Source organism: Kitasatospora sp. NPDC056446 (assembly GCF_042796115.1).
Taxonomy (GTDB): domain Bacteria; phylum Actinomycetota; class Actinomycetes; order Streptomycetales; family Streptomycetaceae; genus Kitasatospora.
Map to the genome: position 1 here is coordinate 56,421 of NZ_JBHTRF010000009.1, position 53,513 is coordinate 109,933.

The window sequence follows — 53,513 nt, forward strand, 5'->3', positions numbered from 1 at the left end:
GATCACCGCGTACCACGAGGGCGGCCACGCCCTGGTGGCGGCGGCCTGCCAGTACAGCGACCCGGTGCACAAGATCACCATCCTGTCCCGCGGCCGGGCCCTCGGCTACACCATGGTGCTGCCGGAGGAGGACAAGTACTCCACCACCCGCAACGAGATGCTCGACCAGCTGGCGTACATGCTGGGCGGGCGCGCGGCGGAGGAGCTGGTCTTCCACGACCCGACCACCGGCGCCTCGAACGACATCGAGAAGGCCACCGCCACGGCGCGGGCGATGGTCACCCAGTACGGCATGACCGAGCGGCTGGGCGCGATCAAGTTCGGCTCCGACAACGCGGAGCCGTTCCTGGGCCGTGAGATGGGCCACCAGCGCGACTACTCGGAAGAGGTCGCCGCGCTGGTCGACGAAGAGGTCAAGAAGCTCATCGAGAGCGCGCACAACGAGGCCTGGGAGATCCTGGTCGAGAACCGCGACGTGCTCGACAACCTGGTGCTGGAGCTCCTCGAGAAGGAGACCCTGAACAAGGAGCAGATCGCCGAGATCTTCGCGCCGATCGTCAAGCGCCCGACCCGGCCGGCCTGGACGGGCTCCACCCGTCGTACGCCGTCCACCCGGCCGCCGGTGCAGTCCCCGAAGGAGCTGGCGCTGACCAACGGCGCCGCTGCCGGGGCCGTCGCGCCGGTGGACGTCGTCAAGCTCCCGCCGCTGCCGGCCGCGGAGCCGCCGACCGAGGGCTGACCCCCGCAACCAAGGGGAATGGATGCCGCGTCACCAGGGTTTGTACCCTGGAGGCGCGGCATCCGTGCTGTTCAGCCAGAGTCTTCCCCACATGTAAGCGAGGCCCGCATGATCGACCCGGTGACGCTCGACGGTCCGTCCACCGTCGGGACCTTCGACCAGAAGCGGGCCGAGAACGCCATCCGCGAGCTGCTGCTCGCCGTCGGTGAGGACCCGGACCGCGAGGGCCTGCTGGAGACCCCGGCCCGGGTGGCGCGCGCCTACAAGGAGATATTCGCGGGCCTGTGGCAGGAGCCCGAGGACGTCCTCACCACCACCTTCGACCTCGGCCACGACGAGATGGTGCTGGTCAAGGACATCGAGCTGACCTCGGTCTGCGAGCACCACCTGGTGCCGTTCCGGGGCGTGGCCCACGTCGGGTACATCCCGTCCACCAGCGGCAAGATCACCGGGCTGTCCAAGCTCGCCCGGCTGGTCGACGTCTACGCCCGCCGCCCGCAGGTGCAGGAGCGGCTGACCAGCCAGGTGGCCGACGCCCTGATGCGGATCCTGGAGCCGCGCGGGGCGATCGTCGTGGTCGAGTGCGAGCACATGTGCATGTCGATGCGCGGCATCCGCAAGCCCGGCGCCAAGACCATCACCTCGTGCGTGCGCGGCCAGCTGCGTGACCCGGCCACCCGGGCCGAGGCGATGAGCCTCATCATCGGGCGCTGACCGGCTGACCGGCTGACCGGCTGACCGGAGAACGGCGGCGCGGCGGAACGGCTCAGGGCACCTCGTGCTCCGCGTGCGGCGGAGCCGGGGTGCCCAGCGCGTTGCGGCGCTCGGGCATCCGCAGCGTGACCATCCGGCGCCAGCCGAAGGCGCGGTCGTACAGGTAGAGCGCGTGCACCCCCAGGGTGACCGCGGTGAGCCGCCGGCGCGGCCAGCGCAGGATCCGGGCCATCCGGGCGGTGACCGCGAGGCCGACGTCCCGGTGGGTGCGGATCTCGCCGCGGGCGCTGGTCTCCAGGGCGTGCCGGATGTACGGGCCATGGCCCTGGGCCAGCAGCCGCAGCAGCTCCTCGTGGCAGTACGCGAGGTGGTTGTCCTCGTCGGCGGAGATCATCCGCATCGCCCGGCCGAGCTCGGGCTCGTCCCCGTACACCTTGACCAGTTGGCGCATCTGCTCGGCGGCGCGCTGCTCGGTGACCCGGCTGTGCGCGAGGTAGGTGATGATCTCGCGGTCGGTCAGCGGGACGTCGCTGTTCAGCCGTTCGTGGGAGAGGCCGACGCCCTGGCGCTCCAGCAGCATGCAGTAGTCGGCCTCGTCCGGGACCGGCACCTTGGGCAGGCCGCGCTTGGTCAGCAGTTGGGTGAAGATCCGGCCGTGCTTGCGCTCGTCGGCGCCGTGCCGGGCGACCTTCGGCGCGAGGACCGGGTCCCGGGTGAGCGCCGTGATCCGCTCGTTCTCCCAGCCGCCCTGGTCCTCGCCGCCGGCCGCGATGCTGCAGAACAGCTGGTACGCCTGGTCGTTCCGGTAGATCTCGTCGAACAGCGATCGGGTGCTCAGCACGGGGCCTCCTGCGCGGATCCGGGGCGGCGCCCGCCGGGCGGCGGGCGGACGGCCGCGATACGTTCCCCCGGGCCGCCCCGCCGGTCGGGCCGACCGGCGGGTAATCACCCGCACGCGTCAGCCGAGGTGCGCGCCCAGCCATTCGAGCGAGGCCGGCAGCTCCCGGGTCCAGCTGTCGAAGTTGTGGCCGCCGTCGTCCAGGTAGAGCGAGTCGACCTTGAACTGGGGATTGGCCGCGGCGACCTGGGTGGCCTGGTCGACGAACTGGACGGTCTGCGGGTAGTCGCCCTCCTTGCGGGTGGAGACCACCAGCAGGCTGAGCGCCGGGACCGGCAGGTTCTGCAGCCGCCAGCCGAGGTCGTGCTGCTGGGTGAGCGCCTTGTCGCCGTTGAAGAGGTCGCCGTTGGTGTAGTTGTCCTGGCGCACGGTGAAGTCGCCGTGCAGGCTCGCCGCGCTGCCGAAGACGTTCGGGAAGCGCATCGCCAGGCGCAGCGCGCAGCTGCCGCCGGTGGAGTAGCCGAAGGTGGCCCAGGAGCCGGCCGTGCGGCCGACCCGGTAGCTGCCGCGGACGGCGTCCGGCACGTCCTTGACGAACCAGGCCTCGGTCCGCGGCCCGTTGGGGACGTCCACGCACTCGGTGTCCCGGGCCGGGACGACCGCCGGGCGGGCCATCACCACGACGGTCGGCGGCATCTTGCCGGAGCGCTGGAGCTCGTAGGCGGTCTGGGGGAGCGGCAGGTCCTTGACCAGGTTCAGCGAGACGCCCGGGTAGCCGCCGATGGCCAGCAGGACGGGGAAGCGGACCAGGGCGAACTTCGGGTCGAAGTACTCGGGCGGCAGGTAGACGAACATCTGGTCGGAGAATCCCGTCTCCTTGCCGCTGACCCGGACCGACTCGACCTTGCCGACCTCCTCGGGGGTGCCCTTGGGCAGGTTGGTGACGGTCTCCAGGCCGCCCTCGTTGCTGGGCTGGACCAGCGCGTCGGCGACCGGGGTGCCGCCCTTGTGGTTCTCGCTGCTGGTCAGCGCGAGCTTGGCTCCGCCGGGGCTGAGCAGGTCGCCCCAGGACGTGTAGAACCCGAAGGTGTTGTTCACCGACAGGGCGAGCACGGCCATGGCCGAGACTTGAACCACCGTCATCAGGCCGATCCGGCCGAGCACCGGCAGCGGGCGCTGCCTCGCCAGCCGGGGCCAGATCCACAGGGTGGTGACCAGGGCCGCAGCTCCGAGTGCGAGCAGCGAGTTCACCAGCGCGTCGCTGGTCAGTTCCATGCGGTCGGCCTTCCGGTGGGACACTGTCGGTGCGGGCTTCATCGTCTGGCGGTCCGTCAGCCCGGGCCACCGCGGCTAGGCTGTCCGGACGCCCGGGCAGGGGCGGAGGGCGGGGGGAGCCCGAGGCAACCGGCACCCTAGAATGCGGCGTCCACCGTACGTAACGCGTCCCGGAGGGTCCTGCCGCGCCACGCGGCGGCGGACCCCCGGCTCCCACCGCCGGCTCAACCCGCAGCGCTTCCACGGCCCCGGTTTACCGACCGTTTCCGGGTCCTTGGTATGCGCATTGCCTGATGAAGGAATAGGCATGAAGGTCCATCACGCGTCCTCCCCCGGAGTGACGGGACACCGCACCGCAGCCTCTACGCTGAGCTTCCATGAGCGTTCCCGTGTCCGTTGAGCCGAGCCCCGAGCAGCCGCCGCGCCGTCGTCGCGGCCTGCAGACGCTGCGTACCCAGGCGGCAGCCGTCCCGAGGGCCTGGCTCCCGGGGGCGGTCGGCTACGCCTGTCTGCTGATCGGACTGATGGACATCGCCGGAGCGGTGTTCCCCAAGCTCCGGCACACCAAGATGCACACCTTCGCCGGGCAGCTGCCGGGCGGCACCACCAGCCTGGCCGCCGTCGGCACGCTGATGGTCGGCATCCTGCTGGTGCCGCTGGCGCACGCGCTGCGCCGGCGCAAGCGGCGGGCCTGGCGGGCGGTCTGCGTGCTGCTGCCGGTCAGCGCGGCCCTGCACATCGTGCGCTGGCACCAGATCGGCCCGGCGGTCGTCTCGCTGATCGTCCTGGTCGTGATGCTGGTCCACCAGCGCGAGTTCTACGCCAAGGCCGACCCGCGCACCCGCTGGCGGGCCGTGGTCAACCTGGTCGTCATGGGCGTCCTCAGCGTGCTGCTCGGCCTGCTGATCGTGAGCACCCGCACCAAGTACGAGATCGGCCACCCGGGACTGGTCGAGCGGCTGCAGCACGTCGGGTACGGACTGTTCGGCTTCGAGGGCCCGATCCGCTACAACAACATCCGGATGTCCGACCTGGTCGCCTACCTGCTCGGCGGGCTCGGTCTGCTGACCGCCTTCACCACCGCCTACCTGGCGCTGCGCCCGGGCAAGCCGAAGCCCGAGCTCACCGCGGAGGACGAGGAGAAGGTCCGCGAACTGCTGGTGCGGCACGGCGAGCGCGACTCGCTCGGCTACTTCGCGCTGCGCCGCGACAAGAGCGTGCTGTTCTCGCCCACCGGCAAGGCCGCGATCTCCTACCGGGTGGTCTCCGGCGTGATGCTCGCCTCCGGCGACCCGGTCGGCGACGTCGAGGCCTGGCCCGGCGCGATCAAGGTGTTCATGGCCGAGGCCCGCGAGCACGCCTGGGTGCCGGCCGTGATGGGCTGCAGCGAGGTCGGCGGCGAGGTCTGGACCCGCGAGGCGGGCCTGGACGCGCTGGAGCTGGGCGACGAGGCGATCGTCGACACCGGCACGTTCTCGCTGGCCGGCCGGGCCATGCGCAACGTCCGCCAGATGGTCAAGCGGATCGAGCGCAACGGCTACTCCTGCAAGGTGCGCCGGGTCTCCGAGCTCACCGCAGAGGAGAAGTTCCGGGTCGCCGACGCCGCCGCCCGCTGGCGCGGCACCGACACCGAGCGGGGCTTCTCGATGGCGCTGGGCCGCTTCGGCGACCCGCTGGACGACGACTGCGTGGTGGTCACCGCCCACAAGGACCCGGAGGAGGGCGAGAGCGGCGACGACCTGAAGGCCGTGCTGCACTTCGTGCCCTGGGGGCCGGACGGCATCTCGCTGGAGCTGATGCGCCGCGACCGCGCCGCCGACCCCGGCCTGAACGAGCTGCTGATCGTCGCCGCGCTGCAGGCGGTGCCCGCGATGGGCGTGCGCCGGGTCTCGCTCAACTTCGCGATGTTCCGCTCGGCGCTGGCCCGCGGCGAGCGGATCGGCGCCGGCCCGGTGCTGCGCGCCTGGCGGGGGCTGCTGGTGTTCCTGTCGCGCTGGTTCCAGATCGAGTCGCTGTACAAGTTCAACGCCAAGTTCCAGCCCGAGTGGGAGCCGCGCTTCCTGGTCTTCCCGAACACCCGGGACCTGCCCCGGATCGGCTTCGCCGCGATGCAGGCGGAGGCCTTCATCACCCTCGGGATGCCCCGCTTCGGCCGCAAGCGCCAGCGTCAGGGCCTGATGCCCGTCCCGTCGACCCGTGAGGTCACCGAGGCCGCCTGAGGCCCCCGGGGCGCCCGCTGCGGCGGGCGCCCCGGGCAGTGCGGCTCCGTGACGGGCCCCCGCCGGGAAACCCCGGCGGGGGCCCCGTTCGATAATGGGGGCATGAGCACTTCGCCGTCCTTCTCCCTGCCGGCCGGTCTGCCGCGGCTCGAACGCTGCGCCGTGATGGGCGTGGTCAACGTGACGCCCGACTCCTTCTCGGACGGCGGGCTCTGGCACGACCCGGCGAAGGCGATCGCGCACGGCCTCGCCCTGCGCGCCCGCGGCGCGGACCTGGTGGACGTCGGCGGCGAGTCGACCCGGCCGGGCTCGCAGCGGGTGCCCGAGGAGGAGGAGCTGCGCCGGGTGGTCCCGGTGGTGCGCGAGCTCGTGGACGCCGGGGTGACGGTCTCCGTCGACACCATGCGCGCCTCGGTCGCCGAGCGGGCCGTCGCGGCCGGCGCCGCGATCGTCAACGACGTCTCCGGCGGGCTCGCCGACCCGGCGATGGCCCGGGTGGTCGCCGAGACCGGCGCGCCCTTCGTGGTGATGCACTGGCGGGGGCAGTCCGCCGACATGGACCGGCTGGCCGTCTACGGCGACGTGGTGCGGGACGTGGTCGCCGAACTCGCCGACCGGGTGGAGGCGCTGCTGGCGGCCGGGGTCAAGGAGGACCAGCTGATCCTCGACCCGGGGCTCGGGTTCGCCAAGACCCCCGAGCACAACTGGGCGCTGCTCGGACGCCTGGACGCGCTCACCGCGCTCGGCCGTCCCGTCCTCGTGGCGGCTTCGCGCAAGCGGTTCCTGGGTACGCTGCTCGCCGACCCGGCAACCGGGGAACTGCGCCCGGCCCGGGAGCGCGACGACGCGACGGCGGCGGTCTCGGTGCTGTCGGCCCAGGCCGGAGCCTGGGCGGTGCGGGTGCACGACGTGTCCGGCACGGCGGACGCCGTCCGGGTGGTCGCGGCCTGGCAGCGCGCGGCGCGTGGGGTGAGGGAGGGTCTGTGACAGGTGACGGCAGGTTGAGCGGTGGGACGGCCGGACAGGCCCGCGAGGCGGACCTGGAGGCCGTTCTGGCGGCGAACCGAGCGCTCTACGAGGCGCTGGAGCGGGGGGACCTGGAAGCGGTCGAGGAGGCCTGGCTGGGCGCCGCGGACGCCGACGACAAGGGCGGCGTGGTGTGCGTGCACCCCGGCTGGCCGGTGCTGCGCGGCCGGGCGCAGGTGACCCGCTCGTACATGCTGATCATGATGAACACGGAGTACATCCAGTTCTTCCTGACCGATGTCGAGGCCGAGGTCCACGGCGATGTGGCCCTTGTCACGTGCACCGAGAACATTCTGTCCGGCGGGGAGTCGGAGGAGGAGGGCGAGCTCGGACCGCTGGTCGGCGGAAAGGTTGTCTCGACGAATCTGTTCCGCCGTACCCCGGCCGGGTGGAAGCTCTGGTCGCATCACGGTTCACCCGTTCTGACCAGCGGTGACGAGGACGACGAGGACTGATTCCGGCAGCCGCGGAAATATGGTGCCGGGGCGCCGCCCGGGAATTCCCGAGTGGTCACCGAACGTTCACGTCAATCGCCATTCCGGTGCGCGTGGCGTCGTTTCGTGCCGGGTAGGACGGTCAGGCGTTGTCCGTGCTCGCGGGTAGATTCGAAACGGAGTGGCGGGCCTGCCGCCCGCCTTCGCCCTGCCCGTCCATGCCTTTCTCCGGGCGGGGCCCGTCCGACTGGGAGCAGTGATTCGTTTGCTGGACCGCGTCACCCTGCGGGGGCTGCGTGCCCGGGGCCACCACGGCGTCTTCGAGCGCGAGCGCGTCGAGGGCCAGACCTTCGTGGTCGACCTCGTGCTGTACCTGGACACCCGCCCCGCCGCGTCCGGAGACGACCTCACCCGCACGGCGCACTACGGCATCGTGGCCGAGGAGGTCACCGCGATCATCGCCGGCGAGCCGGTCGACCTGATCGAGACGCTGGCCCAGCGGATCGCCGACCAGTGCCTCGCGCACGAGGCGGTCGAGGAGGTCGAGGTCACCGTGCACAAGCCGGACGCCCCGATCACCGTGCCGTTCGACGACGTGACCGTGACCATCCACCGGGGCCGCGCATGACCGCCGCTGCGCGCCCGGCACTCGATGTAGAGGATTCCCGATGAGCACCAGCGACCCGACCGCCGCGCCGAACGCGTTCGACCTGGAGAGCAGGCTGGACTCGGCCGACACCACGCTGCACAGCCAGCGGTGTGCGGTGATCGCGCTCGGCAGCAACCTGGGCAACCGGCTGGACACCCTCCAGGGTGCCGTCGACGCGCTCGCCGACACGCCCGGGCTGAGGATCAAGGCCGTCTCCGCGGTCTACGAGACCGAGGCCGTCGGCGGCCCCGAGGAGCAGCCGAACTACTACAACGCGGTCGTCGTGCTGCGGACCTCGCTGCCGCCTCGGGACCTGCTGGAGCGCGGGAACGCGATCGAGGACGCCTTCGGGCGGGTGCGGACCGTCCACTGGGGCCCGCGCACCCTGGACGTCGACATCCTGGCCTACGAGGGCGAGCTCAGCGACGACCCGCAGCTGCTGCTGCCGCACCCGCGGTCGCACGAGCGGGCCTTCGTGCTCGCCCCCTGGCTGGACGCCCAGCCGGAGGCCGAGCTGCCCGGGCACGGGCGGGTGGACGCGCTGCTGGAGGCGCTCGGCGGTCCGGGCGCGCAGGGCGTGAAGCGCCGCGAGGACATCCGGCTGACGCTGCCGGAGTAGGCCCTCGGGGCCGGTGGGCAGGCGCGCCGGTGGGTGCGCGGCCGGCCGGCGGCCGGGGAACTCGACCGGTGGCCCGGCCGTACCAGTAGGTGTCCGCCGTTCGCGCGGGTGCCCGCCCGGCCGGGCCCGGTACGGTGGCCTGGCGCCGTCGCGTCGGGTCACCGGGCGGTCGGCCGGTTCTGGTACCCCGGGAAGGACCTCCTCCGAGTGAAGCTGCTTCGCCTCCGCCTGCTGATCGGCATCACCGCCGCCACGACGGCGCTGTCCTGGGCCGGCTCCAAGCTGTGGGCCTCCCTGGACACGCTGCCGGCCGTGCCGGGCGCGGCGCCGGTGGTACTGGCGGCGGTGGCGGTGATCCTGCTGGCGACCGCGCTGTCCCTGCGGGCGCGGCTGAAGGCGGCGCGCGAGCGCCAGCACGGCGCGAAGGGCGTCGACCCGCTGCTCGCGGCGCGGGCGCTGGTGCTGGGGCAGGCCAGTGCCCTGGTCTCGGCGGTGGTCACCGGCATCTACGCGGGTGCGGGGATCTACCTGCTGGGGGAGCTGGACGTCTCGGCCCGCAAGGATCAGGCCGTCACGGCCGGGTTCGCGGTGCTGGCGGGGGCCGCCGTGATCGCCGCGGCGCTCTGGCTCCAGCACGTCTGCAAGCTGCCGGAGAACCACGACGGCCACAACGGTTCGGGCGGCCCGGCGGCGTCGCACCGTTGACCTGGGCTTTATTGGTGATCTTGGGTGAGATTCCGGGCACGTGCGGTAAAAACCGCCCCCTGTCAAGGGCGGAAGGGGACCCTGGGCTGACACGGCCCCAATTCGCACGCTAGTTTCTTGGCATGTCTCGCGGACGCCACCGTCATTCCTCCGTCCTCGGCCGGGCCTTTCCCCCCACCGCCGCCGGCGTACTGCTGGTAGCCGCACTGGCCGCTCTGTTGTTCAGCCAGGACACCATCCTGGTGCGCTCGGTGGGCGTCGCGGCGGTGATCGCCACGCTCGGCTTCGCGCTGCTGTTGCGCCAGCGGGACAAGGCGGCCCGGGCGGCCGCCGAGATGTCCGCTGCGCAGCGGCTGCGGGCCGAGGAGCGCTTCGAGGAGCAGTTGGCCGAGGCCGAGTACGCGGCCGAGGTCGCCGAGGAGCGGGCCACCCGGTTCGGGCGGCGGCTGACGGCGGAGAAGTCGCGGCTGGCGAAGGCCGAGACCGAGATCGCCCGGCTGCTGCGGGAGCGTGCCGTGGCGGTGGCCGAGCAGGCGCTCAAGGAGGCCGAGGCGGCCCAGCGGGCGCTCGCCGCGAGCCGCCCGAGGTACCCGGCCAGCCCGGCCGCGTACGTCCGTGCCGCGTCCGTGCTGCGGCTGCTGGAGCGCCGTGCGGCGGAGCAGGAGGCGCGGCGGGAGCGTGCGGCGGGTGCGGAGGTCGCGCTGCGGGCGCGGACCGCCCCGGCCGCCCAGGCGAAGCCGGTGCCGGTGGCCGTGCCCGCCCCGCCGGCGCCCGCGGTGCCCACGCCCGCCCAGGCCCCCGCGCCCGTTCCGGCTCCCGTTGCCGCTCCGGCGGCGGCCGAGGCTCCGGCCGCCAAGCCCCCGGTGCAGCCCGCGCCGGTGCGCCCGGCGCTGACGGCGACGGTCGGTCAGCTCGGCGGGACGCAGGCCGTTCCGGCCGCGGCGCCGGCGTCGGCGGAGCGGCAGCGGCCGCGCCCGGTGCAGTCCGGGCAGGTGCGCGGACAGGGCTTCAGTTTCTTCGGCCGCGGCGCGGGTTCGGCCGCGGCGGTCCGGCCGGCGGCCCCGGCGGCCCCGGCCCCGGCGGTGGGCAGCGTCGCCGAGCTGGGGGAGCGGGCCGACCTGGCGGACGTGGTGGGCGACGAGGCGGTGGCCGCCAAGGCCCGGGCCGAGGCCGTCGCGGCGGTGCCGGCCGGCGGCCGGGAGCCGCAGCCGGCCGGGCAGCCGGAGCAGGGCGAGCCGACCGTGGTGGACCTGACGCCGGAGGACGAGACCGAGCTGATCCAGCTGCCGGAGCTGCGCGCCTCGCGCTGAGGGCGCCGTTGCGGCGGGTCGGACACGTCGGGGAACGACCGCGGCGCGGGAAGTCGGGTGGACCGACTTCCCGCGCCGCGGCGCGTTCCGGGGGTGCGTCAGATCTGGACGCCGAAGTCCTGGGCGATGCCCGCCAGGCCGGAAGCGTAGCCCTGGCCGACGGCGCGGAACTTCCACTCGGCGCCGTTGCGGTACAGCTCGCCGAAGATCATCGCGGTCTCGGTCGCGGCGTCCTCGGAGAGGTCGTAGCGGGCGATCTCGGTGCCGCCGGTCGCGTTCACCACACGGATGTAGGCGTTGCGCACCTGGCCGAAGTTCTGGCCGCGGGCGGTGCCGTCGTAGATGGTGACCGGGAAGGTGATCTTGACGGCCTCGGCCGGGAGGCCGGACAGGTTGATGTTGAGCGACTCGTCGTCGCCCGCGCCCTCGCCGGTGCGGTTGTCACCGGTGTGCACGACGGTGTTGTCCGGCGTGCTGGTGTTGTTGAAGAAGACGAAGTGGGCGTTGGACAGCACCTTGCCGTCCGCGTTCAGGACGATCGCGCTGGCGTCGAGGTCGAATTCGGCGCCGGTCGTGGTGCGGACGTCCCAGCCCAGGCCGACGGTGACCGCGGACAGGCCGGGGGCCTCCTTGGTCAGCGAGACGTTGCCACCCTTGGAGAGGCTCACTGGCATGACGATTGCACCCTTCGTTCGCTTCGTTCGCTATTTCCCGGGACAACGCGATACCGCGGGGGCTTGGTTCCGCAGGTGCCGTGAATTCTTCGCGGGCGTGAATGGCGGGGCAAAGCGCGGGCAAAGGACGGGTGTCAGATCCGCCGGAACCGGCCCTGCAGCGACCAGATGTTCGGGTTGTCGGCCAGGTCGGGGTGCATGTCGAACAGGTCGGCGAGGGTGTCCTGGAGGAAGTCCCTGGCCTCGCGCCGGAGGTCGCTGTGGCGCAGTACGGCCGGCGGCCCGTCCGGCAGCCAGGTGGCGGTGACCTCGACCCAGTTGAAGCGGCGGGCGAAGCGCAGCAGCTCGGTGTTCTGGGTGAAGTCGAGGTCGGCGGTCTGCACCCGGGCGGCCCGGTTGCCGGCGGGGTCGCGGTCCAGCTCCTCGGCGATGTCGCACAGCGCCCAGGCGAAGTCGAGCACCGGGACCCAGCCCCACCGGGTGGACAGTTCGGCGCCCTCGGAGTCGAGGTACACGTCGCCGCAGAACAGGTCGTGGCGCAGGGCGTGCACGGACGCGGTGCGGTAGTCCGTCTGCGGGGGGTCGGGGAAGCGGTTGGAGAGGGAGTAGCCGAGCTCGATCACGTACGCCATTGTCGGTGCTCGGGGCGCACGGGGGGAACCGGGGCGCCGGCGGCCGGATAACGGGGTGACCGGGCGGGCCGGGCGCGGGATGATGGGCGCATGCCTGAGCCCATCCGCGTACGGGGGTCGGTGGTCGTCCCCGACGCCGAGCTCGTCTGGCGCTTCTCGCGTTCGTCCGGCCCCGGCGGCCAGCACGTCAACACCTCCGACTCCAAGGTGGAGCTGCGCTTCGACCTGGCGTCCACCGGGGCGCTGCCCGAGGTGTGGCGCGAGCGCGCCCTGGAGCGGCTGGCCGGGCGGCTGGTGGACGGCCGGGTGCTGGTGGTCCAGGCCTCGGAGTTCCGCTCGCAGTGGCGCAACCGGGAGGCGGCCGCGGCCCGGCTGTCGGCGCTGCTGACCGAGGCGTGCGCGCCGCCGCCGAAGGCCCGGCGGGCGACCAAGCCGAGCCGGGGCATGGTCGAGCGGCGGCTGTACAGCAAGCGGCACCGCTCCGAGGTGAAGCAGGGCCGCCGGTCGCCGCGGGGCGGCGAGTAGCTCAGCCCAGGGTGCGGTAGCCGCCGCGGAAGTAGAGCAGCGGACGGCCGCCGGGGTCGGGCACCGCGGCCTCCAGGACTCGGCCGAGCAGCAGGGTGTGGTCGCCCGCGGGTATCCGCTGCTCGGTGCGGCACTCGACGGTGGCCAGCGCGCCCTCGACCAGCGGGGCGCCGGTGCGCGGGCCGCGGCGGTGCGGGGTGTCCGCGAACAGCAGCCGGTCGCTGAGCCGGCCCTTCATGGCGAAGCGCGAGCCGAGCGTCTTCTGTCCCTCGGTCAGTACCGAGACCGCCCAGGTGTCGACCCGGGAGAGCACCTCGTCCATCCGGGAGTCCTCGCGGACCGAGATGAGCACCAGTGGGGGCTCCAGCGACACCGAGAGGAAGGACGTGGCGGTCATGCCGACGTCCTCGCCGTCCTCCGGGTCGTGGACGGTCACCAGGCTCACGCCGGCGGCGAGCTGGGAGAGAGCTGCCCGGAACTCGTCGGGCGTGGCGTGGGGGGCAGCTTCGGGCTGCGGGGACGGGTACACGTACCGCACGGTAGTCGTCACCCGTGGGAAACGGCATCGGGCCTTGGTCGTAGGACCGGTGGCGCGGCCGAGGGGTGCGGCGGGTGGTCGGACTCACCCTCAGGAGTGAAGCGGGCGGCCCGGCGGGCGCAGCCGGCTTCAGTGCGGGGCCGCTGCGGTCGACCACGGGAATTGTGCCGATGGCGCTTTATGTCCCGCTATGGGGCGGATGAGCTGATGAAGGGCGCATTAGTGTCGTGTGATTTAAGTCACAAGTGATGGCCTATTGCTGACCGAGCGTGCCGAACGCTGTGCTCCCTGTGATTCAGTTCTTCTGGCAATCGGACGATAACCAATCAAGAACTATCCGAAGCAGCCGGGGAGCCCCCGCATGGAAGCCGAGTCGGAGCCGTACGTCCGTCTCGCGACCCTCCGCACCTTGCACCGGGTCGTGGCGGACCTCAACGCTGCCCGCAGCCTCGCGGGCACGCTGCAGGCCGTCGTCGAGGGTGCGGTGCACGGGCTCGGCTTCGACGCCGCCGCGGTCAGCCTGGTCCGCCCGGACGGCGACCTCGTGGTGGCGGCGGTCTGGGAGCTGGAGGAGAGCCCGATGGGCGGCCCCTCCGTCCTGCTCGGCCAGGTCGGCTCCCGCGAGTCCTGGGACCGGCTGCTCGGCGTCAGCGACCACTGGGGCACCCTGCGCTTCCTGCCGTACGACCGCGGCTGGGCCGTCGCCAGCGACATCCCGCGCTGGATCGGGGACAGCCCGCTGCCCGTGTACGCCAACGACTGGCACCCCGCCGACGGGCTGCTCGCCCCGATGTACAGCGCCGGCGGCGACCTGCTCGGCGTCCTCTCGGTGGACCGCCCGCGCAGCGGCAAGCGGCCCGGCGCCTGGACCCGCGAGGCCCTGGAGATGTTCTCGCTCCAGGCCTCGATCGCGATCGGCAACGCCCGGCTGCGGGCCGAGATGCAGCGGGCGCTGGCCCGCCTGGAGAAGGAGCAGCAGGCCCTGCGGGCCAGCGAGGAGAGCTTCCGCCAGGCCTTCGAGTACGCGCCCAGCGGGATGGCCATCACCGAGCTGCACGGTGCCGGGCGCGGCCAGCTGACCAGGGTCAACGACGCGCTCTGTCGACTGCTCGGCCGCCCCCGCGCGGTGCTGCGCCAGCAGAGCTTCGCCGACCTCGTCCACCCCGAGGACCGCGCCCTGCTGGAGCGCACCAGCGCCGAGAGCGGCCGGGCGGAACTGCGGCTGTCCCGGCGGGACGGCGGCTACCAGTGGGTCTGCCTGCGGAACTCGATCGTGGCGGACGCGGCCGAGGGCCCGAGCTTCCTGCTCACCCACGTCGAGGACATCGAGGACCGCAAGCGGCACGAGTTCCAGCTCGCCCACCGGGCCAGCCACGACGCGCTCACCGGCCTGCCCAACGGCGCCGAGCTCAAGTCCCGGCTGGCCCGCCGGCTCTGCGCCCAGCCGCAGCCGGTCGGCACCGCCGCCGCCGGACCGGCCGAGGCCGGCATCCCGGCGCCCTACGGCTACCCGGTCGACACCTACAGCGCGCACGCGGCCCACGAGGGGCTGGAGGGCGCGGACCCGTACGCCGCCGCGGTGCACGGCTACGGGCTGCCCGACGTCGGCCCGCCCGGCATCGGCCCGGGCTACGGGGAGCACGTGCACGCGGTCGTCCCGGCCGACCAGGGGCCGGGCGGCGAGGCCTGGTCCGCGCCGTTCCGCACCGGGGCCGCGGCCGCGCTCGACAAGGGGCTCGCGGTGCTCTTCTGCGACCTGGACGGCTTCAAGTCGATCAACGACCGGTTCGGCCACAACGCGGGCGACGCGGTGCTGGTCGAGGTCGCCCGCCGGCTGAGCCAGGCCGTCCGGGACGGCGACACGGTGGCCCGGCTCGGCGGCGACGAGTTCGTGGTGCTGGCCGACGGCATCGGCCGCGAGGAGGCCAAGGACCTCGCCCACCGGCTGCGCAACGCGATCATCCCGCCGATGCGGATCGACGGACGGGCGATGCGGGTGGGCGTGAGCCTCGGGGTCGGCTGGGCCGGCTGCGGGATGAGCATCGAGGAGGTGCTGCACACCGCTGACGAGCGGATGTACGACGAGAAGCGGGCCCGGGGCGGGGCGGTGCGCGGGGCGCGCGGGGAGCGCTCGCACCGGCGCGCGGGCTGAGACCGTCCGGGGACGCACGACACGGCCCGGTCGGCCCCGCCGGCGCGGGCGGGGCCCGGTTACCCACGAGTTGTCAAGGGTTCTTTTCCCGCTGTCAGGTGCGGCAGGTAGGGTTCCCGGTACGACAGCGTCCATGATCTGCGCCGCCCGCAGCCCGGCGGCGCGCACCGGATGGGGGAGCAGACCACCGTGACGACCGCCGGCAGCAACGGAGTGCCAGAGGGCCAGGGGGGCGGTGCCCCACAGGACGACGACCCGTTCGGCTACCTCTACCGCCCGGCCGACGGCTCCACCGGGCAGCCGGCCGAGCCGCAGCAGGGGGTTCCCCGGACGTCGTACAACCGTCCGATGGAGGTCGGCCGCGCCCAGTACGGCTACGGCTACCCGCCGCGCGCGCAGCAGCCGCCGCAGCAGCCCTACGGCCAGCAGGGCGCGCCGCAGCAGGGGTACCAGGGCGGCCAGCCGCCGGCCCCGTACGGCCAGCAGGGCGCGCCGCAGCAGCAACAGCAGCCCGAGTACGGCGCCGCCCCCACCCAGCAGAGCCGCTACGCCGAGCACTCCCGGCCGCAGCCGGGGGACGAGCGGCCGAGCAGCGGCCGGAGCAAGGGCGCGGTGATCGGCGCGGTCGCCGTGGTCGCGGCGATAGCGATCGGTGCGGGGATAGCGCTCTCCAAGGGGGACCCGGACGGGGGCGACAAGACCGCCAAGGGCGGCACCGTCACCACGGCCCCGCCGAACGGCGGCACCCCGGCGCCGGCCCCCTCGACGCCGGCCGGCACGCCCTCGACGGGCCCCACCATAGGGGCCGGCCAGTCGGCCGTGGACGCGAGCCAGCTGCAGGGGCAGAACGCGCCGGCCGGCAACACCGTCAAGGGCGGCAAGTCCGCCGACGGCAGCTACCTGACCCTCCAGCCCGGGGGCTCGGTGACCTGGACGGGCGAGGTCGCCGCGGCCGGTACGTACAAGATGTACGTGCACTACAACTACGCGGGCGCCGAGCTCAAGGGCGCGGTCTCGGTGAACGGCAAGGACTGGCCGAGCGGGGTGTCCTACAAGATCTACGGGTCGCCTCCGAAGGACCCGGCGTCCTCCTGGTTCACCACCTGGATACTGCCGCAGTTCCAGGCCGGTTCGAACACGGTGACCCTCACGGTGCCCGGCGGGCCGGTCCTGATCGACCAGATCTCCTTCGAGCCGTACAGCGGCTGAGCCCGCGGACCGCCGACGCGCCACGGCCGCCCGTCCCCGCGAGGGGAGGGCGGCCGTTGCCGTCGTAGGCGCGGAGGTCAGGCGGACTTGACGGTCGGGAACCGGTCGGCGCCGAGGACCCAGCGGCCGCGGCGCATCACGGCGACCAGGTCGTAGCTCCCGGAGTCGACCACGACCAGGTCGGCGAGCTTGCCGGCCTCCAGCGAGCCGATCGAGTCGGCCAGGCCGAGCAGCCGGGCCGGGGTCGCCGACAGCGACTCGACGGTCTGGTTCAGGGTCAGGCCGTTGACCGTCACCGAGCGCTTGAACGCCACGTCCAGGGTGAGGGTGGAGCCGGCGATCGCGCCGCCCTCGACCAGCCGGGCGACGCCGTCCTCGACCCGGACCTGGAGGGGGCCGAGGGGGTAGAGGCCGTCGCCCATGCCGGCGGCGCCCATGGCGTCGGTGATCAGGGCGACCCGGGCGGCGCCGGCGGTGCCGTAGGCGAGGTCGAGGACGGAGGGGTGCAGGTGGACGCCGTCGTTGATGAGTTCGACGGTGACGCGGTCGTCCTCGAGGAGGGCGACGATGGGGCCCGGGGCGCGGTGGGCGATGCCGGGCATGGCGTTGAAGAGGTGGGTGGCGACGGTGGCGCCGGCGTCGATGGCTTCGAGGGTGGTCGCGTAGTCGGAGTCGGTGTGGCCGACGGCGGCGATCACGCCGAGGTCGGCGAGCATCCGGACGGAGTCCAGGCCGCCGGGGAGTTCGGGGGCGAGGGTGACCATCCTGGCGTGGCCGCGGGCGGCGTCGACGAGCTTGCGCACCAGGGCGGGGTCTGGGTCGCGCAGGAGGTCGGGGCGGTGGGCGCCGCACCGGTTGTGGGAGATGAACGGGCCTTCGAAGTGGATGCCGGCCAGGACGCCGTCCTCGACGAGTTCGGAGAGGACGTGGGCCTGGCGGGCGACCTCGTCGATCTCGCCGGTGACGGTGGAGGCGACGGTGGTGGTGGTGCCGTGTTCGAGGTGGGTGCGGGCGGCGAGCAGGGCCTCCTCGGCGATGCCGGAGGTGTAGGAGGCGCCGCCGCCGCCGTGGACGTGCAGGTCGACGAAGCCGGGGACGACGGTGTACCCGGTCAGGTCGAGGTCGCCGGGCTCGGTGTCGCCGCCGAGGCCGGCGATGCGCTCGCCGTCGACGGTGAGGCGGTCGCCCTCGACGACGCCGCCGGGCAGGACCAGGCGGGCGCCGGCCAGGGCAGTACGGTCACGGTCCGCGGTGGTCACGCGGTCACCTCCATGGAGAGCAGATCCCAGGCGAGCAGGCCCGCGCCCAGGGACGCGGCGGTGTCTTTGAGCATGGCGGGTACGACCTTCGGGGGCATCTGGAAGGTCAGGCGCTCGGTGACCGCCGCGCGCAGCGGTGTGAAGAGCGTGTCGCCGGCTTCGGCGAGCCCGCCGCCGACGATCACCGTGGTCGGGTCGAGCAGGCTCTGGGCGAGGATGATGCCGTCGGCGAGGGCGTCGACGGCCCGTTGCCAGACCGCGAGGGCGCGGTCGTCCCCGGCGTCCACCGCGGCGGCGCAGGATGCCGCGTCGGCGTCGGGGTCGCCGCTGGCCTCGGCCCAGGCGCGGGAGACGGCGGAGGCGGAGGCGAGGGTCTCCAGGCAGCCGCGGGCGCCGCAGCCGCAGGCCGGTCCGCCGGGGCGGACCACGACGTGGCCGATCTCGCCGCCGTAGCCGTGCGCGCCGGCCTCGATCCGGCCGTCGATGCCGATGGCGCCGGCGATGCCGGTGCCCAGGGCGATGAACAGGAAGCGGTCGACTCCCCGGCCGGCGCCGAGCCGGCCCTCGGCCAGGCCGCCGGAGCGGACGTCGTGCCCGAGGGCCACCGGCATCGCGGTGCCGCCCGGGCCGGCCAGGCGTTCGCCGAGGAGCTTGCGCAAGGGGAGGTCCCGCCAGCCGAGGTTGGCGGAGAAGACCGCGATGCCGTTCTTCTCGTCGATCGTGCCCGGGACGGCGACGCCGGCGGCGAGCGGGGCGACGCCGAAGCGGCTGCGGCCCTCGTCCGCCAGGTCGGTGGCGAAGTCGAGGATGGCGGTGACGACGGCGTCCGTGCCGTGCTCCCGCCCGGTCGGTCGGCGTGCCTCGAACAGCACGGAGCCGTCCTGGGCGAGCAGCGCGGCCTTCATGCCGGTGCCGCCTACATCGAGTGCGATGACGTGCTTCACGGAGGACAGTTTCCCTTGGGTGGGTAGAAGAGGTCTAGTCCAGTTGTCGGATTGGTCTGGTCCATACTGGGTGAGCTTTGTCGCAGCTGCGGGGGTGTGCGGCGCTTTGGGGTGGGGGCGTACCGGAGGTTTCCGGGGGGTTGTCCGGGAGTGAACCGGGTGCTGCCGTTGCGCATCGTGCAACGACCCGGGGCACTTCGGTAACTACTGGGGCCGGTGGGGCCAGTGGTGTGGACCAGTGGTCGGCGGGTTTGGCAGTGTGGCGCCTCTCTCCGCCGGAATCCCCCGTTCCGGCGGCAGTTCTTCCCCCCTAAGGCGGTACCCGCGTTGAACAGGCGCGTCCACGTTCCCACCCGTGTGCTCGGCAGCGTGCTGGCCGGAGCAGTGGCACTCACCGCGGTCGGCGCGTGCAGCGGGCAGGGCGACGGGACCGTCACCCTCAAGCTGGTCGCCGCAGACTACGGGGAGAGCTCGGAGACCAACTCCAAGCACTACTGGGACGGCGTCGCCAAGGCCTTCGAGGCCGCCAACCCCGGGATCAGGGTCAGCGTCGAAGTGGACAGCTGGACCGAGATCGGCAAGAAGGTCGAGGACATGATCGCGGCCGGGAAGTCGCCGGACCTGCTGCAGACCGGCGGGTTCGCGGACCAGGTCGCGGCGAACCGGCTGTACCCGGCCTCGGACGTGCTCTCGGTGGACACCCAGGCGAACTTCCTGGACACCTTCGCGCACGCCGGCCAGGTGCTCGGGACGCAGTACGGCATCCCGTTCGTCTCCTCGTCGCGGGTGCTCTTCTACAACAAGGCCGTGTTCCGGCAGGCGGGGATCGCGCAGCCGCCGGCCACCTGGAGCGAGCTGAAGCAGGACGCGGAGAAGATCAAGGCCAAGGTGCCGGGGGTGACCCCGTACGGGCTCCCGCTCGGTCCGGAGGAGGCGCCGGCCGAGTCCATGCTGTGGACGCTCAGCGGTGGCGGGAGCATCTCCGACGACGTCGGCAACTACACCATCGACAGCACCCCGAACCAGGCGACGTTCGGCTGGCTGAAGAACAACCTGGTGAGCACCGGGCTGACGTACCCGGACCCCGGGAAGATGAACCGCACCCCGGTGTTCCAGGACTTCGCGGCCGGGAAGGTCGCGATGCTCAACGGGCACCCGACGCTGCTGCGGATGGCGACCGCCGGGAACATCGACTTCGGGACGGCGCCGATCCCGAAGAAGGACGGGCTGGCCCGGACCGGCAGCCTCGGGGTCGCGGACTGGATGATGGCGTTCAAGGCGAACGGGCACAAGGACGAGATCAAGAAGTTCCTGTCCTTCGTCTACGGCCGGGACAACCAGCTGGCGTTCGACGAGCAGTACAACCTGCTGCCGGTCACCCAGGACGCGTTCAACCAGATGTCGACGGACCCGAAGCACGCGGACCTCAAGCAGTTCGCGGTCGGACTGACCAACGCGAGCTTCTACCCGTTCGGGGACCCGGCCTGGGGCGAGGTCAGCAACCGGATCAAGGCGGGGATCGGACAGGCCGTCACCGGGGACCCGAAGCAGGTGCTCGGGGGGCTGCAGGACGCGGCCGCGAAGGAAGCGGCCCGGGTCCGGGGCTGAGCCCGGCCCCCGGGGCGCCGCCTCGGTGCTGCGTCTCAGGGGTGGCGTCTCAGGGGTGGTGGCTCAGGGAAGCGTGATGGCGTAGGCCTTGCGCAGGGTCTCGTGGACCGTCCAGGTGGTGCGGTCGCCCTCGCGCAGGACCGCGCAGTCCCCGGGGCCGACCTCCAGGGTCGGGCCGTCCTCGATCTCGATGGTGGCCCGCCCGCTGAGGACCACGAACATCTCGTCGGCCTCGGTGTCGGTGACCACGCCGGGGGTGATCTGCCAGATGCCGCGCAGCTGGCGGCCGTCGGCGGACTCGGTGAGCACCCGGCCGGTGACCTCCGGGGTGCCGGAGACGATCTGGGACGGGTCGAGCGGCTCGGGGTCGAGGTCGGCGGTGGGGATGTGCAGGGCGAAGCCGGGCGTGGTCATGGGGACGACGGTAGTGCGGGCGGGCGCCCGGTGGGGCGAGCACTGTGTGTCGGGGGTACGCGCGAGAATGACACTCCGTAGTGGTGGGCGGAGGTGTCTGCGGTGGGCGAGCTGAGCGGGCGGGACCGGGCGGTGCTGGCGCTGGAGGGGCGGCAGTGGCGGACGGCGGGGGCCAAGGAGCGGGCGATCCGGGAGGAGCTGGGGCTCTCCTCCACGCGGTACTACCAACTGCTGAACGCGCTGCTGGACCGGGAGGAGGCGCTGGCGCACGCGCCGGTGCTGGTGAACCGCCTGCGGCGGGTGCGGGCCGCCCGGCGGGACGCCCGCTGAGCCGGGCGTTCCGGGCCGGGGGCAGGGGTATGGGCCCCGGTATGGGATTCGAAGAGACGTGGGTGCCGAGGACCGGGGCCGGGCGCGACGGGGCGCGGGCGATCCTGCGGGCGCCCCGGGACGCGGTGGTCGGGCTGGACTTCGACGGGACGCTGGCGCCGATCGTGGCGGACCCGACCCGGGCCAGGGCCCACCCGGGCGTGGCGGGGGCGCTGCGGCTGCTGGCCCCGGAGGTCGGCGCCGTGGTGGTGGTGACGGGCCGGCCGGCCGCGCTGGCGGTGGAGTACGGGGGGCTGGCGGCGGTGCCGGGGGTCGTGGTGCTCGGGCACTACGGGGCCGAGCGCTGGCAGGACGGGGAGCTGACGGCGCCGCCCGTGCACCCCGGGGTGGCCCGGGTGCGGGAGGCGCTGCCGGGGGTGCTGGCCAGGGCGGGCGCGCCGGAGGGCACCTCGGTGGAGGACAAGGGGCGCTCGGTGGCGGTGCACACCCGGCGCACGGCCGCGCCGCAGGAGGCGCTCGAACTGCTGCGGGCGCCGGTGGACGCGCTGGCGGCCGAGTCCGGGCTGGTGGTGGAGCCCGGGCGGCTGGTGCTGGAGCTGCGGCCGCCGGGCGTCGACAAGGGGGCCGCGCTGACCGGGTTCCTGCGGGAGCGGGCGGCCCGTTCGGTGCTGTACGCGGGGGACGACCTGGGCGACGTGGCGGCCTTCGCGGCGGTGGAGGAGCTGCGCGGAGACGGCGTGGCCGGGCTGCTGGTGTGCAGCGCGGCGGTGGGGGACGACCCGGTGCGTGAACTCGCCGACCGGGCGGACCTGGTGGTCCCGGGCCCGGCCGGCGTGGTGGAGCTGCTGGAGTCCCTCGGTCAGGCGCTCACAGCGCGTTGAGCTGGTCGAGGAACCACTGCTGCGGGGGGAGCGCGGTGGCGGCGGCCGCGAGCCGCCGGGTGCGGTCGGCGCGCTCCCGCTCCGGCATGGTGAGGCCGGCGTGGAGGGCGTCGGCGGTCGCGATGACGTCGTACGGGTTGACCGTCAGCGCGTCGTCGGCGAGCTCCGCGTGGGCGCCGGCCTCGCGGGAGAGGACCAGGGCGCAGCCCCGGTCGGAGACCACCGGGACCTCCTTGGCGACCAGGTTCATGCCGTCCCGGATGGGGTTGACCAGGGCGACGTCGGCCAGCCGGTAGGCCGCGAGGGAGCGCGGGAAGTCGTCGTCGACGTGCAGGATCAGGGGCTTCCAGGAGGGTGTGGCGAACTCGGCGTCGATCTCCTCGGCGAGCCGGCGGACCCGGGCGGTGTAGTCCCGGTACTCGGCCAGGTCGGTGCGGGACGGGTAGGCGAAGGCGATGTGGACCACCCGGTCGTGCCACTCGGGGCGGGTGCGGAGCAGGTGCCGGTACGCCTGGAGGCCGCGGACGATGTTCTTGCTCAGCTCGGTGCGGTCGACCCGGACGATGGTGCGGCGGTCGCCGACGGCCTCGCGCAGGACGGCGAGGCGTTCGTCCACGTCGGGGCGGTGGGCGCGTTCGCGCAGGAACCCGGCGTCGGCGCCGAGCGCGTGGACGCCGAGGAACGTGGTGCGGCCGTCCAGGGTGACGGTGAGCGCCTCGTGGTCGACCTCGGCGCCCAGGAGGTCCGCGCAGCAGGCGGCGAAGGCCCGGGCCCAGCGCTCGGTGAGGAAGCCGGCCCGGTCGGCACCGAGGATGCCGGTCAGGACCGCGCGGGCGACGTCGTCGGGCAGCAGCCGGTAGTACTCGGGCGGGGCCCACGGGGTGTGCGAGAAGTGGCCGATCCGCAGGTCGGGGCGGGCGGCCCGGAGCAGGGCCGGGGCCAGCGAGAGGTGGTAGTCCTGGATCAGGACGGCCGCTCCGGGGGCGGCCTCGGCGGCCAGGGCCTCGGCGAAGGCGGCGTTGTAGGCGCGGTAGGCGGCCCATTCGGTGCGGAAGCCGGCGTCGAAGGAGGGGGCGGTGGGCGTCGCGTAGAGCAGGTGGTGGACGAACCAGAGGGTGGAGTTGGCGACGCCGTTGTAGGCCCGGGCGAAGGTCTCCTGGTCGATGTCCAGCATCCGGACGGCCTGGCCGCCGACGTCGTGGCCGGCCAGGTCGAGGCGGCCGTCGGGGGCCTCCCGGGCGGCTCTGCGGTCGGCGTCGCCGAGGGCGGCGCAGACCCAGACGGCGTTCGGGTCGTCGATCGCGGAGAGGCCGGAGACCAGGCCTCCGCCGCCGCGTCGGAGGGTCAGCGTGCCGTCGGCGGCGGTGCCGAACGACACCGGTCCCCGGTTGGAGGCCACCAGGACGGGGGCGCTGCCGGTCGCACTCGAACGTTCGGTCGTGAGATCGCCCATGGTTGGGATGTTGCCGGGGGGTCGGGGCGGCAAACCCCTCAGTGCCGGGTCGCGTATTCGGGGACGGTGTGCATCGGGGGGCGCTCCAGGGCGGTCACCTCGTGGGTGCGGGGGGTGAAGGGGCGGGTCCCGCCGGCCGTGGGGGCGGAGAGGGCGTCCGGGTCGCGGGTGAACTGGGTGAGGTAGGGGTGGACCAGGTCGGCGGAGGCCTTGAGGCGGTGGGCGCGGTCCAGGCGTTCGAGGGCGGTGCGGTAGATGGTGGCGGCCATCCGGCCGAGGGCCTGGCCGTCCTGGTGGCGGTGGTGCCGGACGCCGACGTCGACCTGCGCCAGGGCGTCCAGCCCGACCAGTTCCAGCGCGTCGACCAGCAGGCCGAGTTCGACGCCGTAGCCGGTGGGGAAGGGCAGCCGTTCGAGCAGGCTGCGGCGGGCGGCGTACTCGCCGCCGAGGGGCTGGACGAAGCCGGCCAGCTCCGGCCAGTGCAGGTTGAGCAGGGGGCGCGCGACGAGTTCGGTGACCCGGCCGCCGCCGGCCGGCAGGACCGTACCGGTGTCCGTCTCCAGGGGGCGGTCGTACATGGCCTTGACGAGCTGGACGGACTCGTCGGTCAGCAGCGGGCCGACGATGCCGGAGACGAAGGCCGGGTCGAACTCGCGCAGGTCGGCGTCCACGAAGCAGACGATGTCGCCGCGGGTGGCCAGCAGCGAGCGCCAGAGCACCTCGCCCTTGCCGGGGACGGCGGGCAGCCGGGGCAGGATGGCGTCGCGCTGCTCCACCCGGGCGCCGGCCTCGGCGGCGACGGCGGCGGTGGCGTCGGCCGAGCCGGAGTCGACCACGACGAGTTCGTCGACGAGCGGGAGGCGTTCCATCAGCTCGCGGCGGATGGTGCGGACGATGTCCCCGACGGTGGCCTCCTCGTCCAGGGCGGGGAGGACGACGCTGACCGTCCGGCCGGTGCGCTCCTTGGCCGCGAGGAGGGTGCGGACCGGCCGGTCGGCCGCGCTCCAGGACCGGCGGCGCAGCCAGGAGGCCGCCTGCGGGAGGAGCTCGGGGGTCGGTTCGGCGGGCACGGAAGTCTCCTCGGCGGGGTCGGTGGGACGGGTCATCTCGCGTGGCGGACGGTCCCGTTCGGGGTTGACGCCTTCGGATACAGTCTTCGTACAGCGGTCGGACCTTTGCACGCCGGGGTCACCGTTGAGCGCGACCACAATTTCACAAGCTCATCCAGAGGGACTGAGGGAACGGCCCGTTGACGTCCCGGCAACCTTCTCGCCCGGCCGTCGTCGACGGCCCGCGGGACAGGTGCCAATTCCGTCCTGTGGTGCGACCGCGCCACGGGGAAGATGAGGAGAGAGGCCTCGCCATCATGGCTATCGACACACCTGTTTCCGTGGACCTCGGCCCCGCCACCGCCCTGTCCTGTCGGGAGTGCGGCACCCGCTTCCCGCTCGGTCCCAGCTTCGCGTGCCTGGAGTGCTTCGGCCCGCTGGAGATCGCCTACGACTTCGGCAGCGAGGGCGCCGAGGAGCTGCGCAAGCGGATCGAGGCCGGTCCGGCGTCCGTCTGGCGCTACGCGCCGCTGCTGCCGGTGCCGGCCGACGTGGCCTCCAAGCCCAACCTGAACCCGGGGTGGACCCCGCTGGTGAAGGCGGACAACCTGGGCCGGGAGCTCGGCTTCACCGCCCAGCTGCACATCAAGGACGACTCGGGCAACCCGACGCACTCGTTCAAGGACCGCGTGGTGGCCTGCGCCATCGAGGCGGCGCGGGCGTTCGGCTACACGACGCTCTCCTGCTCCTCCACCGGCAACCTGGCCGGCGCGGTGGGCGCGGCGGCGGCCCGGGCCGGGTTCCGGTCCTGCGTGTTCATCCCGCACGACCTGGAGCAGGGCAAGGTCGTCATGGCCGGGGTGTACGGCGGCGAACTGGTCGGCATCGAGGGCAACTACGACGACGTGAACCGCTTCTGCTCGGAGCTGATCGGCGACCCGGCCGGCGAGGGCTGGGGCTTCGTCAACGTCAACCTGCGCCCCTACTACGGCGAGGGCTCCAAGACGCTGGCGTACGAGATCTGCGAGCAGCTCGGCTGGCGGCTGCCGGAGCAGATCGTGATCCCGATCGCCTCGGGTTCGCAGCTGACGAAGATCGACAAGGGGCTGCAGGAGCTGATCAAGCTCGGTCTGGTCGAGGACCGCCCGTACCGGGTCTTCGGCGCGCAGGCCGAGGGCTGCTCGCCGGTGTCGGCCGCGTTCAAGGCCGGCCGGGACGTGATCAAGCCGGTCAAGCCGAACACCATCGCCAAGTCGCTGGCGATCGGCAACCCGGCGGACGGCCCGTACGTGCTGGACATCGCCCGGCGGACCGGCGGTGCGGTGGAGGACGTCACGGACGCCGAGGTGGTGGACGCGATCCGGCTGCTGGCGCGGACCGAGGGCATCTTCGCCGAGACCGCGGGCGGGGTGACCGTCGGCGTGCTGAAGAAGCTGGTCGAGACCGGGCAGCTGGATCCGGCCAAGGAGACCGTCGCCATCAACACCGGCGACGGCCTGAAGACCCTGGACGCCGTCTCCGACGCCGGGATGACGGCCGTCATCCGCCCGACGCTGGCCTCCTTCCGCGACGCCGGCCTCGCGGCCGTCTGAACCGCCCGAACCGCCCGAACCGGCCGGGCCGCCCGGCCGCCCGAGCCACCCGGCCCCCCAGGGCACCGGCCCCGTACGAGCCCCACCCCGCTAGGAGAGTCATGAGCGCCAACGTCCGCATTCCCACCATCCTGCGCACCTACACCGGCGGCGCCGCCGAGGTGGCCGCCGAGGGCACCACCCTGGCCGAGGTCATCGCCGACCTGGAGCAGAACCACGCGGGCATCGCGGCCCGGATCCTGGACGACGCCGGCAAGCTGCGCCGCTTCGTCAACGTCTACGTGAACGACGACGACGTGCGCTTCGCCGAGGGCCTGGCGACCGAGATCAAGGACGGCGCGAGCGTTTCGATCATCCCGGCGGTGGCCGGCGGCTGCTGAGCCGCGGCGCCCCGCCCATTCGGCCGCCCGTACGTACGGAATTCCGCTCTCCGTATGTACGGGCGGCCGCTTGCATTCCGGCGGGAATATTTCCCGGTCAAGTCGGAGTAGAGTGAGGCTCGGTTGGGAACAGGGGTTCCCTCCCGGCTCTCCCAGGGTGTTCCACCGCAGCGCTTCCGGCCGGTGGGCCCGGCCGTGAAACATGTCAGGCGGATGTCAGAATTCCCGCAGGGATTTGAGTAATTCGTCCGCTATGTCCGGCGTGAAATGCCGAGATTTTTCCCGATTCAGCCCGTCCTGTCCCTTGACGTCGCGACGGAATTCCCGGCGGTTGACCCTGTTGCAGAGGGCTTCGGTCCGGATACATTCAGCGGCGGTCGACGCAATCACCCGCTCACCGGGGCCCGTTGGGCGTCCGGGGCGAATGGTTGCGGCGTGCACGGCTGCGCCCAGGGGGGGTTCCCCGGGCCTGCCTTCAAACCAACCCGGGCCCGCTACCTGCGGGCGCGTGAAGGGCCAGCACAGCACTAGGGGAGTTCGGAATGGCTCAGGGCACCGTCAAGTGGTTCAACGCGGAGAAGGGCTACGGCTTCATCGCGGTCGACGGTGGTGCGGACGTCTTCGTCCACTACAGCGCGATCCAGATGGACGGCTACCGCACCCTCGAGGAGGGCCAGCGGGTCGAGTTCGAGATTTCCCAGGGACAGAAGGGCCCGCAGGCGGACATGGTTCGCGCGGCGGTCTGACCCCCTTCCGACTCCAGGAGCTCGGCGCGGCCCACGGCTGGTGACCACTCGGCTTCTCGGCGGGCCCGTACGACACGCGTCGTACGGGCCCGCCGGCGTTCCCCGGCGACCCCAGCGGCGGCTCGCGGGTTGGCGATTGGGCTTGCACTCGACCACCCGGAGTGCTAATCATTGGCGTTAGCACTCACAGCGTGAGAGTGACAGCGGACCGGGTCGGTGAGGCCCCCGGGAGCGGTAGGGGAAAAGACCCCCGCACACCAGGGCCGTCCGTCGCGGGCACCCCTTGGTCCGAGCAGTCGACCGTGTCCCGGAGGACCACTTCTGATGGCCAAGATCATCGCCTTTGATGAGGAAGCTCGCCGCGGCCTTGAGCGTGGCATGAACCAGCTCGCCGACGCCGTGAAGGTCACGCTCGGCCCCAAGGGCCGCAACGTCGTGCTGGAGAAGAAGTGGGGCGCCCCCACGATCACCAACGACGGTGTCTCCATCGCCAAGGAGATCGAGCTCGAGGACCCGTACGAGAAGATCGGTGCGGAGCTCGTCAAGGAGGTCGCCAAGAAGACGGACGACGTCGCGGGTGACGGCACCACCACCGCCACCGTGCTCGCCCAGGCCCTGGTTCGCGAGGGTCTGCGCAACGTCGCCGCCGGCGCCAACCCGATGGCCCTGAAGCGCGGCATCGAGAAGGCCGTCGCGGCCGTCTCCGACCAGCTGCTGGCGCAGGCCAAGGACGTGGAGACCAAGGAGCAGATCGCCTCCACCGCCTCCATCTCCGCCGCTGACACCCAGATCGGCGAGCTGATCGCCGAGGCCATGGACAAGGTCGGCAAGGAAGGCGTCATCACCGTCGAGGAGAGCAACACCTTCGGTCTGGAGCTCGAGCTCACCGAGGGCATGCGCTTCGACAAGGGCTACATCTCCGCCTACTTCGCCACCGACCTGGAGCGGATGGAGGCGACGTTCGAGGACCCGTACATCCTCATCGCCAACTCCAAGATCGGCTCGGTCAAGGACCTGCTCCCGCTGCTGGAGAAGGTCATGCAGAGCGGCAAGCCGCTCGTCATCATCGCCGAGGACGTCGAGGGCGAGGCCCTGTCGACCCTGGTCGTGAACAAGATCCGCGGCACCTTCAAGTCCGTCGCCGTCAAGGCCCCGGGCTTCGGCGACCGCCGCAAGGCCATGCTCGGCGACATCGCCATCCTCACCGGTGGCACCGTGATCTCCGAGGAGGTCGGCCTCAAGCTGGAGAACGCCGGCATCGACCTGCTGGGCACCGCCCGCAAGGTGGTCATCACCAAGGACGAGACGACCATCGTCGACGGTGGCGGCGACAGCGAGCAGGTCGCGGGCCGCGTGAACCAGATCCGCGCCGAGATCGAGAACAGCGACTCGGACTACGACCGCGAGAAGCTCCAGGAGCGCCTCGCCAAGCTGGCCGGCGGCGTCGCCGTCATCAAGGCCGGCGCGGCCACCGAGGTGGAGCTCAAGGAGCGCAAGCACCGCATCGAGGACGCCGTCCGCAACGCCAAGGCCGCTGTCGAGGAGGGCATCGTCGCCGGTGGTGGCGTCGCGCTGCTGCAGGCCTCGGTCGCGTTCGACAAGCTGGAGCTGGAGGGCGACGAGGCCACCGGTGCCAACATCGTCAAGGTCGCGCTGGAGGCCCCGATCAAGCAGATCGCGACCAACGCCGGCCTCGAGGGTGGCGTCGTGGTGGAGAAGGTGCGCAACCTCCCCGCCGGCCACGGCCTGAACGCCGCGACCAACACCTACGTCGACCTGATCGCCGAGGGCATCATCGACCCGGCCAAGGTCACCCGCTCCGCGCTGCAGAACGCCGCCTCCATCGCGGCGCTGTTCCTCACCACCGAGGCCGTCATCGCCGACAAGCCGGAGAAGGCCGCCGCGGCCGCCGGCGGCGGCATGCCGGGCGGTGACATGGACTTCTGATCCTGATCGCTCGCGATCGGATCGGCTGATCCTCGTCCGTGTGGGCGGTTCCCTTCGGGGAGCCGCCCACACGGCGTTTCCGGGGCGCCGTCGCTGCGGGCGCCGTCGTTTCGCCCTTCCCGCGGGTCGACGGACAATGGACGGATGGCTGTTGACGACATCGAGACCGCCCTGCACGACGCGCGGGCAATGATCCTGGCCGACCTCACCGCACGGGACGTGGCGGACGCCGCCGTGGTCTCCCTGGTGGAGCAGGCCGTGACGCACCGCCGCTGGTGGCTGGAGCAGTGGCCGGACGGCACCGAGTACGTGCTCGGACTGGTCGCCCAGGACGTCCAGGACGCGCTGCTGGAGGCGTACGGGCGCTGGCCGCTGTGCACCGGGTGCGCGGCCGACGGGGACCCGCACGCGCTCGGCGTGGAGCCCGAGCTGGGGCCGGAGCCGCACTGGGTGTGCGGCAAGCAGGGCGCGGTGGTGGCACCGGTCGGGAAGCTCGGGTAGCCGGGCTCCGGTGCCCGGCTCCGGCCCTGATCGCTGCGGCACCGGGGTTCGCCGCGCGGCCGGGGTTCGGTACGGTGCCGGGGTTCGCCGCGCGGCCGGGGCTCGGTACGGTGCCGGGGTGAAGCGCTGGGTGTGGGGTGCGGTGGGCGGGTGCTGCGGTCTCGGGCTGTGGTGGGCCGTGGTGGAGGTGTCGGGGGGCGACCAGGGTGCCTGGTGGGCCGTGCTGGGGCGGGTGTGGACCGTGATGGCGGGGATCGCCGCCGCGGACCGGGTCGCCGCCCGGTGGCGCTGACGGGCGTCAGAGGCCGCCGAGCTCGGCGGTCAGGTTGGCCGTGGCCGGCCCGGTGAAGCGCGCGCGGGCGGCCGGGGTGCGGTAGAGCGCGGGCAGGTCGAGCAGCCCGCGCAGGACGGCGGCCCGCCCGGCCCGGAAGTCCGGCTCGGGCACGAAGCCGTACTCCTCCCGGACGGCCGCCGCGTACGCCGCGTACTCCTCGGGGGTGCCGCCGAGGACGGCGAGGTCCGCGTCGCACAGCACCTCCCCGTCGAGGTCGCCGGGGGCGGGGTCGTGGGTGACGGTGAGCAGGACCAGCCGGGAGACCTCGGCCACCCGGGCGGCGGGCAGGCCGGCCGCGGTCAGCGCGCGGACCGCCAGGGCGGCGCTGCGCTCCTCGTTCTCGGTGCGGTCGGGGCGGTAGACGGCGTCGTGGAACCAGGCCGCGAGGCGGACGGTGTCCGGGTCGGCGGCGTGCCCGGCGAGGTCGTCGACGTGCCGCAGGACCGCGTGCAGGTGGGCGGGGGTGTGGTAGCGGCGCTGCGGTTCGGACCAGCGGCGCAGCAGCTCCCGGCCGTACGGTTCGGGGTCGTCGGCGGACCCGCAGCGGTGCAGCAGGGCGGTCCAGGCGGCGAGCAGGTCGGCCCCGGTGTCGGTGCCGGCCCCGGTGGCGGTGGCGGTTCCGGTGCCGGTGGCGGGTCCGGGAGCGGTTCCGGGGGCGGCCGGAGCGGCCCCGGCGGTGGCCGTGGGGGCCCCGGTGGCGGGCGAGTCGTGCTCGGTGGTCGGCATGGCGACCATTGTGTCGGCCCGGCCGGTCGCTGGACCTATAGGTAGGTTGACGATATATGTAGTCGTATGACAGAACGCTCCATGCAGGAGCCCACCCTGCTGCTGCTCACCGCGCTCGCCGACGCCCCGAGACACGGCTACGCCCTGATCCAGGAGGTCGCCGCGATCTCCGACGGCCGGGTCAAGATGCGTACCGGCACGCTCTACGGCGCGCTCGACCGGCTGCTGGGCCAGGGCCTGATCGAGGTCGCCGCCGAAGAGGTGGTGGACGGCCGGGCCCGGCGCACCTACGCGCTGACCGGCGCCGGCCGGGAGGCGCTGGCCGCCGAGGCGGGGCGGCTGCGGGCGGTGGCCACCGAGGCCGAACGCCGACTGACGAAGATCCGGTCGATGCTGCCGGGCGGGACCGGGCCGCAGTCGCGGCCCGCGACGGGGGGAGAACTCTCATGACCACATCGATGATCGGCGCGGGGCCCTCCGTGGTGCTGCGGGCCGCGCTGCAGCTCTACCCGGCGCGGTACCGCCGCGAGCGCGGCGAGGAACTGGCCGAGGTGTTCGCCGACACGACGGCGGCCGGCGGCCGCCTGGCGGTCGCCCGGGAGGTCCTCGGCCTGGCGGTGTACGGGCTGCGGGTGCGGCTCGGGCTGACCGGCGGGTCGGCGGCCGGACGGCTGCTGGCGCTGGTCGCGCCGATGCTCGCCGGGGCGGTGGCCGGGGCCGCGCTGGTGGCCTGGCTGACCACCGCGGACCGGGTCGCCACCCGGCTCTCCTGGGACCACTCGTACGCCACCTACTTCTCGGAGTTCTGCCAGCCGGTGGCCGCCGCGCTGCTGGTGGTGGCGGCGATCCTGGGCCGCTGGACGGCGGTGCGGGGGAGCGCGCTGATCATGGGCGCCGGGGGGCTGTTCGAGCTGGCGCGGGCCGCCTGGACCTCCCACTTCGACGTGTGGTGGAGCGGCTACATCGGGATGGCCACGCTGCCCCTGGTGGTGGCCGCGCTGCTGCTGGCCGCGGCGCCGACCGACCTGCTGCCCCGGACGACCTGGCGCACCGGCGGCCTGGTGCTGGCCTCGGGGCTCGTCGGCGGGGTGCTGGAGGCGGCGCAGAGCTGGGACGACACCACCTTCCCGCTGGAACTGCCGTGGTTCGTGGCGATGCTGGTCGTCCCGCTGCTGCTGACCTTCGCCGGGCTGCGCGGGCGGGTCGAGCCGATGGCGGCCGGGGTGGCGATGCTGGTCCTGGCCGGGCCCGGCTGCCTGTTCAACATCTGGCGCGGGTCCGGCGGGCTCTCGGTGGTGCTGCCGGTGCTGGGCCCGGCGGTGGCCCTGCTGGTGCTGGTGGCGATGGCGGTGCAGCGGTTCGGCCGCCCGGGGGAGGTCGCGGCGGTCCGCGCGGCGGGCTGACGGGCGGGCCGGCCGGCGGGCCGACCGGGCGGGTTGCTCCGGCCGGAGCACCCGGCCGGGTGCGGTCTCGCCGGGCCCGGCCGGATGTGGCAACCTACAGATATGTCTAGACCAATTCTCGAAGTCATCGCGCTGACGCCCCAGGACGCCCAGGCCGCCGAGTCGGGCGGCGCCGACCGGCTCGAACTGGTCACCGACATGGCCGCCGACGGGCTCACCCCGTCGGTCGAGGACTTCGCCCGGATCCGGGCCGCCGTCGGCATCCCGCTGCGCGTCATGCTCCGGATCCGGGACGGCTTCACCCCCGGCGACCTCGACGGGCTGCGCGCCCGGGCCGCCGGGCTGCGGGCCGAGGGCGCCGAGGAGTTCGTGTTCGGCTTCCTCGACGCCGACGGCGCCGTCGACCTGGCCGCCACCGCAGCCGTCGCCGAGGCGGTGGCCGGCTGCCGCTGGACCTTCCACCGGGCGATCGACCACAGCGCCGACCGGGCCGCCCTGCGGGCCGCCCTCGCCGGGCTGCCCGGCCTGGACACCTTCCTCACCTCGGGGTCGGCCGCCGGGGTGGACGCCGGGCGCGAGGTGCTGTCGGCCGAGCTGGCCCGGGCCGGCGAGCCCGGCTACCGTCAGCGGATCCTGATCGGCGGCGGCCTGCGGGCCGAGCACCTCAAGGAGCTGCGGGCCGAGGGCTTCGACGCCTTCCACGTCGGCGGCGCGGTGCGGGCCGACGGCTGGCTGACGCCGGTGGACGCCGACAAGGTCGCCGAGTGGCGGGCGCTGATCGACGCCTGAGCGCGCTCTCCACGGAGGCCGGTCCCGCAGTCGCGGGACCGGCCTCCGTGTTCCCTAGCGCAGCTGCTCGGGCAGCGGCTCGCTGTGCAGCATGGTCAGCCCGGAGACGGCACGGGTCAGCGCCACGTACAGCCGCCGCAGGCCGGTCCGCTCGTCCGGCTCCCCGGCGATCACCGCGGCCGGCTCGTCCAGCACCACGTAGTCGTACTCCAGGCCCTTGGCCAGCGAGGCCGGGACGAGGGTGAGCCGGGCCTCGGCGCTGGTCTCGGTACCGGGGGAGAGGTACGGCAGGCCGGCCGCCGCCAGGGCCTCGGCGAACAGCGGGATCCGGGCGTCGGCGGCGATCAGGCCGGTCGAGCCCTCGTGCTCCAGCGCCTCCCGGCAGGCCGCGACCACCGCGGCCGCCGCCTCCGCGGGCTCCCCGTCGATCCGGCGGATCGCCAGCGAGCCGGGCATCTCGCGGACGGAGGTGGCCGGGGCCAGGCCCGGGGCGATCGCCGGGAGCAGCCGGGAGGCGTACGCGATGACCTCCTCCGGCACCCGGAAGCCCTTGGTCAGCTCCTCGATGTGCGCCTCCGGCTTGCCCAAGTGGCGCAGCGCCTCCGGCCAGCTGGCCGTCGCCCACGGGGTGGTGCCCTGGGCGAGGTCGCCGAGGACGGTCGCCGAGCCGGTGGTGCAGCGGCGGCCGACCGCGCGGTACTGCATCGGGGAGAGGTCCTGGGCCTCGTCCAGCACCACGTGGCCGAGCGAGGGCGTGCGCTGCACCAGGTCCGTCGCCTCGTCGACCAGGACGGCGTCGGCCTGGGTCCAGCGGGCGGTCTTCACCGAGCGGCCCGGCTTGGGCCACAGCACCGCCCGCTGCTCCTCGGGCGTCAGCACGCCCTCGGCGCAGTCGGCCAGGAACCCGGGGTCGGAGAGCAGCCGCAGCACCAGCTTCGCCGGGTCGACGGCGGGCCAGCACTCCTTGGCCACCGCCTTGACCGCCGTGGTGCGGGCGACCGCGTCCTGCACCCGGTCGTCCGGGGCCTCGCCGCCCTGCTCCATCTTCAGCAGCACGGTGTGGGCGATGCGCTGCGGCAGGGCGTCCCTGGCCGCGCCGTAGCGGACCTCGCGGCCCTTCAGCTCCTCGATGATCGCGACGAGCTCGTGCACCGGGACGCGCCAGCGGCGGGAGCCCCGGACCACCACGCAGGGCTCGGTGGGCAGGGTGATGCCCGCCCGGACGGCGCGGCGCAGCACCTCGGCCATCCGGGCGTCGCCCTTCAGCCGGGCCGACTCCGGGGTGTCCTCGCCCCGGACCTCGACGTGGCCGACCAGCTGCTGCACGGTGGCCTGGGCGACGTCCAGTTCGCCGAGCGCCGGGAGCACCTGCTCGATGTAGGAGAGGAAGGCGTTGTTCGGGCCGATCACCAGGGTGCCGGTCCGGGCCAGCCGCTCGCGGTGCGCGTACAGCAGGTACGCGACGCGGTGCAGGCCGACGGCCGTCTTCCCGGTGCCCGGCGCCCCCTGGACGCAGATGGTGCCCGTGACGTCGGAGCGGACGATCTCGTCCTGCTCGGGCTGGATGGTGGCGACGATGTCGCGCATCGGGCCGACGCGGGGCTTCTCGATCTCGGCGGCGAGCAGGGCGGAGGCGGTGTCGGCCTCCGCGGGGTCGGTGAGGTGCTCGTCCTCGTAGGCGGTGAGTTCGCCGCCGGTGTACCCGAAGCGGCGGCGGCGCTCGACGTCCATCGGCTCGGTGCGGGTGGCCCGGTAGAACGGCTGGGAGACCGGCGCGCGCCAGTCGATCACCATCGGGTCGCCGTCGGCGTCGTGCACGTGGCGGCGGCCGATGTAGAAGTTCTCCCCGCCGCCGCCCTCGGACAGTTCCTCGCTGATCGGGTGCAGGTAGTCGAGGCGGCCGAAGAAGAGCGGGGTGTGGGAGAGATCGGCCAGGGCGGCGATCCTGGCCTCGATCTGGTTGTGCAGGACGACGGCGGACACCCAGGTGCCGGTCACGTCCCGCAGGTCGAGCGACTCGACGTCCTCGCGCATCGCTCGCAGTGCGGCCCGGGACTCGGCGAGGTGTTCGCGTTCGCGCCGGAGGGGGTCGGTGGTGGGGGTGGCGGGCACGGCGAACCTTCCCGGCTGCCCCGGTGGCGGGCGCAGCGGATCGATGGAGCTCACGGTGGGGTACAGCCGGCCGGTTGCCGTGCGGTCGGCGCCTCCCCCGGCTGCCTGCGGGACTTCAGCAGGTACCACGGTTCGGGAGGGGGCAGACGGACGATCTTAGACCTGTCCGTCCCGGGGTTCCAGCGCCGCAGGTCAGGGTCGGGGTGGGGTGCGGTCTCGGGGTTCGCCCTACCCCGTCCGGGGTCGTCGGTACACCCGGAGGACGACTCCCGTCCCGGCGGATACGGCCTTTGGAGTGATGCCCGCGGCCGCTCGGGTGCCTACCGTTGAAGACATGAGCACCCAGAACCGCACCCCCCGTACCGGTCCGGCCGGCGCCACCGCCGTCGCCGGGCGCCACCGCAACCCGCTGAGCACCGCCGTCCGCAACGTCGGCATCGCCCTGGACACCGCCGCGCGCGTGATCTTCCTCGGGCGCGACGGTGTCCGCTACTGAGCCGTCGGGGCTCCCCGGCTACTCCACGTCGTCCGCGTCGATGATCCGGTACGCGTAGCCCTGCTCGGCCAGGAAGCGCTGCCGGTGGGCGGCGAAGTCCTGGTCCACGGTGTCGCGGGCGACCACCGAGTAGAAGTGCGCCGAGTGGCCGTCCGCCTTGGGGCGCAGCACCCGGCCGAGCCGCTGGGCCTCCTCCTGGCGGGAGCCGAAGGTCCCGGAGACCTGGATGGCCACCGTGGCCTCGGGCAGGTCGATCGAGAAGTTCGCGACCTTGGAGACCACCAGGACGCTGATCTCCTTGTTCCGGAAGGCCTCGAAGAGCTTCTCGCGCTGGGCGTTGCTGGTCTCGCCCTTGATCACCGGGGCGTCCAGGACCTCCCCGAGCTCGTCCAGCTGGTCGATGTACTGGCCGATGATCAGCGTCTGGTCCTTCTCGTGCTTCCTGACCAGCGCCTCCACCACCCGCCGCTTGGTCGCCGTGGTGGCGCAGTAGCGGTAGCGCTCCTCCGGCTCGGCGGTCGCGTAGGCGAGCCGCTCGGAGTCGGACAGGGTGACCCGCACCTCGCAGCAGTCGGCGGGCGCGATGTAGCCCTGCGCCTCGATCTCCTTCCACGGCGCGTCGAAGCGCTTGGGGCCGATCAGGCTGAACACGTCGCCCTCGCGGCCGTCCTCGCGCACCAGCGTCGCGGTCAGGCCGAGGCGGCGGCGGGCCTGGAGGTCGGCGGTGAACTTGAACACCGGGGCGGGCAGCAGATGCACCTCGTCGTACACCACCAGGCCCCAGTTGCGGGCGTCGAACAGCTCCAGGTGCGCGTAGACGCCCTTCCGCTTGGTGGTCATCACCTGGTAGGTGGCGATGGTGACCGGGCGGATCTCCTTCTTCGTCCCGCTGTACTCGCCGACCTCCTCCTCGGTGAGCGAGGTGCGCTTGACCAGCTCGTGCTTCCACTGGCGGGCCGAGACGGTGTTGGTGACGAGGATCAGCGTGGTCGACTTGGCGTGCGCCATCGCCGCGGCGCCGACCAGCGTCTTGCCGGCGCCGCAGGGCAGCACCACGACGCCGGAGCCGCCGTGCCAGAAGCCCTCGACGGCCTGGGCCTGGTACGGGCGCAGCTGCCAGCCGTCCTCGTCGAGGTCGATCGGGTGCGCCTCGCCGTCGACGTACCCGGCGAAGTCCTCGGCGGGCCAGCCCAGCTTGAGCAGCACCTGCTTGATCTGGCCGCGCTCGGAGGGGTGCACCACGACGGTGTCCGGGTCGGTCCGGGCGCCGACCAGCGGGGCGATCTTCTTGGAGCGCAGCACCTCCTCCAGTACCGGCCGGTCGGTGGTGGTGAGCACCAGCCCGTGGGTCGGGTGCTTGAGCAGCTTCAGCCGCCCGTACCGGCCCATGGTGTCGGCCACGTCGACCAGCAGGGCGTGCGGCACCGGGTAGCGCGAGTAGGTGACCAGGGCGTCCACGACCTGCTCGGCGTCGTGCCCGGCCGCCCGCGCGTTCCACAGGCCGAGCGGGGTCACCCGGTACGTGTGCACGTGCTCGGGGGCCCGCTCCAGCTCGGCGAACGGCGCGATGGCGCGGCGGCAGTCGGAGGCCCTGGGGTGGTCGATCTCCAGGAGGAGAGTTTTGTCGCTCTGGACGATCAGCGGTCCGTCGTTCACGCGGGGGAGCCCTCCACTGGCTGACAGGGTGGTTTGACGCAGACCCTCCAGTGTCGCGCATTCCGCCGTGAACGTGGGCGGCCGGTTTCGGGCGGCCGGAGTTTCGGGCGGCCGGTTTCCGGCGGCCGGTTTCCGGGGGCTACTTCCACTCGTAGAGGACGGCCCGGCCGGAGCCCTGCGGATCGTTGTCGAACTCGAAGAGCGCGACGACGTCGTTGAGGCGCAGGAAGGTGTCGGCCGAGCTCTCGAAGAAGATGGTGCCGCGCCAGCTGACGGCGCCGCCGCCGGTGAAGTGGCCGATGCCGCTGCCGTGCCAGCTGTAGGCCTCGCCCTTCTCGCTCATGCCGACGCCCTGGCCCTCGCCGAACAGCGAGCCGTCGGGCCGCAGCTCGGACTCGTAGGTGGCGAACTCGCGGACCGGGGTGCCGAGCACCTGGCCGGTGCCGGTCATCGACACCTCCACGGCGGGGTGCAGGCCCTCGACGGTGGCCAGCACGCGCCGGCCGGTCTCGGTGGTGGTGAGCTCCGCTATCCGATCGCCGAGCATGGTGGGTGCCTCCTTGTCGGGAACCCCCCTGTTCCCGGAGTACGCCGCTCGGGGGCGCCCCGTCAATTGCTTCGAGTGACCACAGTGCGTACTCGCTCGTTGAGCCGGTCATGAAGAAGTCGAAGCGTGTTCTCACCGCCCTCGCCCTGATGGGCACGGCCTTCGCCGCCACCGCCTCCTCGGCCGGTTCGGCCCACGCCCTCGCGGGCATCGGCGAGGGGCCCGGCGGCCTGCTCGCGGCGCCCGGGTTCCTGCTGGCCGAGCAGGTCGGCGCGGGCTCGCTGCCGGTCGGGCAGGGGGAGATCGGCAGCATGGCGGACAAGGCGATCAAGGAGAAGATGAAGGACTCGCAGGGGCACTGACGCGCCGTCGCCCTTCCCCGTCGTCCGCTCCCCGTCGTGGTCGGCCGCCGGGGCTACTCGTCGAGTTCGGCGACGCCGGTGATGCGGTGGAGGGCGAAGGTGCGGAGTTCGTCGGCGTGGTGGTCGAAGGCGGTGACGAAGCCGCCTTCGACCTTGACCGGGTCGATGATGCGCTGGCTGGCGATGCCCTCCGCGTTGAGGTAGCCGATCCACATCCGCTCGCCGAGCAGGACGGCCGTCTGGAGGGCGGCCAGGGTCTCGGCCGCGGCGGTGCGGGGCAGGTGGCGCCGGTCGGCGGAGGGTTCGCGGCGGGTGGCGGTGGCGGCGCGGTCGCCGGCCCGGATGGCCTTGATGGCGGCCGCGAGGAGGGTGTCGTCCGGGGCGGGCGGGCCGTCGGGGACGGGCACGGGTGCCGTTCGGGGCGGGGTGCGGTGGCTGTCCGGGCGGGTGATCAGGACGTCGCCCTCGGCGGATTCGGCGGCCGGCGCGTAACCCATGGTGCGCAGGGTGGCGAGCAGGACGTCCGGGGCGGCCTGGGAGGCGAGGACGGTGGGGGCGAGCAGGCGCAGCCGCAGGTCGGCGGAGCGCCGGTCGGCGAGCACCTCGTTCAGCAGGGACGGGTCGTCGCAGCGCAGGTAGGAGGAGGCGGCGCCGACCCGCAGGATGCCGTGCCGGCGGGCGACGTCGTCGATCAGGTACGCGAGCGGCTGCGGGACGGGCGTACGGCTGTGCTGCTCCAGGAAGGCCCGCAGGTCGGCGGCGGTGCGTCCGGCGTCGAGGGCGCGGCGCACGGACACCGGGGTGAACCGGTAGACGGTGGCGCCGCCCTTGGACTCGATGTCGGCGCAGAGCGCGAGCGCGTGGGCGAGCGGGGTGAGCAGCGGGCCGGGGGCGACCGCGGTGAGGTCCGGCTGGAGGATCACGTGGTCGAGCGGCTGCGGGAGCAGCGGGGCGAGCACCGTGGCCGGGTTCGCCTCGGCGGTGAGCAGGGCGCGGGCGGGCGCGGCGAGGGCGCCGCGGCCGGTGACGCCGAGGAGTTCGGCCTCGTCGAGGGTCCAGGTGGTGAGGTCGTCGCGCAGTTCGCGGCCGTCCGGGCCGGTCGGGCCGCCGCGCAGCGGGCGCTGCCAGCGCAGGGTGGGGAGCAGTTCGTCGGCGGTGGCAGGGGTGCCGGGCGGGAGCTCGGCGAGCAGCGCGAGGGCGGCGCGGCGGACGGACGGGGCGAGGGTGCGGTCGAGTTCGGGGCCGAGCGCCGCCCGTGACTTGCCCTTGCCGTCCGGGGTGCCGGCGAGGGCGGGGACGCGGGTGGCGGCGAGCCAGGCGGTGGCGAGGACGGACCAGCGCTCGGCGGTGTCCAGCTGGAGCCAGGCGTCGTACCCGGGGGTGGGCGCCCAGCGTTCGTCCACTTCGCCGTCGGGGGCCAGCAGGCCCGCGGTGTAGGCGAGTTCGAGCCAGAAGGCGGTCTGCTGCTCGGTGCTCTCCAGGGCCTGGGCGGCGCGCTTGAGGTCGCGGACGCCGAGGCCGCCGGCGCGCAGGGTGAGCGGCGGGGTGAGGCCCCAGCCGTCCAGCAGTTCCTCGACGGTCTTGACGGCGGTGTGGGCCTGTCCGGCCGCGGCGCTGTCCACAGCCTGTGGATCGCGCGGGGCGGCGGCGGGCACCGGCTCGGGCTGGACCGGCTCGACGGTGCGGTGGGTGCGGCCGCCGCGCAGGTGCAGGGCGAGCTCGCGGGGCAGGACGACGCTGCCGGGGCTGGTGGGCAGCAGCAGGCCGCGGGCGAGCAGCCATTCGACGGGGCTCTGCGCGTCCTCGGCGGTGACCGGGCGGGCGGCGTCCGGGACGGTGCCGGTGGGCGGGCCCCAGACCAGCCGCTCCAGCAGCCGCAGTGCGGGCTCGGGTGCGGTGTCGAGCAGCGCGGTGCAGCGGGCGCGGTCGGTGAGCAGCGCGGTGAGCGCGGCGACGGCGGACACCGGGTCGGGGGTGGCGGGCTGCCCGGCGGAGGCGAGAAGTTGCTGCAGCCGGGCCGGGGACATGCCGACGGTGGCGTCGGCGAGGGTCGGGCCGAGGCCGGTGCGGCCGGGGTTGGCGGCGGTCGGGGCGAGGGCCTCGCGGACGGCGAGGACCAGCCGCAGGCCGTTGTCCGGGCCCCAGAGCAGGGCCCGGTCTCGCAGGGTGGCGACGGCGCGGGGCAGGGCGGCGGCGACGGCGGCCCGGTCGGCCGGGGTGAGCGGGGTCGCGCCGGGGTGCGGCTTGACCTTGGCCGGACCGGTCAGCAGGGAGCGGACGGTGCTCACCGAGGTGCCGTCCGGGGCGGTGGCCAGGGCTTCGGCGGCCTGGAGGGTGAACCGGTCGAGCCGTTCCAGGGCGCGCAGCGCGGAGGCGCGCGAGGAGAGCCGGGCGGACAGCTGGGTCAGGTCGCCGGGGACGGGGTTCAGCAGGTCGGGGCGGGAGCGGAGCAGGGCGGCGAGCGCGTCGTCGGGACGGGCGCGCAGCTCCTCGGCGAGGGTGCGCGGGCCGGTGGTGGACCTGCCCCGGCGTTGGTGGCCCTGCTGTGTGGTCATTCGACCTAGGTTAGTCGCGCGGGCGGACGGCGGGGTGTCCGTCGTACGGCTCCGCCCCGGCCGGTGCCCGGCGCCCGCCCGGTGGCGCTCGGCCTGGGCCGTCCTGGGGCGCCGGACTCGCGTGGGCGGGGGCGGGGTGGGTAGCGTCACGCCGAGGGCGGTTCGGTGGGCGGTCGTCGCATTCTCGGCGGACGGCGCGGGCGAGGCGGGGTGTCGGTGATGACGGACGGCGAGTGGTGGCGCAAGAGCGGGCCGTGGAGCGAGCGCTCGGGCGGCGTCGACGACGGCGCCGGGCAGGGGGGTGGCGCGCAGGGTGCTTCGGGCGCCCCGTCCGTGCCTCCCGCGCCCGCAGTGCCTCCCGCGTACGCTGCGCCGTTCGGGCCTGGTGTGCCGTCCGGGCCCGGTGTGCCGTCCGGGCCCGCCGCGGATCCTGACAGCGTGTACGACCCGCCGGCGCCGAGCGCGGGCGGGATCCCGTCCGTTCCGCTGAACCCCCGGGACGCCGTCGACGCCGAGCGGCGGGCGTCCGCGATCCCGCCGCCGACGGTGAGCAGCACCGGCCCGTGGACCATGACGGTGTTCGACTTCTCGGACGGGCCGGAGCCCGCGCCGAAGCCGATCCCCGAGCAGCGCGCCGACGAGGGGGCCGGGCAGGCCGCCGCGCCCGCCGTGGAGGCGGCGCCGCCGGGGGCGGGTGCGAAGGCGCCGGGGATGCTGAGGAAGCTGCTGATGCCCCAGGGCGCGGCGGCTCCGGCGGCTCCGGGAGCCCCGGGGGTCCCGGGTGCTCCGGCGGCGGGTGCGGTGCCCACCGCGCCGGGCGCCGGGGGGAAGGCCGGGGGGAAGCGCGCGGGAAGGGCCGCGGCGAAGGCCGCGAAGGCGGCGGGGAAGGGCGCGGCGCCGGCCCCGGCCGCGGAGGGCCGCAAGCCGTCCCCGCTGATCGTGCTCTCCAGCCTGCTGCTGGTCGGCGGCGCCGTGACGGGCATCTTCCCGGTCATGCTGGCGGGTTGGGGCCTCGGCTACCTGTCCCGTCAACTCTCCGACCTGACACGGAAGTTCGTGATCCTCGGGATCCCGCTGATCACCATGAGCGCGAGCACCCTGTACGCGATGCAGCAGGCCAAGCAGGGCGGCGCCCAGGGTGGCGGCGGCCTCCAGTCGGGCTCCCCGTTGGGGCAGATCAGCTGGTCCTCGGCCCCCAATGTGCTCCGGCTGGCGGCGGTGATCTCCGCAGTGGTCCTGCTGCTGCTCGCCATGCGCCGCCGCCCCCCGCAGCAGGGCTGAGGCGGGGCCGCGGTGGGGCCGCGGCGGGCGGAGCGGTTCAGGTGGTCCGGGGCTGCGGCCCGGGTGCGGGCTCGGGCGGGGGTGCGGCGAAGCCGGCGCAGAGCAGGCGGACGCTGCGGTGGAACTTCTCGTCCTGGCCGATCCGTGGGATCAGCTCGCCCATGACCAGCGGGAACCGTTCGCGTAGCGCGTTGTACTGCTCCAGGTCGAGCGTCGGGGGCGCGGTCGGCTGGTTCTGCTCCTGGAGCACGAATCCGGTGGTGTGGCTGAGCAGGGTGTCGGCGGCGATGCCGCAGGAGTCGGCGGGCAGGCCGGCGTCGAGGAGGGTGCGGAGGAGCCGCTCCATCAGGGAGAGCCCGCCGGGGCTGAGCGTGCCGGGGCTTTCGGCGAGGAGCTGGGCGCCGCCGGGGTGCTGTCTGATGCTCAGGCGCAGGGCGACGGCCTGGGCCTCGACGCGGTCCTGCCAGGTGGCGCCGGCGGGGAGGGCGTCCAGGGTCCGGGTGCCCGCGTCGTAGGCCTGGCGGCAGACCCGGTCGGCCATCAGGGCGAGCAGTTCGTCCTTGCCGCGCACGTGGTAGTAGAGGCTGCCCGCATGGGCGTCGAGGCGGTCGGCGACCTGGCGCATGGACAGGTTCTGGTAGCCGACCTCGGCGAAGACGGCCATGCCCGCATCGACGATGCGCTCCTTGGTGAGCTTCATGCGGTTCACCGTATCCGATTTTCCAACACTGTTCGAATCTGTGCTAGCTTGTGCCCTGCCCGGTTTTCGAACGGTGTTGGAAAGACGAAGGGGGAGGGCGATGGGGGCGATCCTGTTCAACGTGACCACGGCCGCGCTGATGGTCATGATGGTCAACTGCGGGCTCGGCGTGGTCGGCCGGGACACCCTGCGGAGCCGGCCGCTCCCGTGGGCGGCGATCGTGCTCACCGCCCTGGCCGTCGGCGGCGTGCTGCTCCAGCTGGCCTGGTCCGGTGCCATGGACGCGCTCGACGCGGACCCCGCCAAGTCCGGCTGGTGGCGCGAGTCCACCTCGGTGTTCATGCAGAACGGCGGCCTCTTCGGCGGCCTGTGGAACCTCGTCACCCTCGCCGCCGTCGCCGCCCTCGCCCACTGGTACTGGGGCGGCCCGCTCACCCTCGGCTTCTTCCTCGCCGGCGTCCTCCTGCCCGGCCGGATCGACACCCTGCTCGGCTTCGGCGGCGGCCCCGGCGCCGACCCGCGCAACTTCGCCGGGAGCTCCGGCGCCACCTACTTCCTCGGTGCCACCCTCGCGCTCGCCTTCCTCACCCGCACCCGCCTCCCCAAGGAGCTCGCCCTGGCGGCCGGCGTCCCGGCGCTGGGCCTCGCGATGTGGCTGGCCCAGGAGAACGGCCACGGACTCGTCTCGGTGTACGGCTTCGCGCTGGGCGGGGCGGTCTGGGCGGTCCGCCGCCGGGTGGTGCGGGCGGCCTGCGCCTGACCAGGGTGGTGCGGCGGCCGCCCGGTGCCTGGCCAGGGTGGGGCGGCCGGCCGGTGCCTGATCCGGGTTCGGCCGACCGGTGCCTGACCGGGGTGCGGCGGCGGTCCCGGGGTGAGAGCCCCGGGGCCGCCGTGGCGTTTCCGGGCCGGGCGATCGCGGTCGGGCCCCGTTCATCCGGCCGGCCGGTCCGCCATGGTGAGGATTCCGGCGGTCACGGTGGCGGGGTCGTCGGTCGGGAGGGCGTGTCCGGTGCCGGGGACGAGGTCGACCCGGGCGGCCGGGGCGAGGCGGTGCAGCCGGGCCGCGACGGCGGGGGCGTCGTGCAGGGCGCTGTGCTCGCCGAGGAGGAAGAGGGCGGGGGCGTCGATGCGGCCGAGTTCCTCGTCGGTGAGGGTGGTGGCCAGGGGCAGGCGGCGGCGGAAGCCCATCGAGGCGCGGATCAGCGCCATCAGCTCGGTCTCCAGGATGGCGCTGTTGCGGACCAGTCTGGCGAGCCGGGGCCGGAGCGGGCGCGGGGCCAGGGCGGCGAGGCCGCCGGTGATGAGCCAGGTGTAGAAGCGGCGGCCGGGGTCGGCCAGGCCGGCCGGGTCGACCAGGGTGAGGGTGGCGGTCCGGCCGGGGTGGTGGATCCGGTGGTTGAGGGCGATCCAGCCGCCGTAGGAGCAGCCGACCAGGTGGGCGGACGGCAGGTCGAGGGCGGTGAGGAGTTCCTCCAGCCAGGCGGCGGCGTCGCGGCCGTTCCGGACGGGCGCGCTCTGCACGCTGGCGCCGGGCTCGCCGACGGTGTCGACGGCGATGACGGGGTGCCGTGCGGCGAGGGCGTCGAGGTAGCGGTGCCACATCAGCGCGTTGCCGCCCGAGCCGGGCAGCAGGACGATCGGCGTCCCCTCGGTGCGGCCGGTGCGGTAGACGCGGGTGGTGCCGAAGCCGGTGGGGACGTCGAGCGGCGTCCGGGGCCCGCGCCAGAGTTCGGTCAGGGCGCGCTCGTAGGCGGTGCGGTAGCGGGCTTCGGCCTTGCCGTTCTTGAACTCGCTGATTCGCATGGTACATGTGTATCACATGCATGATACGGGTGTACCAAGCAAAGCGGGCCCCGACGGCGGGCCCACCCACGGAAGGCCGGACATGACCGCGAAGGTCGACCACGAAGAGCGCCGGCGGCAGATCGCCGAGGCCCTGCTGCGGATCGCCGACACCCAGGGCCTGCAAGCGGCCAGCATGCGGGCGGTCGCGACGGAGGCCGGCGTCTCGCTGCGGCTCGTGCAGTACTACTTCACGACGAAGGAGGGCCTGCTGCTCGACGCCCTGGCCAGGCTCGGAACCCAGCTCCAGGCCCGGATGGAACGGTGGATCGGCGGGGCCCGCGCACCACGGGAGGTCGTGACGGCGATCCTGTCCTGCATCCTCCCGACGGACGCGGAGAGCCGCCGGATCACCAGGACCTACGCGGCGTACTACGCGCTGGTGCTCGGCGACCCCGAGGCGTTGGAACAGCGGGCCGCGCAGCCGCCGGCCGTCCTGGAGGGCTTCCTCGCCAAGCAGCTCCGCGCGGCGCAGGAAGCCGGGGAGATCGGCCCGGGCCGCGACACCGGGATGGCGGCGGCCGGGCTGCTGGCGATGGTCAACGGGCTCGGATCGAGCGTCCTCGGCGGCCAGCGCGGCGGCGAGGAGGCGTTGGCGGTCCTCACCCACCACCTGGACGAGCTGTTCCGGCCGTCGGACGGCGGCGGCTGACGTGGCCGCGCGCCCGCGCTTGTGCCCGCGCGGCGGGGCGGGCACCCGTGGCCGGGCGGGGGTTAACACCCGTACGGGACGGGTGCTTTCCCCGTTCTTCGGGGCACCCCGGCCGACCAGACTCGGAGCATGCCCACACAGCCCCTGACGATGCCCGAGGTCCCCGCCCAAGCGGTGGCGAGCGGCAGCGACTTCGCCCAGTTGAGCCGCCGGATCGCCGCCGAGGGCCTGCTCGACCGGCGCCCCGGCTACTACACCGTCCGGGCGGCCCTGGTGCTCGCCGCGTTCCTCGGGGGCTGGTACGCCCTGTTCGCGCTGGGCGACACCTGGTGGCAGCTCGGCCTGGCCGTGGCGATGTCCGTGGTCTTCGCCCAAGTCGCGCTGTTCTCGCACGACCTGGCGCACCGGCAGGTGTTCACCCGGCGGGTGCCGAGCGAGGTCGGCGGCCGGATCGCCGCCAACCTGCTGATGGGCATGAGCTACGGCTGGTGGATGAACAAGCACACCCGCCACCACGCCAACCCCAACCACGAGGAGCGGGACCCGGACGTCGCCCCCGAACTCCTGGTGTGGTCCAAGCGGCAGGCCCGCAAGGCCAGTGGCCTCGCCCGGTTCATCGGACGCCGGCAGGCGTACCTGTTCGTCCCGCTGCTCCTGCTGGAGGGCCTCAACCTCAGCTTCAACAGCTTCAAGGCGCTGCGCAGCCCCACGATGAAGCGGCCGGTGGTGGAGGGCGTGCTGCTGGTCGTGCACTTCGTGGCGTACTTCGGGCTGGTGTTCGCGGCGCTCCCGGTGGGCAAGGCGGTGGCCTTCCTCGCGGTGCACCAGGCGCTGCTCGGCATCTACCTGGGCTGCGTGTTCGCCCCGAACCACAAGGGGATGCTGATGGTGACACCGGAGATGAAGCTCGACTTCCTGCGCCGCCAGGTGCTGACCTCGCGGAACGTGCGGGGCGGCGCGGTCATCGACTCGGTGATGGGCGGCCTCAACTACCAGGTGGAGCACCACCTGTTCCCCAGTATGCCGACCCCGGCCCTGGGCAGGGCGGCGCGGATCACCCGGGAGTTCTGTGCGGAGAAGGGCATCCCGTACTACGAGACCGGCCTGATCAGGTCCTACCGGGAGGTCTTCACCCACCTCCACCGGACGGGAGAGCCGATCCGCTCCGGAGAGTGACGGGCGCGCCGGAGCGGGGGAGTGGGAAGTCGGCCAGGCCGACTTCCCACTCTGCCGTTGGCGCCCTCAACCCCGGGCGGGCACCGGGTTGTCCGGCGAGTCCAGCCACACCGTCTGGCCGCCGGGCGTGACGGTGAGGCCGAAGCGGTCGAAGCCGGGCCGGCCCCGGTCGTCCCACCAGCGCCAGGCGGACCGTACCTCGTCCCAGAGGCTGCGGGGGCCGGACTGCACCACCTCGTACGCGGTGCGGCCGGGCGCCCAGTCGACGGTGGCCCAGGACGTGACGGCCGTGTCATGCAGCCAGAGGGTGTAGGTGCCGTCGGCGTAGCGCTCGACGAGCGGGAACGCCTCGGACACCTGCGCGCCGACGGCGAACATGGCCGACCAGCCGCCGACATCCTCCGGGGAGAGGGGCGTCACCGACGCGACGCCGCCCGCCGGCCACGGACCGGACAGGTACTCCAAGCTGCCGGGGCGGGCGGCCCGCTGTTGGCGGAGCCGCATGAAGGCGGATGACCCGACGAACCGGCCGCTCGCCGTGCCGTCGTCGCCGACGGTGAGCCGGACGACGGCTTCGCCGCCGTACTCGGGCCCCCACGGAGCGACGATCAGCCCGCCGGGGCGGGTCTGCTCGACCCAGGCGGGCGGCACCCGCCGAACCGAGCAGGTCGCGATCACCCGGTCGTACGGTGCGCCGTCCGGGTGGCCCGCGGCTCCGTCGCCGACCACGAGCGTCGGTGAGTGCCCGGCGCGCGCCAGCCGGAGTCGTGCCTCGGCGGCGCTGTCCTCGTCCACCTCGACCGTCGCGACGTTGTCGTGACCGAGGCGGTGGGAGAGGAGAGCGGCGTTCCAGCCCGTGCCGGTGCCGATCTCCAGTACCCGGTCGCCGGGCTCGGCATCCAGGGCCGCGAGCATCGAGAACACCATGGTCGGCATGGAGTTGGAGGACGTGGGTGTGGTGCCACGGCCTTCGCCGGTGTGGTCGCCGTCGTCCCACTGCGTGGTGAGCGGGACGTCGGAGTAGGCGGCGTGCCACCAGCCGGCCGGGTCGGCGTGTCGGTTCACGGCGTCACCCTGACGGAGGCCGTCGCCCCGGCCGGGCCAGATGAGGGCGGGGACGAACCAGTGGCGGGGAACGGCGTCGTAGGTGGTCAGCCAGTCCACGGTGAGGGCCCCGTTCGCGATGAGCGTGGAGGCCAGCCGGGCCCGGCCGGCCTCCACTTCGTGCTGCTCGGTCACGCGTCAGCTGCCCGACGCCGGGCCGCTGCCGTCCGAGGTGTTGCCGCCCTCGTCGCTGCCCCCGCCACCGTGCTTGTTGCCACTGCTGCTGTCGTCCTGCTGGCCGCCACCGTCGCCGGAGCCGGACCCGCCGCCGTGCTTGCCGTCGTTGAACACGGGCATGTGCTTCCCCTTGCTTCCTCGGCGACGCCGAATGCCGCCGTCGAGCAGCACGTTAGGCGGACGGGAGGCGCCGGACGGCGGGCGATTCGCGAATATTCCGGCACCGGGCGGGCGGGGTTCGCGGAGATTCTTCAGAGGGTGCCCAGAGCCCGGCGGCAGCGCGTGATGACCTTGTGGGCGTCCGTCCCGTAGACGGCAGAGCCGGCCAGGGTTTCCCACACACGCAGGTAGAGCGCCACGTTCTCCGGCTGGTCGAGCCAGAGTTCGGCGTGCCAGTCCTCGACGATGACGAGTCGTTCGTCGTAGATCCAGAAGCTGTTGGCCGGAGGCAACGTGAGCGAAGCCTCGAACGGCACAATACCGAGCGACACGGTGTCCAGCCCGATCACACCGCTCAGTCGGTCGAGTTGCGCGGCCATGACGGCCGGCGGGCACATCCGGGCGAGTAGTGCGGATTCCCATATGATGAAGCGGTAGCGCTTGCCCGGCTGGTACAGGATTTCCTGCCGCTGGATACGGGCGCGTACGGCCTCGTCTATGTCGCGCGGAGACTGGTGGAGATCGACGTACGCGCTGAAGACGTGCCGGGCATAGTCGGCGGTCTGGAGCATGCCGACGATCACAGAGTTTTCCCACGCGCGCATGACGGTTGAGCGTTCGTATTCAATGGTCAGCGTGTCCTGCACGGGTTTGTGCCCGGCGGCCAACTGCCGCCGCCAGGAGCGGGTTCCCGACTCGAAGGACCGCAATCTGGCGGCCAACTCGGCTGCCGCTTCGGGTTGTCCGACCCCTTCGGCCCAGGCCTTGAGGTCGTCGTGGGTGGCCGTCTGCCGCCCGGTCTCCAGTTTGCTGACCTTGGACTGTGTCCAGCCCAGCCGGTCGGCCAGCTGCCGGCCGGTGAGACCGCCCTCGGCGCGCAGCTCACGGAGCCGCAGGCCGAGGGCGATTCTGGCGTGCTGGAAGTCGGTGCTCACATGGCGGACGGTACCCCAGCGGCGAACGTGCGGCTCGGCGTGGCGTAGTGCCAGGCGGCGTCCCGGACTTGGCAGGCGCGGGCCACCTGCACCGGGTCGGTGATCAGCTCGATCTCGGTGATGTCGTCGTCGGCGTCGAAGTGCAGCAGGGCGATGACGCGGGAGTCGAACAGCCAGGCATCCTCAGCAGGGAGGTCCAGTCGCTCGGCGTCGGCACGCCAGAGGTACCGGGTGTCCTCACCGACGGCGTTGTTTCGTTCGGCGTTGTTGAGCAGGTATCGCTGCCCCATGGTGGGCGGATTGTCCATGATCCGCACCCGCTCGAACCGCTTGCCCAGGGCGGACTGTTCGCGGCGCGAGCGGCACCAGGGGTGGTCCAGGTCCCATTCGGGATCCAGGCCGGCGACGAACCGGTGGTAGGTCTCGCTCTGTTCGTCGGAGCGGTATCGGCGGCGGGTCTCCAGTCGGAAGGCCGTGTGCTCGAAGGTCGTGAACATCTCCTCGAACTCGTCGTAGCTGATCAGTTCGGGTTCTCGGTTCACATCGCGCGGCGCGAAGTCGGCGAGCAGTGCACGTGGCACGATCACGAACCCTTCGCCGGGCTTGATGTTGCGGAGTTGGGTGATCTCGTCGGGGTCGGTCACGATGTCGCCTTGCACGATCACCTCCCCGGTCTCCACGTCCTCGTAAAGCGTCGGGCATCCGCTGTTCCCTGAAGTGCTTCCGATGAATCGCAGTCGTCGGCTCACAGCCGCTCCCCTCACAGTCGGTCAGGCGGCATCAGCATGCCCTGGAACGGCCGGGGAGCGAGCGGGGATTCTCGAATATTCGCGTAGGGAGCCGAAGTTGTCAGGGCCGATCGCGTGTGCGGTTCCTGGTCGGATGGAGGCTGCGGAGGAGGTGAGTGGGAAGTCGGCAGGGCCGACGACTCCTGCGCCGTCAACAGGTCCAGGTACCGGCTGACCGCGCCCGACGGCACCGCCTACAACGGGGCGATCGAGTACGGCGAGGGCAAGGCGTGGACGCAGCGCTCCACGACCGACAACCTGTGTTCCACGGGCACTCGGAAGTTCGAGATCAGCTCCTCCACCACGATCCTCTCGGACGGCAAGCCCTCGGTGGACACGTCGCAGTCCCAGAGCTTCGAGGTCCCCGTGTGTGACTGAATCCTGGTAGGCACGTTGCGGCCCCTCGCGCGAGTCGAGCGCGAGGGGCCGCGGGGTGCTCGGGCCTGATGGGGCGCCCGTTCGGGGTCGGGGGCGAGGGAACCGGCTTGGGCCCTGTCCGGTCGATCTTGTCGGATCGGAGGCAGCCGGTCTATCACGCTCTAATCCCGATGGCGGTGACCTGGTAGGTGAGCCTGATCAGACTGACTGTCCCAACGACGGCAAGATCGCAGCTAAGCTGAATAAAACCGTCGACGAAGTGGGAGTTGGACCTGTCCACTGCCCAACCGGCGTTGTTGCCCTCCGCCCCCGTGGCGATGGTGGCGAGGGATACCGCGGGGGCGACTCGCGGTGCACTTGCCCATCTGACATCGTCGAGGTTGAAGGAGACGTTGAAGCGCTGCCAGGCTGGCCCCGTCGAGTTGGCATTCACAATCACCGTGCCAGTGAGGAAGACCAGGCTTCCTTCACTGATGGGTGTAATGAGGTGGAACCGATTATCAAATGTAACCATGGGGAACTCAACTCCCTCTGCAGAGAATGCAAGTTGCGAAGCCCAGGTATTTAGATAGTACGCCAACTTCTAGGATGGCGCTCATCGCCCTATTGCTCCGCTATTCCCCAGTTGGCTGCTCCTTGCCAGCCCCTGCCGGACGGCCCGTGGGGTGCGGCCGGGCACATCGTCACCGAGACCAGCGCGAGCAGGCCCAGTCGCCGGGCCAGATATAGGACACGCGGCCCTCGCCAGGCCAGTAGTGGGCGGTGTAGGCCGATCCCAGTCCTCCCATGCCCGGCGTAGCTTCGTGATCGCCTCCTCGTCCGGCCGCCGGACCTCGGGGTCGTCGGAGGCGTAGGAGCACGGCTCGTCCGGCCCGTGGTCGTGGATCGGAGCCGGGTAGCAGACGGCCAGTGTGTCCCGGGGACGGCCGGCCGGCGGAGCGCGGCGACGGCCAGGCGCGTACCGACTCCCTTTCCCCGCCACGCGGTGGTGACGTGGACGGACTCCGGCAGGAGGAGCAGCGTCGGGTTCTTGCCGGCCAGAGCCGGAGCGAGGGCGCCGTCCTCGGTGAAGATCACGCGGGGGATGCGGTCGAGCAGGCCGGGGTCCGCCTCCAGGGCCGTGCGAGGGTTCGGGGTCACGCCGGGGATCACACGGGTGATCTCCGCGGTACCGATGTTCTCGGCCGGAACGTAGAACGACGCCGTCCACCGCTCGGCGCGAAGGGCCCATGTCTCATCGGCGAACTGCCGCATGGCGTAGGAGATATGGAGTCGATCCGGGTCGACCAAGGGGAACTCCTCCGAGCGGATGGGGCCCCGCCGCGCGCAGGCGGCGGGGCCCCGGCGTAGCAGCGGTGGTGCAGGGCGATCTCGTGCGGGATCCGGAGGACGTGGCGCAACTCAGGTACGTGAAGGAGGATGAAGGCTTCGTAGTCGTGCCTCGCGAACTGCTCGTGAGGTTCGCGCCGAGGGAGTCGACGCCAGTGCCGGAGTTCGTGCCTCAGCAGAAGATCACCGAGTTCATCAACGACGGCTTCGAGCACACGGCATGGCGGCTGGAGACGCGCACCGGCTATCTCTCCGACCGGCAGATGTCCTCCTATGCCGAGTTCCTACGGACGGGAGACACGGCCGGTGAGGTCGGACACCCGTGGTTCGACAACGTGCGTCGCATGGTGGACAAGGGCAAGAGGTTCGAGCGGGTGCGTCTGGTGGACGATCCGCCGACCGAGGGGCAGCGGTATCTGCTGGCGTGCGCCCGGACCAACGTGGCGGCCGGCGAGGACATCCGGTACATGTGGCGGTCGGCTGCGGAGGCGGCGGGGTTGGCCGGGCTGTCGGACTTCTGGCTCTTCGATTCCCGCACGGTCGCGCGCTTCCACTTCGACAGAGAGCGCACGGTCGGAATGGAGCTGGTCACCGACCCGTTGGAAGTCCTTCGGGCCTGCGAGGCCCGTGACGCGGCCTGGCACCACGCAACGCCGTACGCGGAGTTCCGGGGTCAGGTAACTTCCGGCATGTGAGCACCGACTATCAGCAGGCACGGTCCTCTCTCGGCGTCCGGATGCGTGAACTCCGCTCCGGTGGGTGAGGTGCAGGCGGAGTGGAATGGTTTCGGCCCCTCGCGCGACTTTCGTGCGAGGGGCCGTGGGGTTACGCGTGGTGGTCGAATTCGCCGGCCTTGGTGCCGTGGAGGAGGGCGGCGAAGGTGGTGGGGGTGGTGTGGAGGATGAGGTGGCCCTCCTCGGACTCGCGAAGTTCGATCGTCCTGCTTACGGTACGGACCTCGATGCAGTTGTCGCTTGCGCCGGAGTAACTGGACTTCTGCCAGTTGGAGTCGGTCAACTCGGCCTCCGTAGGTGGGGTATGCCCCCTCGCTCTGGGGGAGCGAGGGGGCGGGAAGTCAGGCGTGGTGGTCGAATTCGCCGGCCTTGATGCCGTGGAGGAGGGCGGCGAGGGCGGCGGGGGAAGTGCGGAGGATGGTGCGGTCTTCGTCGGACTCGCGGAGTTCGACTGCCCCGCCAGCCGTGCGAACCTCCACGCACTCGTTGTTCGCCGCGCTGTAGCTCGACTTCTGCCACTCGGTGCTACGCATACTTGGCTTCCACTTCTTTCTTGATGGATCGGATGAAGTCTCGCGACTCGTCCTCGGAAAGCGCAGCGGAGTCCACGCGGTCGAAGATGGATCGATGCTTGGCCAAGTCTGCTGGGGCATCGAAGAAGAGCGTGCCTGAGGAAGTGTCCATCTGGACGGTGTCGAGTTCGGGCACAGGGCCCTGGGCAAGAGTGACGTTCTCACCGGCGCCAGGGAATGTGTCTACATCGAACGGGACCACCCTGATCGAGATGCCCTTGTCGGCCGAGTCCCCGATCAGGGCGTCAAGCTGGTCTGCGAGAACCCTGGGGCCGCCGAACTGCATTCGGAGCGCTGCCTCGTGGATGAAGGCGCGAAGAGGGATCTTTCCCGTGCGGACTACCTGTTGCCGCTGTACGCGGAATGCAGTTCGGACATCGATGTCCTTGCGGGGGAGCGGCGGATAGACCCGAGCGAACACGGCGGATGCGTAGCTCCCGGTTTGCAGCAGGCCCGGGATGTACGTGGTCGTGCAGGTGGTGAGCGTCTTGGCGTGATGTTCGACCTCGGCTACCTCAAGGAAGTCCGTCGTCAGGACCTCTCGGTACTCCTCCCACCAGCCTCGACCGCGCTCCGCGATGATGTCTGCGAGGGCGTCGACCATCGGGCGATTCGCGCAGTTACACGCGGCGGCGATGGTGCGCAGACGGTCCGCGCTGATGCCGATCCGTCCAGATTCCATCTGCGTGACCTGAGCCGGGTTCATGCCGACGAGACGGCCGAGCTCCGAGCCACCGAAGCCGGCCCGCTCGCGCATTCTCCGCAGCTCGGTGCCAAACCTGCATTGGCGGAGTGTCGGGTTGACGCGTGGCGGCATGGCTTCCTTTCGAGGATGTGGACGCCTCAAGTCTGCCGCGAGGGCTGAGTGTCGGTCTACCGACTACCACGATCGAGCGAACATCCCGGCATGGGGGAAAATTATCCACTGTCCTGCACTATGGTCGGTCTCACCTCGATCCGACGGATCGTCAGTAACGCCTGCTAGCAAGCACCGCAGAGCAGCCACGTCCATCTGCCTACCTGGCCCGGCCTGGCCTTGCTCACGGCGACATGTGTTCCGCCGGTTCTTCCCTCACTCACGCCTCGGGAGAAGTCCCATGCGTCACCTCAACACGCCCACCTTCGCCCTCACCCGCCAGTCCCTCCGGGACGCGATGGTCCGCTCCGGCTGGCAGCCCTCGGCCACCTTCGACGCCGAGCTCGCCCTCGGTGAACTTCTTGTCAACGCCTGGCGGCACGGTGGCACCCCCGCCCCGATCATCCAGATCCTCTTCCTCGGCACCGTCCTGCGCGTCTCCGTCTCCGACGAGAGCCCCCTCTCCCCGAACCCGCAGGCCCCGCCCC

Annotated in this window: 58 protein-coding genes and 1 riboswitch (2 of these 59 cut by a window edge); of the genes, 33 read left to right on the forward strand and 25 right to left on the reverse strand. The window is 72.8% G+C overall.

What is annotated here, in order from left to right; translation table 11 throughout:
* Together ftsH and folE are read left to right on the forward strand one after the other, a co-directional pair.
* Window positions 1–739: the 3' portion of an ATP-dependent zinc metalloprotease FtsH gene (ftsH, locus tag ACFQ6N_RS08580; protein WP_380647817.1), read on the forward strand. Its footprint begins 1,316 nt before the window's first position; only the last 739 of its 2,055 coding nucleotides appear in the window; the start codon falls outside the window, past its left edge; the stop codon is at window positions 737–739.
* A gap of 108 nt (window positions 740–847) precedes the next feature.
* Window positions 848–1,453, forward strand: a complete 606-nt coding sequence (gene folE / locus ACFQ6N_RS08585) for a GTP cyclohydrolase I FolE (RefSeq protein WP_380647818.1) — start codon at window positions 848–850, stop codon at window positions 1,451–1,453.
* 52 nt (window positions 1,454–1,505) lie between these two features.
* On the opposite strand, the gene ACFQ6N_RS08590 is transcribed toward folE, so the two are convergent.
* Entirely contained in the window at window positions 1,506–2,294 is a 789-nt protein-coding gene (locus ACFQ6N_RS08590) for a ferritin-like domain-containing protein (RefSeq protein WP_380647819.1), read from the reverse strand.
* Window positions 2,295–2,411: 117 nt separating this feature from the next.
* Window positions 2,412–3,566 (reverse strand): alpha/beta hydrolase, encoded by a 1,155-nt coding sequence (locus tag ACFQ6N_RS08595; protein ID WP_380647820.1) that lies wholly within the window; start codon window positions 3,564–3,566, stop codon window positions 2,412–2,414.
* A 377-nt stretch (window positions 3,567–3,943) separates the two neighbouring features.
* On the opposite strand from ACFQ6N_RS08595, the gene ACFQ6N_RS08600 reads away from it, so the two are divergent.
* The 7 genes from ACFQ6N_RS08600 to ACFQ6N_RS08630 all read left to right on the forward strand — a co-directional run bounded on the left by ACFQ6N_RS08600 (window position 3,944) and on the right by ACFQ6N_RS08630 (window position 10,528).
* Window positions 3,944–5,785 carry a phosphatidylglycerol lysyltransferase domain-containing protein gene (locus ACFQ6N_RS08600; protein ID WP_380647821.1) on the forward strand — a complete coding sequence of 614 codons (1,842 nt, stop codon included), beginning with the start codon at window positions 3,944–3,946 and terminating at the stop codon, window positions 5,783–5,785.
* Window positions 5,786–5,887: 102 nt separating this feature from the next.
* Window positions 5,888–6,772: a dihydropteroate synthase gene (gene folP, locus ACFQ6N_RS08605; RefSeq protein WP_380647822.1), complete on the forward strand. Its 885-nt coding sequence runs from the start codon at window positions 5,888–5,890 to the stop codon at window positions 6,770–6,772.
* Window positions 6,773–6,786: 14 nt separating this feature from the next.
* Window positions 6,787–7,266, forward strand: a complete 480-nt coding sequence (locus tag ACFQ6N_RS08610) for a nuclear transport factor 2 family protein (protein ID WP_380647824.1) — start codon at window positions 6,787–6,789, stop codon at window positions 7,264–7,266.
* A gap of 247 nt (window positions 7,267–7,513) precedes the next feature.
* Entirely contained in the window at window positions 7,514–7,873 is a 360-nt protein-coding gene (gene folB / locus ACFQ6N_RS08615; protein WP_380647982.1) for a dihydroneopterin aldolase, read from the forward strand.
* Window positions 7,874–7,913: 40 nt separating this feature from the next.
* Window positions 7,914–8,513, forward strand: a complete 600-nt coding sequence (folK, locus tag ACFQ6N_RS08620) for a 2-amino-4-hydroxy-6-hydroxymethyldihydropteridine diphosphokinase (protein WP_380647825.1) — start codon at window positions 7,914–7,916, stop codon at window positions 8,511–8,513.
* A 207-nt stretch (window positions 8,514–8,720) separates the two neighbouring features.
* A complete protein-coding gene (locus ACFQ6N_RS08625; RefSeq protein ID WP_380647826.1) occupies window positions 8,721–9,218 on the forward strand; it encodes a DUF3180 domain-containing protein in 498 nt (165 codons plus the stop codon).
* 122 nt (window positions 9,219–9,340) lie between these two features.
* A complete protein-coding gene (locus tag ACFQ6N_RS08630) occupies window positions 9,341–10,528 on the forward strand; it encodes a hypothetical protein (protein WP_380647827.1) in 1,188 nt (395 codons plus the stop codon).
* 98 nt (window positions 10,529–10,626) lie between these two features.
* Here ACFQ6N_RS08630 and ACFQ6N_RS08635 read toward each other — a convergent pair whose 3' ends face one another.
* The gene (locus tag ACFQ6N_RS08635; RefSeq protein ID WP_380647829.1) at window positions 10,627–11,202 is read right to left on the reverse strand and encodes a TerD family protein; all 576 of its coding nucleotides are present in this window, start codon (window positions 11,200–11,202) and stop codon (window positions 10,627–10,629) included.
* A gap of 134 nt (window positions 11,203–11,336) precedes the next feature.
* Complete coding sequence (locus ACFQ6N_RS08640) at window positions 11,337–11,834, reverse strand: hypothetical protein (RefSeq protein ID WP_380647831.1); 498 nt, start codon at window positions 11,832–11,834, stop codon at window positions 11,337–11,339.
* Window positions 11,835–11,924: 90 nt separating this feature from the next.
* Between ACFQ6N_RS08640 and arfB the strand changes: the two genes are divergently transcribed.
* Window positions 11,925–12,359, forward strand: coding sequence for an alternative ribosome rescue aminoacyl-tRNA hydrolase ArfB (gene arfB / locus ACFQ6N_RS08645; RefSeq protein WP_380647832.1), 435 nt, complete (start codon window positions 11,925–11,927; stop codon window positions 12,357–12,359).
* Between the two features lies 1 nt (window position 12,360).
* On the opposite strand, the gene ACFQ6N_RS08650 is transcribed toward arfB, so the two are convergent.
* Complete coding sequence (locus tag ACFQ6N_RS08650) at window positions 12,361–12,888, reverse strand: flavin reductase family protein (protein WP_380647833.1); 528 nt, start codon at window positions 12,886–12,888, stop codon at window positions 12,361–12,363.
* Between the two features lie 370 nt (window positions 12,889–13,258).
* Here ACFQ6N_RS08650 and ACFQ6N_RS08655 point away from each other — a divergent pair, with 370 nt between their 5' ends.
* Window positions 13,259–15,049, forward strand: a complete 1,791-nt coding sequence (locus tag ACFQ6N_RS08655) for a diguanylate cyclase domain-containing protein (RefSeq protein ID WP_380647834.1) — start codon at window positions 13,259–13,261, stop codon at window positions 15,047–15,049.
* Between the two features lie 189 nt (window positions 15,050–15,238).
* A complete protein-coding gene (locus ACFQ6N_RS08660) occupies window positions 15,239–16,258 on the forward strand; it encodes a hypothetical protein (RefSeq protein WP_380647835.1) in 1,020 nt (339 codons plus the stop codon).
* A 77-nt stretch (window positions 16,259–16,335) separates the two neighbouring features.
* Here ACFQ6N_RS08660 and nagA read toward each other — a convergent pair whose 3' ends face one another.
* Both nagA and ACFQ6N_RS08670 read right to left on the reverse strand, forming a co-directional pair.
* Window positions 16,336–17,517, reverse strand: a complete 1,182-nt coding sequence (gene nagA / locus ACFQ6N_RS08665) for an N-acetylglucosamine-6-phosphate deacetylase (protein ID WP_380647836.1) — start codon at window positions 17,515–17,517, stop codon at window positions 16,336–16,338.
* Complete coding sequence (locus ACFQ6N_RS08670) at window positions 17,514–18,461, reverse strand: ROK family protein (RefSeq protein ID WP_380647838.1); 948 nt, start codon at window positions 18,459–18,461, stop codon at window positions 17,514–17,516. The genes nagA and ACFQ6N_RS08670 overlap by 4 nt, the downstream gene beginning before the upstream one ends.
* Window positions 18,462–18,788: 327 nt before the next feature.
* Here ACFQ6N_RS08670 and ACFQ6N_RS08675 point away from each other — a divergent pair, with 327 nt between their 5' ends.
* On the forward strand, window positions 18,789–20,069 hold the full coding sequence (locus ACFQ6N_RS08675) for an extracellular solute-binding protein (protein WP_380647839.1): 1,281 nt from the start codon (window positions 18,789–18,791) through the stop codon (window positions 20,067–20,069).
* Window positions 20,070–20,132: 63 nt separating this feature from the next.
* Here the strand turns inward: ACFQ6N_RS08675 and ACFQ6N_RS08680 are convergent, their stop codons facing one another.
* Window positions 20,133–20,483 (reverse strand): cupin domain-containing protein, encoded by a 351-nt coding sequence (locus ACFQ6N_RS08680; RefSeq protein WP_380647841.1) that lies wholly within the window; start codon window positions 20,481–20,483, stop codon window positions 20,133–20,135.
* A gap of 102 nt (window positions 20,484–20,585) precedes the next feature.
* Between ACFQ6N_RS08680 and ACFQ6N_RS08685 the strand changes: the two genes are divergently transcribed.
* Complete coding sequence (locus ACFQ6N_RS08685) at window positions 20,586–20,813, forward strand: DUF3263 domain-containing protein (protein WP_380647844.1); 228 nt, start codon at window positions 20,586–20,588, stop codon at window positions 20,811–20,813.
* 41 nt (window positions 20,814–20,854) lie between these two features.
* Window positions 20,855–21,694: a trehalose-phosphatase gene (gene otsB, locus ACFQ6N_RS08690; protein ID WP_380647846.1), complete on the forward strand. Its 840-nt coding sequence runs from the start codon at window positions 20,855–20,857 to the stop codon at window positions 21,692–21,694.
* Here otsB and ACFQ6N_RS08695 read toward each other — a convergent pair.
* A complete protein-coding gene (locus ACFQ6N_RS08695) occupies window positions 21,681–23,147 on the reverse strand; it encodes a trehalose-6-phosphate synthase (RefSeq protein WP_380647847.1) in 1,467 nt (488 codons plus the stop codon). The two genes, otsB and ACFQ6N_RS08695, sit on opposite strands and share 14 nt — an antisense overlap.
* Before the next feature lie 38 nt (window positions 23,148–23,185).
* On the reverse strand, window positions 23,186–24,217 hold the full coding sequence (locus ACFQ6N_RS08700; RefSeq protein ID WP_380647848.1) for a glucosyl-3-phosphoglycerate synthase: 1,032 nt from the start codon (window positions 24,215–24,217) through the stop codon (window positions 23,186–23,188).
* A gap of 147 nt (window positions 24,218–24,364) precedes the next feature.
* Window positions 24,365–24,497: riboswitch (SAM riboswitch) on the forward strand.
* A 16-nt stretch (window positions 24,498–24,513) separates the two neighbouring features.
* On the opposite strand from ACFQ6N_RS08700, the gene thrC reads away from it, so the two are divergent.
* The 6 genes from thrC (at window position 24,514) to ACFQ6N_RS08730 (ending at window position 29,654) form a co-directional block, all read left to right on the forward strand.
* A complete protein-coding gene (thrC, locus tag ACFQ6N_RS08705; RefSeq protein ID WP_380647850.1) occupies window positions 24,514–25,788 on the forward strand; it encodes a threonine synthase in 1,275 nt (424 codons plus the stop codon).
* Window positions 25,789–25,889: 101 nt separating this feature from the next.
* Window positions 25,890–26,168 carry a MoaD/ThiS family protein gene (locus tag ACFQ6N_RS08710; RefSeq protein ID WP_380647851.1) on the forward strand — a complete coding sequence of 93 codons (279 nt, stop codon included), beginning with the start codon at window positions 25,890–25,892 and terminating at the stop codon, window positions 26,166–26,168.
* Window positions 26,169–26,710: 542 nt separating this feature from the next.
* Window positions 26,711–26,914, forward strand: a complete 204-nt coding sequence (locus ACFQ6N_RS08715) for a cold-shock protein (RefSeq protein ID WP_030289665.1) — start codon at window positions 26,711–26,713, stop codon at window positions 26,912–26,914.
* Window positions 26,915–27,238: 324 nt separating this feature from the next.
* Entirely contained in the window at window positions 27,239–28,861 is a 1,623-nt protein-coding gene (gene groL / locus ACFQ6N_RS08720) for a chaperonin GroEL (RefSeq protein WP_063348228.1), read from the forward strand.
* Window positions 28,862–29,005: 144 nt separating this feature from the next.
* Entirely contained in the window at window positions 29,006–29,362 is a 357-nt protein-coding gene (locus ACFQ6N_RS08725; protein ID WP_380647853.1) for a hypothetical protein, read from the forward strand.
* Between the two features lie 118 nt (window positions 29,363–29,480).
* Window positions 29,481–29,654: a hypothetical protein gene (locus ACFQ6N_RS08730; RefSeq protein WP_380647854.1), complete on the forward strand. Its 174-nt coding sequence runs from the start codon at window positions 29,481–29,483 to the stop codon at window positions 29,652–29,654.
* A gap of 6 nt (window positions 29,655–29,660) precedes the next feature.
* Here ACFQ6N_RS08730 and ACFQ6N_RS08735 read toward each other — a convergent pair whose 3' ends face one another.
* Entirely contained in the window at window positions 29,661–30,422 is a 762-nt protein-coding gene (locus ACFQ6N_RS08735; RefSeq protein WP_380647855.1) for a hypothetical protein, read from the reverse strand.
* A 66-nt stretch (window positions 30,423–30,488) separates the two neighbouring features.
* Here ACFQ6N_RS08735 and ACFQ6N_RS08740 point away from each other — a divergent pair, with 66 nt between their 5' ends.
* The 3 genes from ACFQ6N_RS08740 to ACFQ6N_RS08750 all read left to right on the forward strand — a co-directional run bounded on the left by ACFQ6N_RS08740 (window position 30,489) and on the right by ACFQ6N_RS08750 (window position 32,614).
* Entirely contained in the window at window positions 30,489–30,872 is a 384-nt protein-coding gene (locus tag ACFQ6N_RS08740; RefSeq protein ID WP_380647856.1) for a PadR family transcriptional regulator, read from the forward strand.
* Window positions 30,869–31,825, forward strand: a complete 957-nt coding sequence (locus ACFQ6N_RS08745) for a hypothetical protein (protein ID WP_380647857.1) — start codon at window positions 30,869–30,871, stop codon at window positions 31,823–31,825. Before ACFQ6N_RS08740 ends, ACFQ6N_RS08745 begins: the two co-directional genes overlap by 4 nt.
* Before the next feature lie 102 nt (window positions 31,826–31,927).
* Window positions 31,928–32,614, forward strand: a complete 687-nt coding sequence (locus ACFQ6N_RS08750; RefSeq protein ID WP_380647859.1) for a copper homeostasis protein CutC — start codon at window positions 31,928–31,930, stop codon at window positions 32,612–32,614.
* Between the two features lie 54 nt (window positions 32,615–32,668).
* Here the strand turns inward: ACFQ6N_RS08750 and ACFQ6N_RS08755 are convergent, their stop codons facing one another.
* Window positions 32,669–34,726 carry a HelD family protein gene (locus ACFQ6N_RS08755; RefSeq protein ID WP_380647860.1) on the reverse strand — a complete coding sequence of 686 codons (2,058 nt, stop codon included), beginning with the start codon at window positions 34,724–34,726 and terminating at the stop codon, window positions 32,669–32,671.
* Between the two features lie 334 nt (window positions 34,727–35,060).
* Between ACFQ6N_RS08755 and ACFQ6N_RS08760 the strand changes: the two genes are divergently transcribed.
* Window positions 35,061–35,222, forward strand: coding sequence for a hypothetical protein (locus ACFQ6N_RS08760; RefSeq protein WP_380647861.1), 162 nt, complete (start codon window positions 35,061–35,063; stop codon window positions 35,220–35,222).
* Window positions 35,223–35,240: 18 nt separating this feature from the next.
* Here ACFQ6N_RS08760 and ACFQ6N_RS08765 read toward each other — a convergent pair whose 3' ends face one another.
* Both ACFQ6N_RS08765 and ACFQ6N_RS08770 read right to left on the reverse strand, forming a co-directional pair.
* Window positions 35,241–36,878, reverse strand: coding sequence for a DNA repair helicase XPB (locus ACFQ6N_RS08765; protein WP_380647862.1), 1,638 nt, complete (start codon window positions 36,876–36,878; stop codon window positions 35,241–35,243).
* A 139-nt stretch (window positions 36,879–37,017) separates the two neighbouring features.
* A complete protein-coding gene (locus tag ACFQ6N_RS08770; protein WP_380647863.1) occupies window positions 37,018–37,425 on the reverse strand; it encodes a hypothetical protein in 408 nt (135 codons plus the stop codon).
* 110 nt (window positions 37,426–37,535) lie between these two features.
* Between ACFQ6N_RS08770 and ACFQ6N_RS08775 the strand changes: the two genes are divergently transcribed.
* Window positions 37,536–37,787: a hypothetical protein gene (locus tag ACFQ6N_RS08775; RefSeq protein ID WP_380647864.1), complete on the forward strand. Its 252-nt coding sequence runs from the start codon at window positions 37,536–37,538 to the stop codon at window positions 37,785–37,787.
* Between the two features lie 53 nt (window positions 37,788–37,840).
* Here the strand turns inward: ACFQ6N_RS08775 and ACFQ6N_RS08780 are convergent, their stop codons facing one another.
* Window positions 37,841–40,342: a helicase C-terminal domain-containing protein gene (locus tag ACFQ6N_RS08780; protein ID WP_380647865.1), complete on the reverse strand. Its 2,502-nt coding sequence runs from the start codon at window positions 40,340–40,342 to the stop codon at window positions 37,841–37,843.
* Between the two features lie 438 nt (window positions 40,343–40,780).
* On the opposite strand from ACFQ6N_RS08780, the gene ACFQ6N_RS08785 reads away from it, so the two are divergent.
* Window positions 40,781–41,623 carry a hypothetical protein gene (locus ACFQ6N_RS08785; RefSeq protein ID WP_380647866.1) on the forward strand — a complete coding sequence of 281 codons (843 nt, stop codon included), beginning with the start codon at window positions 40,781–40,783 and terminating at the stop codon, window positions 41,621–41,623.
* 37 nt (window positions 41,624–41,660) lie between these two features.
* On the opposite strand, the gene ACFQ6N_RS08790 is transcribed toward ACFQ6N_RS08785, so the two are convergent.
* A complete protein-coding gene (locus ACFQ6N_RS08790; RefSeq protein ID WP_380647867.1) occupies window positions 41,661–42,323 on the reverse strand; it encodes a TetR/AcrR family transcriptional regulator in 663 nt (220 codons plus the stop codon).
* A gap of 100 nt (window positions 42,324–42,423) precedes the next feature.
* Here ACFQ6N_RS08790 and ACFQ6N_RS08795 point away from each other — a divergent pair, with 100 nt between their 5' ends.
* Complete coding sequence (locus ACFQ6N_RS08795; protein ID WP_380647868.1) at window positions 42,424–43,083, forward strand: hypothetical protein; 660 nt, start codon at window positions 42,424–42,426, stop codon at window positions 43,081–43,083.
* A gap of 170 nt (window positions 43,084–43,253) precedes the next feature.
* Here the strand turns inward: ACFQ6N_RS08795 and ACFQ6N_RS08800 are convergent, their stop codons facing one another.
* The gene (locus ACFQ6N_RS08800; RefSeq protein ID WP_380647869.1) at window positions 43,254–44,126 is read right to left on the reverse strand and encodes an alpha/beta fold hydrolase; all 873 of its coding nucleotides are present in this window, start codon (window positions 44,124–44,126) and stop codon (window positions 43,254–43,256) included.
* Window positions 44,127–44,208: 82 nt separating this feature from the next.
* Here ACFQ6N_RS08800 and ACFQ6N_RS08805 point away from each other — a divergent pair, with 82 nt between their 5' ends.
* Entirely contained in the window at window positions 44,209–44,817 is a 609-nt protein-coding gene (locus tag ACFQ6N_RS08805) for a TetR/AcrR family transcriptional regulator (RefSeq protein ID WP_380647872.1), read from the forward strand.
* Window positions 44,818–44,946: 129 nt separating this feature from the next.
* On the forward strand, window positions 44,947–45,993 hold the full coding sequence (locus ACFQ6N_RS08810; RefSeq protein WP_380647874.1) for a fatty acid desaturase family protein: 1,047 nt from the start codon (window positions 44,947–44,949) through the stop codon (window positions 45,991–45,993).
* 66 nt (window positions 45,994–46,059) lie between these two features.
* Here the strand turns inward: ACFQ6N_RS08810 and ACFQ6N_RS08815 are convergent, their stop codons facing one another.
* The 4 genes from ACFQ6N_RS08815 to ACFQ6N_RS08830 all read right to left on the reverse strand — a co-directional run bounded on the left by ACFQ6N_RS08815 (window position 46,060) and on the right by ACFQ6N_RS08830 (window position 49,027).
* Window positions 46,060–47,232 carry a methyltransferase domain-containing protein gene (locus tag ACFQ6N_RS08815; protein WP_380647875.1) on the reverse strand — a complete coding sequence of 391 codons (1,173 nt, stop codon included), beginning with the start codon at window positions 47,230–47,232 and terminating at the stop codon, window positions 46,060–46,062.
* A gap of 3 nt (window positions 47,233–47,235) precedes the next feature.
* Window positions 47,236–47,394: a hypothetical protein gene (locus tag ACFQ6N_RS08820; protein ID WP_380647876.1), complete on the reverse strand. Its 159-nt coding sequence runs from the start codon at window positions 47,392–47,394 to the stop codon at window positions 47,236–47,238.
* A gap of 131 nt (window positions 47,395–47,525) precedes the next feature.
* Window positions 47,526–48,368 carry a helix-turn-helix domain-containing protein gene (locus ACFQ6N_RS08825; RefSeq protein ID WP_380647877.1) on the reverse strand — a complete coding sequence of 281 codons (843 nt, stop codon included), beginning with the start codon at window positions 48,366–48,368 and terminating at the stop codon, window positions 47,526–47,528.
* Window positions 48,365–49,027: a DUF6879 family protein gene (locus tag ACFQ6N_RS08830; protein ID WP_380647878.1), complete on the reverse strand. Its 663-nt coding sequence runs from the start codon at window positions 49,025–49,027 to the stop codon at window positions 48,365–48,367. Before ACFQ6N_RS08830 ends, ACFQ6N_RS08825 begins: the two co-directional genes overlap by 4 nt.
* 204 nt (window positions 49,028–49,231) lie before the next feature.
* Between ACFQ6N_RS08830 and ACFQ6N_RS08835 the strand changes: the two genes are divergently transcribed.
* Window positions 49,232–49,534, forward strand: a complete 303-nt coding sequence (locus tag ACFQ6N_RS08835; protein ID WP_380647879.1) for a hypothetical protein — start codon at window positions 49,232–49,234, stop codon at window positions 49,532–49,534.
* A 154-nt stretch (window positions 49,535–49,688) separates the two neighbouring features.
* Here ACFQ6N_RS08835 and ACFQ6N_RS08840 read toward each other — a convergent pair whose 3' ends face one another.
* Window positions 49,689–50,048 carry a hypothetical protein gene (locus ACFQ6N_RS08840; RefSeq protein WP_380647880.1) on the reverse strand — a complete coding sequence of 120 codons (360 nt, stop codon included), beginning with the start codon at window positions 50,046–50,048 and terminating at the stop codon, window positions 49,689–49,691.
* An 844-nt stretch (window positions 50,049–50,892) separates the two neighbouring features.
* On the opposite strand from ACFQ6N_RS08840, the gene ACFQ6N_RS08845 reads away from it, so the two are divergent.
* Window positions 50,893–51,558 (forward strand): DUF6879 family protein, encoded by a 666-nt coding sequence (locus tag ACFQ6N_RS08845; protein WP_380647881.1) that lies wholly within the window; start codon window positions 50,893–50,895, stop codon window positions 51,556–51,558.
* A 130-nt stretch (window positions 51,559–51,688) separates the two neighbouring features.
* Here the strand turns inward: ACFQ6N_RS08845 and ACFQ6N_RS08850 are convergent, their stop codons facing one another.
* Genes ACFQ6N_RS08850 through ACFQ6N_RS08860 form a run of 3 tightly spaced genes read right to left on the reverse strand, consistent with a single transcriptional unit; the run spans window position 51,689 to window position 52,986 of the window.
* Window positions 51,689–51,880, reverse strand: a complete 192-nt coding sequence (locus ACFQ6N_RS08850) for a DUF397 domain-containing protein (protein ID WP_380647882.1) — start codon at window positions 51,878–51,880, stop codon at window positions 51,689–51,691.
* A gap of 58 nt (window positions 51,881–51,938) precedes the next feature.
* On the reverse strand, window positions 51,939–52,130 hold the full coding sequence (locus ACFQ6N_RS08855; RefSeq protein ID WP_380647883.1) for a DUF397 domain-containing protein: 192 nt from the start codon (window positions 52,128–52,130) through the stop codon (window positions 51,939–51,941).
* A complete protein-coding gene (locus ACFQ6N_RS08860; protein WP_380647884.1) occupies window positions 52,123–52,986 on the reverse strand; it encodes a helix-turn-helix domain-containing protein in 864 nt (287 codons plus the stop codon). The genes ACFQ6N_RS08855 and ACFQ6N_RS08860 overlap by 8 nt, the downstream gene beginning before the upstream one ends.
* A gap of 280 nt (window positions 52,987–53,266) precedes the next feature.
* Between ACFQ6N_RS08860 and ACFQ6N_RS08865 the strand changes: the two genes are divergently transcribed.
* On the forward strand, window positions 53,267–53,513 hold the 5' portion of the coding sequence (locus ACFQ6N_RS08865; RefSeq protein WP_380647886.1) for an ATP-binding protein. Its footprint extends 119 nt past the window's final position; 247 of the gene's 366 nt are visible here — the first part of the coding sequence; the start codon lies at window positions 53,267–53,269; the stop codon falls past the right edge of the window.

Coding starts and splice junctions, on each gene's coding strand:
- folE (WP_380647818.1), top strand. CDS start 848: ATGATCGACCCGGTGACGCTCGACGGTCCGTCCACCGTCGGGACCTTC.
- ACFQ6N_RS08595 (WP_380647820.1), bottom strand. CDS start 3,566: ATGGAACTGACCAGCGACGCGCTGGTGAACTCGCTGCTCGCACTCGGA.
- ACFQ6N_RS08600 (WP_380647821.1), top strand. CDS start 3,944: ATGAGCGTTCCCGTGTCCGTTGAGCCGAGCCCCGAGCAGCCGCCGCGC.
- folP (WP_380647822.1), top strand. CDS start 5,888: ATGAGCACTTCGCCGTCCTTCTCCCTGCCGGCCGGTCTGCCGCGGCTC.
- folK (WP_380647825.1), top strand. CDS start 7,914: ATGAGCACCAGCGACCCGACCGCCGCGCCGAACGCGTTCGACCTGGAG.
- ACFQ6N_RS08630 (WP_380647827.1), top strand. CDS start 9,341: ATGTCTCGCGGACGCCACCGTCATTCCTCCGTCCTCGGCCGGGCCTTT.
- ACFQ6N_RS08635 (WP_380647829.1), bottom strand. CDS start 11,202: ATGCCAGTGAGCCTCTCCAAGGGTGGCAACGTCTCGCTGACCAAGGAG.
- ACFQ6N_RS08640 (WP_380647831.1), bottom strand. CDS start 11,834: ATGGCGTACGTGATCGAGCTCGGCTACTCCCTCTCCAACCGCTTCCCC.
- arfB (WP_380647832.1), top strand. CDS start 11,925: ATGCCTGAGCCCATCCGCGTACGGGGGTCGGTGGTCGTCCCCGACGCC.
- ACFQ6N_RS08655 (WP_380647834.1), top strand. CDS start 13,259: ATGGAAGCCGAGTCGGAGCCGTACGTCCGTCTCGCGACCCTCCGCACC.
- ACFQ6N_RS08680 (WP_380647841.1), bottom strand. CDS start 20,483: ATGACCACGCCCGGCTTCGCCCTGCACATCCCCACCGCCGACCTCGAC.
- otsB (WP_380647846.1), top strand. CDS start 20,855: ATGGGATTCGAAGAGACGTGGGTGCCGAGGACCGGGGCCGGGCGCGAC.
- ACFQ6N_RS08695 (WP_380647847.1), bottom strand. CDS start 23,147: ATGGGCGATCTCACGACCGAACGTTCGAGTGCGACCGGCAGCGCCCCC.
- thrC (WP_380647850.1), top strand. CDS start 24,514: ATGGCTATCGACACACCTGTTTCCGTGGACCTCGGCCCCGCCACCGCC.
- ACFQ6N_RS08710 (WP_380647851.1), top strand. CDS start 25,890: ATGAGCGCCAACGTCCGCATTCCCACCATCCTGCGCACCTACACCGGC.
- ACFQ6N_RS08715 (WP_030289665.1), top strand. CDS start 26,711: ATGGCTCAGGGCACCGTCAAGTGGTTCAACGCGGAGAAGGGCTACGGC.
- groL (WP_063348228.1), top strand. CDS start 27,239: ATGGCCAAGATCATCGCCTTTGATGAGGAAGCTCGCCGCGGCCTTGAG.
- ACFQ6N_RS08725 (WP_380647853.1), top strand. CDS start 29,006: ATGGCTGTTGACGACATCGAGACCGCCCTGCACGACGCGCGGGCAATG.
- ACFQ6N_RS08735 (WP_380647855.1), bottom strand. CDS start 30,422: ATGCCGACCACCGAGCACGACTCGCCCGCCACCGGGGCCCCCACGGCC.
- ACFQ6N_RS08740 (WP_380647856.1), top strand. CDS start 30,489: ATGACAGAACGCTCCATGCAGGAGCCCACCCTGCTGCTGCTCACCGCG.
- ACFQ6N_RS08745 (WP_380647857.1), top strand. CDS start 30,869: ATGACCACATCGATGATCGGCGCGGGGCCCTCCGTGGTGCTGCGGGCC.
- ACFQ6N_RS08750 (WP_380647859.1), top strand. CDS start 31,928: ATGTCTAGACCAATTCTCGAAGTCATCGCGCTGACGCCCCAGGACGCC.
- ACFQ6N_RS08760 (WP_380647861.1), top strand. CDS start 35,061: ATGAGCACCCAGAACCGCACCCCCCGTACCGGTCCGGCCGGCGCCACC.
- ACFQ6N_RS08770 (WP_380647863.1), bottom strand. CDS start 37,425: ATGCTCGGCGATCGGATAGCGGAGCTCACCACCACCGAGACCGGCCGG.
- ACFQ6N_RS08775 (WP_380647864.1), top strand. CDS start 37,536: ATGAAGAAGTCGAAGCGTGTTCTCACCGCCCTCGCCCTGATGGGCACG.
- ACFQ6N_RS08780 (WP_380647865.1), bottom strand. CDS start 40,342: ATGACCACACAGCAGGGCCACCAACGCCGGGGCAGGTCCACCACCGGC.
- ACFQ6N_RS08790 (WP_380647867.1), bottom strand. CDS start 42,323: ATGAAGCTCACCAAGGAGCGCATCGTCGATGCGGGCATGGCCGTCTTC.
- ACFQ6N_RS08795 (WP_380647868.1), top strand. CDS start 42,424: ATGGGGGCGATCCTGTTCAACGTGACCACGGCCGCGCTGATGGTCATG.
- ACFQ6N_RS08800 (WP_380647869.1), bottom strand. CDS start 44,126: ATGCGAATCAGCGAGTTCAAGAACGGCAAGGCCGAAGCCCGCTACCGC.
- ACFQ6N_RS08805 (WP_380647872.1), top strand. CDS start 44,209: ATGACCGCGAAGGTCGACCACGAAGAGCGCCGGCGGCAGATCGCCGAG.
- ACFQ6N_RS08810 (WP_380647874.1), top strand. CDS start 44,947: ATGCCCACACAGCCCCTGACGATGCCCGAGGTCCCCGCCCAAGCGGTG.
- ACFQ6N_RS08820 (WP_380647876.1), bottom strand. CDS start 47,394: ATGCCCGTGTTCAACGACGGCAAGCACGGCGGCGGGTCCGGCTCCGGC.
- ACFQ6N_RS08840 (WP_380647880.1), bottom strand. CDS start 50,048: ATGGTTACATTTGATAATCGGTTCCACCTCATTACACCCATCAGTGAA.
- ACFQ6N_RS08855 (WP_380647883.1), bottom strand. CDS start 52,130: ATGCGTAGCACCGAGTGGCAGAAGTCGAGCTACAGCGCGGCGAACAAC.
- ACFQ6N_RS08860 (WP_380647884.1), bottom strand. CDS start 52,986: ATGCCGCCACGCGTCAACCCGACACTCCGCCAATGCAGGTTTGGCACC.